The 57,671-nt window shown below is 51.5% G+C and carries 44 protein-coding genes, 1 tRNA gene and 1 pseudogene (1 of these 46 cut by a window edge); 24 read left to right on the forward strand and 22 right to left on the reverse strand.

Annotated elements, in window-relative coordinates:
- Nucleotides 1-335: the 5' end (the start) of a proline--tRNA ligase gene (proS, locus tag IE065_RS07335; protein ID WP_189513428.1), read on the reverse strand. Its footprint begins 1,180 nt before the window's first position; only the first 335 of its 1,515 coding nucleotides appear in the window; it begins with the start codon at nt 333-335; its stop codon lies off the left edge, out of view.
- Between the two features lie 791 nt (nt 336-1,126).
- Between proS and IE065_RS07340 the strand changes: the two genes are divergently transcribed.
- The 3 genes from IE065_RS07340 to IE065_RS07350 are packed head-to-tail and all read left to right on the forward strand — an operon-like array spanning nt 1,127 to nt 2,410.
- Nucleotides 1,127-1,324, forward strand: coding sequence for a hypothetical protein (locus IE065_RS07340; RefSeq protein ID WP_189513430.1), 198 nt, complete (start codon nt 1,127-1,129; stop codon nt 1,322-1,324).
- A 4-nt stretch (nt 1,325-1,328) separates the two neighbouring features.
- Complete coding sequence (locus tag IE065_RS07345) at nt 1,329-1,802, forward strand: EVE domain-containing protein (protein WP_189513432.1); 474 nt, start codon at nt 1,329-1,331, stop codon at nt 1,800-1,802.
- A complete protein-coding gene (locus IE065_RS07350) occupies nt 1,799-2,410 on the forward strand; it encodes an immunity protein Imm33 domain-containing protein (protein ID WP_189513434.1) in 612 nt (203 codons plus the stop codon). Before IE065_RS07345 ends, IE065_RS07350 begins: the two co-directional genes overlap by 4 nt.
- A gap of 214 nt (nt 2,411-2,624) precedes the next feature.
- Here IE065_RS07350 and IE065_RS07355 read toward each other — a convergent pair whose 3' ends face one another.
- The 4 genes from IE065_RS07355 to sppA all read right to left on the reverse strand — a co-directional run bounded on the left by IE065_RS07355 (nt 2,625) and on the right by sppA (nt 7,845).
- Nucleotides 2,625-4,523, reverse strand: coding sequence for a sodium:solute symporter family protein (locus tag IE065_RS07355; RefSeq protein ID WP_189513436.1), 1,899 nt, complete (start codon nt 4,521-4,523; stop codon nt 2,625-2,627).
- Complete coding sequence (locus IE065_RS07360) at nt 4,520-4,828, reverse strand: DUF4212 domain-containing protein (RefSeq protein WP_189513438.1); 309 nt, start codon at nt 4,826-4,828, stop codon at nt 4,520-4,522. Before IE065_RS07360 ends, IE065_RS07355 begins: the two co-directional genes overlap by 4 nt.
- Before the next feature lie 90 nt (nt 4,829-4,918).
- Nucleotides 4,919-5,899: a DUF4159 domain-containing protein gene (locus tag IE065_RS07365; protein ID WP_189513440.1), complete on the reverse strand. Its 981-nt coding sequence runs from the start codon at nt 5,897-5,899 to the stop codon at nt 4,919-4,921.
- Between the two features lie 116 nt (nt 5,900-6,015).
- Complete coding sequence (gene sppA / locus IE065_RS07370; RefSeq protein WP_189513442.1) at nt 6,016-7,845, reverse strand: signal peptide peptidase SppA; 1,830 nt, start codon at nt 7,843-7,845, stop codon at nt 6,016-6,018.
- Between the two features lie 118 nt (nt 7,846-7,963).
- Between sppA and IE065_RS07375 the strand changes: the two genes are divergently transcribed.
- From IE065_RS07375 to IE065_RS07390, 4 genes are all read left to right on the forward strand, one after another.
- Entirely contained in the window at nt 7,964-9,460 is a 1,497-nt protein-coding gene (locus IE065_RS07375; RefSeq protein WP_189513444.1) for a TonB-dependent receptor, read from the forward strand.
- Between the two features lie 175 nt (nt 9,461-9,635).
- Nucleotides 9,636-11,804, forward strand: a complete 2,169-nt coding sequence (locus IE065_RS07380) for a right-handed parallel beta-helix repeat-containing protein (protein WP_189513445.1) — start codon at nt 9,636-9,638, stop codon at nt 11,802-11,804.
- 151 nt (nt 11,805-11,955) lie between these two features.
- A complete protein-coding gene (gene ovoA, locus IE065_RS07385; RefSeq protein WP_189513447.1) occupies nt 11,956-14,103 on the forward strand; it encodes a 5-histidylcysteine sulfoxide synthase in 2,148 nt (715 codons plus the stop codon).
- A gap of 54 nt (nt 14,104-14,157) precedes the next feature.
- Complete coding sequence (locus IE065_RS07390; RefSeq protein ID WP_267908112.1) at nt 14,158-14,862, forward strand: heavy metal translocating P-type ATPase metal-binding domain-containing protein; 705 nt, start codon at nt 14,158-14,160, stop codon at nt 14,860-14,862.
- On the opposite strand, the gene IE065_RS07395 is transcribed toward IE065_RS07390, so the two are convergent.
- From IE065_RS07395 to IE065_RS07420, 6 genes are all read right to left on the reverse strand, one after another.
- Entirely contained in the window at nt 14,852-15,853 is a 1,002-nt protein-coding gene (locus IE065_RS07395) for a DUF4339 domain-containing protein (RefSeq protein WP_234043693.1), read from the reverse strand. The genes IE065_RS07390 and IE065_RS07395 overlap by 11 nt on opposite strands.
- Before the next feature lie 187 nt (nt 15,854-16,040).
- Nucleotides 16,041-17,570 carry a TolC family protein gene (locus IE065_RS07400; protein ID WP_189513453.1) on the reverse strand — a complete coding sequence of 510 codons (1,530 nt, stop codon included), beginning with the start codon at nt 17,568-17,570 and terminating at the stop codon, nt 16,041-16,043.
- Nucleotides 17,571-17,573: 3 nt separating this feature from the next.
- Nucleotides 17,574-20,750, reverse strand: a complete 3,177-nt coding sequence (locus IE065_RS07405) for an efflux RND transporter permease subunit (protein ID WP_189513455.1) — start codon at nt 20,748-20,750, stop codon at nt 17,574-17,576.
- An 18-nt stretch (nt 20,751-20,768) separates the two neighbouring features.
- A complete protein-coding gene (locus IE065_RS07410) occupies nt 20,769-22,172 on the reverse strand; it encodes an efflux RND transporter periplasmic adaptor subunit (protein ID WP_189513457.1) in 1,404 nt (467 codons plus the stop codon).
- A 187-nt stretch (nt 22,173-22,359) separates the two neighbouring features.
- On the reverse strand, nt 22,360-22,803 hold the full coding sequence (locus IE065_RS07415; protein WP_189513459.1) for an ExbD/TolR family protein: 444 nt from the start codon (nt 22,801-22,803) through the stop codon (nt 22,360-22,362).
- A 44-nt stretch (nt 22,804-22,847) separates the two neighbouring features.
- Entirely contained in the window at nt 22,848-23,261 is a 414-nt protein-coding gene (locus tag IE065_RS07420; protein WP_200163129.1) for an ExbD/TolR family protein, read from the reverse strand.
- A gap of 143 nt (nt 23,262-23,404) precedes the next feature.
- Here IE065_RS07420 and IE065_RS07425 point away from each other — a divergent pair, with 143 nt between their 5' ends.
- Nucleotides 23,405-24,355 (forward strand): cation diffusion facilitator family transporter, encoded by a 951-nt coding sequence (locus IE065_RS07425; protein WP_189513463.1) that lies wholly within the window; start codon nt 23,405-23,407, stop codon nt 24,353-24,355.
- A 56-nt stretch (nt 24,356-24,411) separates the two neighbouring features.
- On the opposite strand, the gene IE065_RS07430 is transcribed toward IE065_RS07425, so the two are convergent.
- Nucleotides 24,412-25,266: an alpha/beta hydrolase gene (locus IE065_RS07430; protein ID WP_189513465.1), complete on the reverse strand. Its 855-nt coding sequence runs from the start codon at nt 25,264-25,266 to the stop codon at nt 24,412-24,414.
- Nucleotides 25,267-25,334: 68 nt separating this feature from the next.
- The gene (gene rnhC / locus IE065_RS07435) at nt 25,335-26,330 is read right to left on the reverse strand and encodes a ribonuclease HIII (RefSeq protein ID WP_189513467.1); all 996 of its coding nucleotides are present in this window, start codon (nt 26,328-26,330) and stop codon (nt 25,335-25,337) included.
- Between the two features lie 140 nt (nt 26,331-26,470).
- On the opposite strand from rnhC, the gene IE065_RS07440 reads away from it, so the two are divergent.
- A complete protein-coding gene (locus IE065_RS07440; RefSeq protein ID WP_189513469.1) occupies nt 26,471-27,505 on the forward strand; it encodes an A/G-specific adenine glycosylase in 1,035 nt (344 codons plus the stop codon).
- On the opposite strand, the gene IE065_RS07445 is transcribed toward IE065_RS07440, so the two are convergent.
- Nucleotides 27,482-28,354 carry a helix-turn-helix transcriptional regulator gene (locus IE065_RS07445; protein ID WP_189513471.1) on the reverse strand — a complete coding sequence of 291 codons (873 nt, stop codon included), beginning with the start codon at nt 28,352-28,354 and terminating at the stop codon, nt 27,482-27,484. The two genes, IE065_RS07440 and IE065_RS07445, sit on opposite strands and share 24 nt — an antisense overlap.
- 73 nt (nt 28,355-28,427) lie before the next feature.
- On the opposite strand from IE065_RS07445, the gene IE065_RS07450 reads away from it, so the two are divergent.
- The 4 genes from IE065_RS07450 (at nt 28,428) to IE065_RS07465 (ending at nt 34,116) form a co-directional block, all read left to right on the forward strand.
- Nucleotides 28,428-29,246 (forward strand): phytanoyl-CoA dioxygenase family protein, encoded by an 819-nt coding sequence (locus tag IE065_RS07450; protein ID WP_189513473.1) that lies wholly within the window; start codon nt 28,428-28,430, stop codon nt 29,244-29,246.
- A gap of 242 nt (nt 29,247-29,488) precedes the next feature.
- A complete protein-coding gene (locus tag IE065_RS07455; RefSeq protein ID WP_189513475.1) occupies nt 29,489-31,465 on the forward strand; it encodes a DUF1549 domain-containing protein in 1,977 nt (658 codons plus the stop codon).
- Nucleotides 31,466-31,473: 8 nt separating this feature from the next.
- Nucleotides 31,474-32,769 (forward strand): DUF1501 domain-containing protein, encoded by a 1,296-nt coding sequence (locus IE065_RS07460; RefSeq protein ID WP_189513477.1) that lies wholly within the window; start codon nt 31,474-31,476, stop codon nt 32,767-32,769.
- Between the two features lie 3 nt (nt 32,770-32,772).
- The gene (locus IE065_RS07465) at nt 32,773-34,116 is read left to right on the forward strand and encodes a c-type cytochrome domain-containing protein (RefSeq protein WP_189513479.1); all 1,344 of its coding nucleotides are present in this window, start codon (nt 32,773-32,775) and stop codon (nt 34,114-34,116) included.
- Between the two features lie 33 nt (nt 34,117-34,149).
- Here the strand turns inward: IE065_RS07465 and IE065_RS07470 are convergent, their stop codons facing one another.
- The 3 genes from IE065_RS07470 to IE065_RS07480 form a co-directional block, all read right to left on the reverse strand.
- On the reverse strand, nt 34,150-35,382 hold the full coding sequence (locus IE065_RS07470; protein ID WP_189513481.1) for a pyrophosphate--fructose-6-phosphate 1-phosphotransferase: 1,233 nt from the start codon (nt 35,380-35,382) through the stop codon (nt 34,150-34,152).
- Between the two features lie 61 nt (nt 35,383-35,443).
- Complete coding sequence (locus IE065_RS07475; protein ID WP_189513483.1) at nt 35,444-36,292, reverse strand: carotenoid biosynthesis protein; 849 nt, start codon at nt 36,290-36,292, stop codon at nt 35,444-35,446.
- A 230-nt stretch (nt 36,293-36,522) separates the two neighbouring features.
- Nucleotides 36,523-37,194 carry a hypothetical protein gene (locus IE065_RS07480; protein ID WP_189513485.1) on the reverse strand — a complete coding sequence of 224 codons (672 nt, stop codon included), beginning with the start codon at nt 37,192-37,194 and terminating at the stop codon, nt 36,523-36,525.
- Between the two features lie 308 nt (nt 37,195-37,502).
- Between IE065_RS07480 and rph the strand changes: the two genes are divergently transcribed.
- The 5 genes from rph to IE065_RS07505 all read left to right on the forward strand — a co-directional run bounded on the left by rph (nt 37,503) and on the right by IE065_RS07505 (nt 41,457).
- On the forward strand, nt 37,503-38,234 hold the full coding sequence (rph, locus tag IE065_RS07485; RefSeq protein WP_234043686.1) for a ribonuclease PH: 732 nt from the start codon (nt 37,503-37,505) through the stop codon (nt 38,232-38,234).
- Nucleotides 38,235-38,405: 171 nt separating this feature from the next.
- A complete protein-coding gene (sucC, locus tag IE065_RS07490; RefSeq protein WP_189513487.1) occupies nt 38,406-39,596 on the forward strand; it encodes an ADP-forming succinate--CoA ligase subunit beta in 1,191 nt (396 codons plus the stop codon).
- A 33-nt stretch (nt 39,597-39,629) separates the two neighbouring features.
- Nucleotides 39,630-40,508, forward strand: a complete 879-nt coding sequence (gene sucD / locus IE065_RS07495) for a succinate--CoA ligase subunit alpha (RefSeq protein ID WP_189513489.1) — start codon at nt 39,630-39,632, stop codon at nt 40,506-40,508.
- 242 nt (nt 40,509-40,750) lie between these two features.
- A complete protein-coding gene (locus IE065_RS07500; RefSeq protein WP_189513491.1) occupies nt 40,751-40,963 on the forward strand; it encodes a ribbon-helix-helix domain-containing protein in 213 nt (70 codons plus the stop codon).
- A gap of 110 nt (nt 40,964-41,073) precedes the next feature.
- Nucleotides 41,074-41,457, forward strand: coding sequence for a hypothetical protein (locus tag IE065_RS07505; RefSeq protein ID WP_189513493.1), 384 nt, complete (start codon nt 41,074-41,076; stop codon nt 41,455-41,457).
- On the opposite strand, the gene uvrB is transcribed toward IE065_RS07505, so the two are convergent.
- Complete coding sequence (uvrB, locus tag IE065_RS07510; RefSeq protein WP_189513495.1) at nt 41,454-43,553, reverse strand: excinuclease ABC subunit UvrB; 2,100 nt, start codon at nt 43,551-43,553, stop codon at nt 41,454-41,456. The genes IE065_RS07505 and uvrB overlap by 4 nt on opposite strands.
- Before the next feature lie 162 nt (nt 43,554-43,715).
- On the opposite strand from uvrB, the gene IE065_RS07515 reads away from it, so the two are divergent.
- Entirely contained in the window at nt 43,716-44,705 is a 990-nt protein-coding gene (locus IE065_RS07515; protein WP_189513497.1) for a fatty acid desaturase family protein, read from the forward strand.
- Between the two features lie 17 nt (nt 44,706-44,722).
- Here the strand turns inward: IE065_RS07515 and IE065_RS07520 are convergent, their stop codons facing one another.
- Nucleotides 44,723-45,787, reverse strand: coding sequence for a glucokinase (locus IE065_RS07520; RefSeq protein ID WP_189513499.1), 1,065 nt, complete (start codon nt 45,785-45,787; stop codon nt 44,723-44,725).
- A gap of 105 nt (nt 45,788-45,892) precedes the next feature.
- Between IE065_RS07520 and IE065_RS07525 the strand changes: the two genes are divergently transcribed.
- From IE065_RS07525 to IE065_RS07540, 4 genes are all read left to right on the forward strand, one after another.
- On the forward strand, nt 45,893-46,564 hold the full coding sequence (locus IE065_RS07525) for a hypothetical protein (protein ID WP_189513501.1): 672 nt from the start codon (nt 45,893-45,895) through the stop codon (nt 46,562-46,564).
- A gap of 8 nt (nt 46,565-46,572) precedes the next feature.
- Complete coding sequence (locus tag IE065_RS07530; RefSeq protein ID WP_189513503.1) at nt 46,573-47,133, forward strand: SPFH domain-containing protein; 561 nt, start codon at nt 46,573-46,575, stop codon at nt 47,131-47,133.
- Nucleotides 47,134-47,187: 54 nt separating this feature from the next.
- On the forward strand, nt 47,188-49,242 hold the full coding sequence (locus IE065_RS07535; protein ID WP_189513505.1) for a flotillin family protein: 2,055 nt from the start codon (nt 47,188-47,190) through the stop codon (nt 49,240-49,242).
- Between the two features lie 80 nt (nt 49,243-49,322).
- Nucleotides 49,323-54,749, forward strand: a complete 5,427-nt coding sequence (locus IE065_RS07540) for a DNA repair ATPase (protein ID WP_189513507.1) — start codon at nt 49,323-49,325, stop codon at nt 54,747-54,749.
- A 55-nt stretch (nt 54,750-54,804) separates the two neighbouring features.
- On the opposite strand, the gene IE065_RS07545 is transcribed toward IE065_RS07540, so the two are convergent.
- On the reverse strand, nt 54,805-56,424 hold the full coding sequence (locus tag IE065_RS07545; RefSeq protein WP_189513509.1) for an ABC-F family ATP-binding cassette domain-containing protein: 1,620 nt from the start codon (nt 56,422-56,424) through the stop codon (nt 54,805-54,807).
- A 380-nt stretch (nt 56,425-56,804) separates the two neighbouring features.
- Here IE065_RS07545 and IE065_RS07550 point away from each other — a divergent pair.
- Nucleotides 56,805-56,879: transfer RNA gene (locus IE065_RS07550), tRNA-Asn, on the forward strand.
- A gap of 215 nt (nt 56,880-57,094) precedes the next feature.
- Here IE065_RS07550 and IE065_RS18355 read toward each other — a convergent pair.
- Nucleotides 57,095-57,265 (reverse strand): annotated as a pseudogene (locus IE065_RS18355) (tyrosine-type recombinase/integrase); the annotation flags it as partial.
- A gap of 24 nt (nt 57,266-57,289) precedes the next feature.
- On the reverse strand, nt 57,290-57,604 hold the full coding sequence (locus tag IE065_RS07560; RefSeq protein WP_425491889.1) for a rolling circle replication-associated protein: 315 nt from the start codon (nt 57,602-57,604) through the stop codon (nt 57,290-57,292).
- Nucleotides 57,605-57,671: the final 67 nt, after the last annotated feature.

The raw sequence follows: 57,671 nt of genomic DNA on the forward strand, positions 1-57,671 counted from the left end.
TCCGGCTTCAACCCGCCCTGCCCGTCATCGACGAGCCGCGAATGCGTGACCACGGCGCACTCCTTGGCAAAGCCTTCTACGTGCTTGGCTTCGCGCTCAAGAAAGCTCTTGGGAATGAACAACGGGAAGTACGCGTTCACGTGCCCCGTCGCCTTAAACATGTCGTCGAGTGCGCGCTGTATGTTTTCCCATAGGGTGTAGCCCCAGGGTTTAATCACCATGCAACCGCGCACGGACGAGTTCTCCGCCATGTCGGCGGCTTTGATCACTTGCTGATACCACTCAGGGTAGTCGTCGGCCCGAGTCGGAGTAATGGCTGTTTTCGCGTTGCCCATAATGAAAACGCGAGCAAATGCGAAATCTCGCAGCTTGCAATCGTCAAAAACAGGAAAATAAGAAGAACCGATTTATCTGATGTATCTCAAATCCCTGATAAACAGTGGCTGAGATGATTAATCATAAAAAACATCTTTTTACAGGAACTCTTTAAAGAGACCCGTGTCATGTTAACAAGGAAGTGTTATTATTTTGTTAGGTCCCGAGAGGGACGTTTTGGGGTAGAAACTAGCGCCGTCCTTTCCATCAGGAAAGGACGGCCATTTTTTTTCTCTCCTCAAATCATCTCGAAACACCGGTTTCACAGGGCGAACAGCCTAGTTCTCAATCCTATAGAACGTATGCCAATTATTCTGTAATTTTAATGAGGATAAAAATATCCTCAGAGATATAAGCCTAACTCTGCCGCTGGCATGATGACTGGTGGGCAGGTCAATTTCTTTGAGAATATGACATCTTCGCTTTTTGACATTTATAGTATGTTTTGGTCGAATAAATATAATGATTCTGGACATAGCAATCTAGCAGAATTCCTCGATATGCACAGACGTCACAGTAACCCATCGCTACGAGTTACTTGAGAAAATGTCGTCTCCACCATCGACAATATGCTTTAGGCATCGAGCAATCCGTTAGTAAGATATTGAATGCATTTAGATGGCCATATCCATATCGTCGGCCTCTGCGCCTACGTGAGAAAATCCCGCACCGTGCAAGCGGTCTCTCCCGTGATTGAAAATTTCCACATTCCCTCGTTGGCAAACGGCCCTGCCCTGCCTTTACTGTGGCGATGGAATTGCAATCCACTACTGGCCGAGGCTTTCAAGGCACGCTGCACGTAACGATTACGGCGGAGCAATTTCCCGCGATCACGCGGCATTGCCTGGGCGACCCCGAATTCCAGCAGCTCATTGCTGATAACCTCGAACGTGTCGTGGAAGAATACCTGAACGCGGCCGAAATCCAAGTAGCAGCCACCAAGGACTAATCTTATGCCCCGTAAATACTGGCTAATGAAAACCGAACCGGACGTATTTTCGTTCGACGACTTAAAAGACCGCCCACACCAGACGGAACCCTGGGATGGCATTCGCAACTATCAGGCGCGCAACTATATGCGCGATGAAATGAAGATCGGCGACCGCATCCTCTTCTACCATTCCCGCTGCGATCCACCCGGCATTGTTGGCGTGGCTGAGGTTGTCGGTGAAGCCGTTCCCGACCCATCAGCCTGGGACCCGAAAAGTAATTACTACGACGAAAAAGCTTCGCCCGAAAACCCGCGCTGGTGCATGGTTTCCGTGCGCTATTTTGAGACATTTCCGCGGCTGGTCAGCCTGGAAGAGCTCAAGGCCGATCCCAAGCTTTCCGAAATGCGCGTTGTTCAACGCGGTAACCGCCTCTCCATCATGCCCGTAACGAAGGAGGAGTTTGATTACGTCATTAAAATGTCCCGCAAATCGTGAACCGCCCAACCTTTCTTGCCCCAAACGCCATTGCGCCTGCTCAGGAGTTGCTCGATTCATTTCTGGATGCGCAACTGAAACAAGGCGTGCCCTTCGAACCCGGTCAATTCATCCAGTTGGCTTGGATGTGGCTTAAAGTTGGCGGCTCTCAGGAAGCACCCGTCATCATGGCTCCGATCATCGGCATTGCGCCCATGACGTTTGCCCCGGACTGCTCCGATGCACTGAACCTTATCTTCCTTCAACGATACGTCTGCGACAGCTTTCAGGCGGGTTTCCAGATCTGCGATGCCCGTCAGAGCATCATCGTGATGAAGGACATCGAGAATTGCAAAGAACTGCACATGGCACGCGCTCCCAATGAGTCACCTCACGCCTCGGGATGGTTCCTCGGGGCCGCAGACAGTGCGCTGGACGCCGAAAAACCGGACAGCTTGGAACTCAAGAGCCTGTGGGACGTTGCCTGCCTTTTCCCGCAAATCCTCGACTTCTTCCTGCTGCCGGATGGCTGGCAGGTCGTGTTTAAAGACAGACCCATCGTTTTGCACGACTACGAGCCCGCAAACGCCGTCCCTGAGTCCTATTTTGCCCGTAAGTACCTCGCCTAATCGAGAGGGGCGGCATTTGAATCCGGTCGAAATCTGTCGAAACACGGTTTTTGAAACGGCGTTATCAGATTCAAGACTGATACTTTAATGCCCGTTTTCAGCTCAGTTGAGCCTCAAAAAGAGCATTAAAGTATCAGTTTTGCCCCTTCCCCCCCCTAAAGGGTGAGTAGAAGACTGAACCAAGTTGACGCACCCTTAATGCTCGGGTGCTTCGTTAATGCTCGGGTGCTTCGTCAATATTCGTCGGCGCGAGTGAGTCCTCAGGTTCGCGGACGGAGTCAATCAGGGCTTGAATGTGCGGGCCAGGTCGCTCGCAGAAAGGTGCTAATCCGAGCGCCACCGCGAAGTTGATCAGCATCCCGATGCAGCCAATCGCCTCAGGCTTGATTCCCTTTTCGGTTAGGCCAAATAGCGTCCATTCCGGCATGCCGAAGTAGACTGTGCCAATGATGTAGAACAGCGTCACGCCTAGCCCTGAGAGCATCCCAAAGACCGCTGGAGTCGTACCCACGCGTCGATTGAAGATGCCCAGAATGATGATTGGGAAGAAGCTCGCCGCCGCCAAACCAAAGGCAAAAGCAACCACCTTGGCCACAAATCCGGGCGGATAAATCCCAAAGATACCGGCCACCACAACCGCCAATCCAATAATGCCTCGACCGATCGCTAAACGTTGTTTATCAGAGGCTTTCGGGTTCAGAATACGGTAATAAAGATCATGCGCGACCGAGGACGAAATCACGAGTAACAGACCACTAGCCGTGGACAACGCTGCCGCCAACCCCCCCGCGGCCACAAAGGCAATGATCCAGTTCGACAAGCTCGCCATCTCAGGCGTCGCCAGCACAATAATATCTTTATCCGGCCCACTCAGGCCCTTGTCGCGAAGAATAGTGCGGCCGTCCATGCCCTTAGGCGTAGCGGTGTCCTTGGTGTCGAGCCACAACTGATGCTGCTGCACAATCGAGCCGAAGTCATCCGCACTCAGGGTGCCTTGGCGGAAGATTTCATTGTCGGCGTTGTTGGAGAAATGGAGCTTACCGTCGCCCCCATCGAGCCAGAGAATGAGGCCGGTTTTCTTCCAGTTATTGAACCACTCAGGGATCTCTTCCTGGCTCGCGCCATTGAGCGTATTGATCATGTAGTAGCGCGCAAAGCCAGCCAATGCCGGGGCGGTCAGGTAGAGGCCAGAGATGAAAAGTAACGCCCAGAATGCGCTCCAACGCGCTGCCGCCGGCGACTTAACCGTGTAGAAGCGCACGATAACATGGGGGAGGCCTGCCGTGCCAGCCATCAACGCCAGAGTCACCATGAAGACGTTGAGCTTGTCCCATCCACCTTGGAAGGGCTCAGTATAGCTTGTGAAACCCAGCTCCTTGTGGATGCCATCTAGCTTATCAAGGAGCATCATGCCCGAGCCGACAATTTCCGAGCCCAAGCCAACTTGAGGGATCGCACTGCCGGTCAACTGGATCGAGATCGCAATCGATGGGACAAGAAAGGCCGTGATCAGCACCCAGAACTGCGCGACCTGTGTCCAGGTGATCCCCTTCATTCCGCCAAGGGTCGAATAGATAAAGACAATCACCATGCCGATAATCACACCGACGTTAACGTCAACTTCCAGAAAACGGCTAAAAACCACGCCCACACCGCGCATCTGTCCGGCAACATAGGTAAAGCTGACAAATAACGCGCAAACCACTGCTACCACACGAGCAGGATTGGCGAGGATGCGCTGAATCACAGTATTTTGAGCGCCTTGGGAGCGCTTCGTGCCGAAACGGTCGCCCACAAAGTCAGGCACCGTGTAATGACCGAATTTGCGCAAATACGGCGCGATGAGCAGCGCTAGTAGCACGTAGCCACCGGTCCAACCCATTAGGTATACTCCGCCCGAATAGCCCATGGTGGAGATCAGGCCTGCCATCGAGATAAACGAAGCGGCGGACATCCAGTCGGCGGCGGTCGCCATGCCGTTGGCAGCAGCGGGGACGCCCTGCCCTGCTACATAAAAACCCTTGGTGTCGGCTACGCGCGCCCACCAGGCGATCCCTAGATACAGGGTGAAACTCAGGCCGACGAAAAGATAGGTCCAGGCTAGAACACTCACGCTGACGGCCCTTCCTGGTTAAACTGTTGCATCTCGCGCTTGTGCTTGCTGTCCAGACGATTCATCAGGATGGCATAAACGAGGATCAGAACGACAAAAACCATGACCGAGCCTTGTTGCGCAAACCAGAACCCGAGGGGGTAACCCGAACCGAACAGGTGGACGTCGTGCAACTTGTCCGCAAATAGAATTCCGGCTCCAAAGCTCACCGCCGCCCAAATGGACAGCAGGCTGATCGTTATCGTTAAATTGGACCGCCAATATCGGCTAACCAATGCTTCTTTAGTAGGGGCGTCTTGAGGCACGCGCGCTGTTATCAGGTGATAGCGCGTCTAGCGCAAGCAATATTTATTAAGGCAAGGAGTGATACTTATATTTTGCAGACATTTAGAGCGTCACCGAGTAAATGCATACACGAACACATTCACACCGAGTTGGGTGTAAAAGCGGTGTGCGTAGTCACTGATCTCAGGCGTGTAGTAGTAGCGGAATACTCGCCAGTCCCCACCAGGCTCCTGCACCCAAGCGGGCATGGCCTCTTCTTGCGTGTAAATAACGTCTTGGCGACCATCCTCCCGCACAACCTCGAAACGCGTGCCAGTGTAGGCAGCTTCGGAGAGACGTTCAGAGAGCCCCTCCGCTCCCTCCCGAATACGAAAGCCGATGAACGTAGTCCATTGATCGAGTTCATTCTGACCCCATCCCATGGCAAGTATTGGCATGCACAGCACAGCGAGGCGATCATTGACCATCAAGCCCATCGCGGAATACGTCCCTTGTGGCCACTTCTCGTTGACCACGAAATCACGCACCGTCTCTGGCAACACCGCTGCATCAGGTAGGCCAGCGTGAAAGGCGCGAAAGAGTGAGTGATCACGCGGCAAAGCACGAAAGCGATCCCCAGGATACATATCCCGGAAAACAGCTTCGACCTCTGGACTCACACGCCATTCAGCAAAACTATGGCTTTGACTATAGGCTGGGTTCGACTCGCGAAGGAAGTCTGCGTTGATACCAGCATCAATGTAGAGAAAACCGCCGCGGTCGAGGAAGCCCTTCAAGTTTTTCTTCTCCGCATCAGTTAGCTCCCAATCCTTACGGTCACCAAAATTAACGTAGCAAACTGGGTGCTCCAGTAACTTTGGATCGTCAAAGCCCTCGATAAAGACGGGGTCCAGATCAATGTCGAAACTGGTCGAATCGTTGATTGTCTCAATGAGGGTCGGCAGCGCGTCTGGGTAGTTACGCTGTAGAATCGGCCCCTGCACAAGCTGGGTAACCGAGAATCCTGACAACTGTGGCACCTTCACCGTGGCAAAAAGCGGAGCGGCCAAGGAAACGACTAGAGCGAAAAATAGGGTGCGAGAAATGCGCATGAACTAAGATGAGTAAACTATAACTAGCGCGACTGAACGCGACTTTTTTTTGAAATCATGGCATTTATGACAGCACTGCCGCCCGGATGTCTCCAAACGTTTTTGCTCAGATCTGGCTACTGAATCTCAAGCGAAAACGGCAAGCGGGCATAGACATTCCGCGGGTCGTTAAACGAACGCAGCGACGCAAGATCACGCTGGAGACGACGCACGGTCGCGGAAACAAGATCGTCGCTTGGCGCTTTGACGACAGGCGCAGCCCCTGGAGCCTGCTGCATTACTTCCACAATCGATTCCGCCAACGTGCGTGGCTCGGGCATTTGGGTAACCATCCAATCATCCTGCACTCCGGCGGCTGTGACCGCGAATTTTATCGCGTCAGTGAGCCCACCGATTTGATCGACGAGACCAACCTTCAAGGCATCTGCACCGCTCCAAACACGCCCCTGAGCGATCGTTTGCACCTCCTCCAGTGGCAGGCCGCGGCCTTCTGCCACTTTGTTGATGAACTCGTCGTAGATGTGGTCAGTGAATTGCTGGATCAGTGCCATTTCACTTTCAGTTTTTGGCCGAGAAACCGTGAACAAATCGGCGTATTGGCTGGTTTTTACCCCATCAAAGGTCACACCATGCTCATTCGCCAACTCCTTTAAATTAGGCACGAGTCCGAAGACGCCAATTGAGCCGGTAATGGTCGCTGGATCGGCGAAAATCTGGTCGGAATAAACTGAGATCCAATAACCGCCGCTTGCCGCCATAGAACCCATGGAGACGACGACAGGCTTCTCCTTGCGCGCTTCGCGGACTTCACGCTGGATCAGCTCAGAAGCGACTGCGCTGCCTCCCGGGCTATTCACACGCAATACGATCGCGGCGACATCGTCATCTAAACGCAGTTGGCGAATCCAGCGTGACAGGCGATCTCCGCCGATTTGGTCTGAATACCCTTCGCCATCGACAATTTCGCCTTCGGCGTAAATAACTGCAATTTGCGGGCTAGAGGGCCAAATGGGTGCACCTTCAGCCCGAAATCCATGACGTCTTATGTAGTCGCTTAGGGCGATTTGGCGGAAGGAATTCAGCTCTTCATCAACCTCATATTTCTCTTTCAGCTCCTCGATGACTTGGTCGAAATAAGCAACCTGATCCACCAACCCGATTTCCTTCGCTTTGGCCCCGATGAAAAAGCCTTGTTCATTGCTTTGCTGAAGTAGTTCAGAACGGCTGGCACCACGAGCTGAGGCAATATCGGTGATAATCTCTTGCCAGAGGTCCTCGATGAGCGCGGTCAATTGCTCGCGATCCGCCGGGCTCATGGCGTTGCCCGTAAACATCTCCACCGCTGACTTGTATTTGCCAACTTTAGTGGCCTGAACGCCGATACCATATTTCTTAAATGCATCGCCCAAATAGATGCCCTCTGCGGCAATTCCATTAAGGCTAATCAGGCCGAAGGGGTTCATGTAAACTCGGTCGGCGATGGACATTAGGTAATAGTCCTTCATGCTGGGATCAACCATATAGGCATAAATCGGCTTACCAGATTTCTTAAATTTTTCCAGCGCCTCGCGCACCTCTGAAATCACTGCCAGCCCCGAACCATGACCCACCGGCAATAGGGTGCCGTGGATAAATATCGCGTCAATCCGATCATCATTCTCCGCCTGTTCCAGCGCATCAATCAGCTCCAGTAGGTAGTAATTGGGGATGTGGCTACCATCAATTGCTTGGTTAATGGCCTCATTGAGCGTTTCTTGCTTCGGGGCATCACTGATATTGGCCCAAAGCTCCACAACAAGCACCGTGTGATCCTCAATATCCACTGGTTGCGAAGAGCCGCCTATCATGACCATCACGAGGAAAGCCAGCCCGCCCAGTATCAGCGTTGAGACGATAATCGACTGTGCAACCAAGTTGCCGAGGACTATTTTAAAAAATTCTTTCATAATGAGTTTACTGATAAGTATGACCTCAGAATCAATTTGGCAACTCCCTTGGCTACGTTTCTGTATCGCTAAGATTACCGATTGATTGCTGGGCGCAGATCCTGCTAATGTCGGACAAATGAAGAACCCAGAGCTGCCTACTAACGAACTAACCACCAACCGCAAAGCACTGCTGGTTAATCTAGACCAGGATGTCTATGGAACCTTTGCCGAGATCGGTGCCGGGCAGGAGGTGGCCCGCCATTTCTTCAAGGTAGGTGGCGCTGCAGGTACTATTGCAAAAAGTATGTCGGCCTACGACATGAAATTTAGCGACTCGATTTACGGTAAGGCCGCGCGTTACGTTTCTCGCGAGCGCCTGGTCCAAATGCTTGATCACGAGTATGATCTACTCCTTCAGCGACTGGGCGAGACGAGAGGCAAAGAAACCACGTTTTTCGTCTATTCCAACACCGTAGCCACCGCAAGTTTCACCAATAACAAGCCGGGGCACGGCTGGATGGGTATGCGTTTCCAAATCGAGCCCGGTGGCCCGCCCCACGACATCCTCGTCCACGCCCGCATGCTTGAAAAGACCGCCCAGCTCCAACAGGAGGCCATGGGCATCTTTGGCGTCAATTTCATTTGGGCTGCGCTCGTTTACCACAACGATCTAGACCGCTTCATCCCTTCCCTGCTCGATCATCTCGAAGACGAACGCATCGAGGTTGATATGCTTGAGTTTATTGGGCCACACTTTGAGCAGATCGAAAACCGTATTGTCGGGCTCAAACTCGTAGAAAACGGCCTGACCAATGCCGTGCTTTTCAATACCGAAGGCGGCTTCATGCTACCAATGGAGGCGTTCTACAAAAAAGCTATCCTCGCTGAACGCGGCTCTTTTCGCCCCGTAACACACGTCAATGTGGACATGATTACCTGCGCTGGTTCTCAGTTTGTTCAAGAAGAAGCCGTTATGGACGAAAGCGTGATGCCACTCTTCGAAATCACAATGAAGAACCTGTTGGCCGGCGGTCACGACATTGATTACAAGGACTTCCTCGCCCGGGTTGATACCATCAATACGCTAGGCTACCCCGTGCTCGTTTCCAACTACCAAGAGTATTATCGCCTGTCAGCTTATTTCCGTCGATACACCGATCGCATGGTCGGCCTTGTGCTTGGAATCAACCACCTGCAAGCCATCTTTAACGAGGAATATTATCAACACCTTGATGGTGGCATTCTGGAGTCCTTTGGCCGCTTGTTTAAGGAAAAGGTCAAGCTTTTCGTCTACCCGATGAAGGGCACAGGCTATCACGCTTATCTGGCAGGCAGTGGCGATAAATTACGCGAAACGTCGGCAGGCTTTGAGAGTAAAATGCTTATCACTGCTGACAACCTGCGCGTCAAGAATCACCTACGCCACCTCTACGCCTACCTGCTGGAAAACCATTATCTAGTCCCCGTTCTCGGCGCGAATCCGGACATCCTCGACATTTTCTCGCGCGACATCATTCGCCAGATTCTCGATGGAGAAGACAATTGGGAAAAGGCCGTCCCCGAGCCAGTGGCCAAAAAGATTAAGGAAGACGGTCTTTGGGGAACGAAGACGATTGCTGCTCCAGCAGAATAGCCAAAAAAAATCAACGAGCGTTATCAGCGCAAACATTCGTTGAATAGGTTAACTGAAACCACCGATATTCATACGGGAAAATCAAATGCGGATATGCAATTCTCGCCTCCGCGAGATCACTGATTCTACCAACTTATAGCGATTCGCGGTTTCCTCTATCCTAACTCCGTTTTGTATGTACCAACAGGCTTCTTTCCTTCGATTACTCACTGGGTTCATTCTGCTTACAGGATGCACCGCTTCTGCCAGTAGCAACCTCATCATCAATGGAGCGATGACGGATTGGGATGCGGAGATGCCGACCGCGTGGACGAGCCAAATCACTCAGAAACTTGAAAAAGTAAAGGGCCCCACTCCAGAAAACCAAGCGCTACAGGTCGAAGTCAGCACTGCATATCCTTTGGAGCATGGGAGCATTTCTCAAGCATTCGCCATCAAGCCGCAGACTCGCTACCGTATCTCGGGGCAAATTAAGGGCACCCCTGGCATGGGCTACCTTCAGATTGCCCTCCAAAAAGACAGCGAACCGTTCTCTCGTTTGCAATCCAAACGCAACGCGGGAGACGACTGGACGCCAATCGAACTGACATTCCATACCGCAGACTGCAATAGCGCGGAGGCAATCCTGCGGTGGGAGCAAGAAACGGATTATCTCGGTAAGCGAGTTGCATTTGCCGATCTCACCGTCGAAGAGCTCGGGCCACTTGTTTATGAGGGTGAGGAAGTCGCTCCGAGAGCCGTAGCCACATTTAACTCGATCGGTCTTTATTGGAAGCCGAATGGCGGCACCGCCACGCGCAGCGTCTCCGTAAACTATCGTAAAAAAGGCACTGACACTTGGGCTGAGGCAATGCCGCTCTGGTTCGACAGCAACGAGCATCCCGAGGAGGAAGCTGAACACACAGCCGAGTACCGGGGAAGTATCGTTTATCTCGATTCCGGCACGGAGTATGAGATCAAGCTCGCTCTTGAAAATGGGCCAACGCGCGTCATTACCGCGACAACTCGATCTGACGACTTTAAGATCATTCGAAAGGTCACACTACCAACTACTTATACAAAGAAATATGAGATATTTGAAGGAGGCAGCGCCGAGGAGGGTTATGTGCTCTACGAGCCTGCCGAAGGAGCCAAAGCCGTTTGGGATGGTGGCGGTCTCATTGAGCAGAATCTGGAAATCAAGGCCTCCTATGTTATTGTTCGCGGTCTCACCCTCACCAACGCTCGAACAAACGGTATCTACCTGGATAATGTGCGCGATGTGATCATCGACAACTGCGACATTAGCGGATGGGGGGAAACTCGCGCCAATGGACAGGCTGACAACTTGAATGCGGCCATTTATTCACGTTCGCCTATGATCGAGCGGATTGTGATCCAAAATTGTGATCTTCATCACCCGAGAAGCGACAGTAACTCTTGGAATCAAGAGCGCCCTGGCACAAAGAGCAAACACCCGCAGGGGCCACAGGGCATCGTATTCTACGGAGGAAAAGGCGGACACGTGATTCGGAACAACCGCATCTACTCGGACATGGAGCACATGTTCAACGACGGTATGGGCGAGGTCCATAACTTCAGCTATAAGGGGTTTCCCGTTTGTGACAGCGACATCTACGACAACTTCATTTCCCACTGCTGGGACGACGCCCTCGAAATCGAAGGCGCAGACATGAATGTCCGGGTCTGGAACAACTACATAGACATGACCTACGGAGCCATCGGTGCCGCGGTCCCCACGCTCGGCCCCGTCTATTTCTTCCGCAATGTTTATGCCGTATCTCGCAAGCATGAAGGGACCTCGGCTAATGACTTAACGGGCCACTATCTCGTGAAAATCGGCAACGAAAACGCTCAACTGTCGAGGGGGAAGATGTACATCTTTCACAATACGTCCCTCCAGCCTGCTCCATTTGACGGCTCAAATATGCCAAGCAGTGGCGCTCAAGCAGGCATCGCCTACACCTCCCCCAAAAAGAAACAGGAGAACATCACTTCACGAAACAACATTTTCCATATGCGCCGCCCGACGAATTGGTCCATTAAGAATCCTCAGAAAACAACCAGTAACGATTTTGATTACGATTTGTATGACGGCAGAACGGCGTTCAAGGATGGCTCGGAGGCGAATGGAGTAGAAGCATCCCCACAATTCGTGTATGCGCCAGATGGACGCCTGTGGCTATCCCCTGGCACACCAGGCCATGACGCCGGTGAGCGTCTGCCAAATTTCAACGACCGCTTTGTTGGAAGTGCCCCAGATATGGGAGCGATTGAGCAAGGCAGCCCAGAGCCAAAACCAGCCACTTGGCCAAAATTCCCGGCTCCTGTTTCATCTAATTAGGGTAATGACCTTGCGGCAAGAATTAGGGAAAAATTAGAAAAAAGTGCCTCGGTGGTTGTCAGGATATTGGTTTAAGTTAGACTAATCCTTCCTAACATTTTACCTGAACAGGCCCTAATTGAATCTTAGAAACCCGCTCCCTGATACTGTCATGCCAACCGCACATGAATCATTTCTAGACGGCGTCGAAACGCCACTGACCGTTAACCTCCGTGAGGGCGATCCTAACGCCAAACGTGAAGAAATTCGGCGCTATTTCCATCAGACATTCGACATCTATGAGAAGTTGTTCGAGCCGATGAAAGGCCAAGAGGCGTTTGTCGCTCGAGCTGACCCACTGCGCCATCCGCTGATTTTTTATTACGGCCACACTGCCGTCTTTTTCGTCAACAAACTCATCTTGGGTAAATTCCTGAAAAACCGGCTGGATCCGCATCTCGAATCACTGTGCGCCATCGGGGTTGACGAAATGAGCTGGGACGACCTCAACGGCGCTCATTACCAATGGCCCGACCACAACGTAATCAAGACCTATCGTGACCGTGTTCGCAATGCAATCGACCGGTTGATTGATGAGACGCCACTCGAACTGCCCGTGCAATGGAATAGCCTCTACTGGATCATCATGATGGGCATTGAGCATGAGCGCATTCACTTAGAGACCTCGTCCGTATTGATTCGCCAGTTGCCATTGGAATTAGTCGAACCCGAACACCCCGCTTGGGCCGTTTGTGAAAATGATGCCCCCCCCCCCTCCAATGAGCTTTTAACCGTTCCCCCAGGCACCGTAGTCCAAGGCAAAAAACAACCCAGTGAATTCTATGGTTGGGACAATGAATACGGTCACTACGAAGCCGAAGTAGGCGAATTCAAGGCCGCAAAATATTTGGTAAGCAATGCCGAGTTCCGCACTTTTGTGGACGATGGAGGCTATACTAAGGAGCAATTCTGGACCGAAGAAGGTTGGAGTTGGGCACAATATGACGCCCATGGCATGCCCCGTTTCTGGCGACTGCGTAAAGATGGCTCATATGGGCTACGCACCATGCTCAAAGAAATTGACATGCCTTGGTCCTGGCCGGCAGAAGTCAATTACCTTGAGGCCAAGGCTTACTGTAATTGGCTCGGTTCCAAGACCAATAGCTCCATCCGCTTACCCAGCGAAGAAGAGTGGTATCGTTTGCTCGACTTCACGGGCGCGCCCGATGTCAATGGCTGGCAAGATGGTGCACCGGGCAATATCAATCTGGAAGTCTGCGCATCGGCGACACCTGTCAATCGATACGCATTCGGTCAGGGGTTCTACGACATTCTCGGTAATGTCTGGCAGCATACTGAGACACCCATTGCGGGCTTTTCAGGCTTTGGTGTCCACCCGCTTTACGACGATTTTTCCACGCCCACCTTCGATACCAAGCACAACTTGATTAAGGGTGGCTCTTGGATTTCCACCGGCAACGAAACTCTCCGTGACAGTCGTTACGCCTTTCGTCGTCACTTTTATCAGCATGCTGGCTTTCGCTATATCGAAAGCGAACTGGACGTTGCAATTAAGGATGATCGCTATGAGACCGACCCTTTCGTCACCTTGCATTGTGAAGCGCACTACGGCCCCGAGGCATTCGGTGTTGAAAATTACTCGGAAAAAATTGCCCAAATTTGCCTCGATCGGATGACCAAAAGTCAGCGAGGTAAAGCACTAGACATTGGCTGCAAAGTGGGCCGGACAAGCTTTGAGCTCGCAGCAGGCTTCAATCAGGTTCTCGGACTTGATCCAACTGCACGCACCATTCGCATAGGCGTTGAAATGATCGACAAGGGCTACACCCAATGGGAAGCCCCATCCGAGGGCGAGATCGTCAATTTCCGTCAGGCCTACCTAAAGGATATAGGTCTAGACCGTTCCCGCAGCAAAGTCGAATTCATGCAGGCAGACCTGTCGAACATGAAGGACCTTTACCGAGGATACGACCTAATCCTCATCAACTGCATTCTGGAGCACTCCTATCACCCGGCAAAATTCTTGGAAACGGTGCACGAACGTCTGAATGACGACGGCTTGCTCGTTATTGCGTCAACAAATGACTGGTCGACAGAGCATACGCAACGAGAAGATTGGCTAGGCGGGTTCAAGGATCGCACGGGCGAAAATCAATCGACGATTGATGGTATACAACTAGCGCTGAGTGAAAAGTTTGTTCAAGCCGAACCTGCGGTCGATATCCCGCAAATCATTCGCCACAACAGTCGCAGCTATGAACACAATCTAGTGCAGGTAAGTTTCTGGCGAAAAGCGTAACATGACTCCATAGGCAGTTTTCGTATTGCCCGCCATGTTGACGAGAACAGCATGATGGGCAACTCAGGTCAGCTCATAACTACGCAAGTCCAGTCACTCCGCCGCAGTTGCCAGCACTGCGGAACACCGTTTACGTCGCGAAACAATGACGTGGCATTTTGCTGTATGGGTTGCGAAAGCGTATATCAGCTTATTCGCGACCAAGGCTTCGACGAATATTATGCGCGTAAGTCCGGCGTCACCGATCCAATACTCGAAGCGCCTTTTACCGAGCTGAATTGGCAATGGCTACACGAGCTTGTCATTCAGGCTGAAACCATGCCGAGTGAGAACGCATCTGCGGAGTTCTCTGTTTCTGGGTTATCCTGCAACGGTTGCTCTTGGCTCGCACAGCAAGTCATTACTCGCCAATCAGGAATTCTCGACAGCAAAATACACGGTGCACCGAGCCATATAGAACTGACATGGTTGAGGGGCACTGACCTCGTAAAGTTAGCCATGGAACTTCAACGTTTTGGTTTCCTGCTCCACCCCCTCGATGCCCCCCCCCGGCCAGCACGCACACCACTGATATTCGGCGCAGTCTTTGTAGGCAGTGCCCTGCTCTTTCAATTGCCACGTTTTCTGGGCGCTACTGACGGGTTTGCTTTCGCGCGAATATTCGACCTTATGAGTACCCTACTGGGCGGACTCGCAGTATTAATGGCCAGCCACTTTATCGTCCGATGGCAAGCCTACCAACAACAGCTCAAGTCTTAAGAAAGGGATCAACGATTCGTTTCTCGTCTTCGTCCTCATGTCGTCGATAATTATGGCGCGCAATCAGGAAAGCTTCACCCGCCGCGCCAAAAAGAAAGAGTAAGTCATCTGGTTCCTCAAGGAGGTTATGATAAAAGGCAGCAACGCCCTCTAGCCAAGAATTCGGCTGTAGGACGAGTATCGCTAGTGGTTCGTTTAACTCGACTGACGTCGCAAGAATTTCGCTGAATATTGCCCCAATGGAGACACTGAAAAATGCGCACAACGCCGCTATCCCCGCAATGGTTGCGTTGCCTCGGCCTCCACAGCCAGCAGAAGCAGCTGACCCCACCAAACCACCTACAATCAAAACCCCCATCCATTCAACAGGATCCATTAAACTGAGGAATTCTCGCGGGATCAGGATGGACATACCGTCGTAGAAAAAGTCCCGCTGGGCACCAATGAGCAAATCAATGAGTCCTAAAACGAACACCCCGAAGAGTGCGGCACCGACGGAAAGAGCTGTGGCCCCAAGAAAACGCATACCTTCGGACACCGCACCAGTCATTTGCTGAACGGTGGAAAGCTCATCCGAGTTATTATCCCGCTTGGGCATCGGTGGAGCGGTTTTCTTACTTGGAGCACCAGGAATCGATGGGCGTGTTTTCGGGGTTTTACCTGTTGCCGCCTCTTCATCCACCAGTTGATGAGGGCGTTCAAATGGGGCGCGTGTGCGTGCAACTGCCGTTGCAGCCTCCTGTTTTTTCTTGGGAATCAAAAAGCGGGTAATGCCCTTTAATGGTGGCGCTTCTTCTGCTTCTGTTACGCCTACCGGAATCTCATTTTCGCTTTCAGGTACGTAAGGAGAAAGCTCGTCTATAGTCTCAAGCGGGACATAGCGTGGTAGAGCAGAATTCCAAACAAGTGTGCTTCCTTTCAGAACCCGGCGACGTAGCAATATGAGAATCTGGTCCCGAGTCACGGGGCCTATCTTATTGCGGTCAACCATGTAATACCATTTATCTGCCACCCGTAAAATACCTCATCTGCTTGAAATACCCAATCATAAGGGTTTCCCAAATTATGCCTCAATCGTAACTAATATAATTGTTAATTCTTGAGCATAATGTAGCCATCTTTCCATAGAGAGCAATATCAGGATTCAATTGTTCCTGAAAGCGAGAAACGATGAAAAATCATTGATCCCGAGACAAGCGAGGAAGATTTCCGGTCGATCGAGCCAGATCAGCAATGGATGACCCTAAGTTTGTTCGGGCAGCGATCTGGTTGCGTCGAGCGTCGTCTAAATCCTCCTGCGAGGTCAATAGATCCAGCAGATTGTTAATGCCAGATTGATAACCAATAGATATCGCCTCATAAGCTTCCTGTTGGGCGTCAAGCGCTGCAGTGGTGGAATCTACTTGTCTCAAAGCTGAACGATACGCAAAAAATGCAGTCCACACTTGCTTGAGCACTTCTAACTCGGTTTCTCGTGCATCTTGCCGTGCACGACGAGTCAGATCACGCTGCTTATCGATCTCATACCATTTATTGAAGCCTTGAAAAATATCCCACTCAAGCGTTAGAGCCGCAACGTAATCATTCATCGGTGAAGCATTGCTTCCGGTAATCTCAGCATATTGGAGCGAAACACTTGCATTGATTTCAGGCCAGAGATTGGCGCGAGCAGCATCAAGATTATATTCCTGCTCCCGCACATCAGCGTAAGAAGCCATAAGCGTAGGGCGATTTTGGAGCGCTTCGGCAACTAAACGATTCACATCAGTGTCGAGTGAATCAAAGTTAGGAAACTCCTCTAATTGCATGATTTCCAGCCCAGAGCTAACCTCAATACCAAGCGTCTTGGCTAAATCCGCGCGCGCTGCTTCAATTTTGGCTATATCGCCCTCAATCTGGGACTCCGCAGTCTTCATATTAGCCAAGGCGCGAAGCGAGTCCTGCTTGTTTCCGAGTCCTGATTCCAGCTTTTTAGATGCTGAATCGTAAGTTGCTTCAGTATTGAGCAAAAAGGCACGAGAAGCGGCTAAATTAGCTTCTGCAGACCACAATGTGTAGTAGTTGTAAAGCACGTCACGGACGACGTCTTGGTAAATCTGATTGTATGAAAAATTCGCCGAGTAAAGTGCTTCACGGGCAGCGCTTGCTTGGGCTTCGCGTTCACCAAAGTTAAAAAGTAGCCAATTCAGATCAAGCGCCGGGCCATACTGTGTATTCCAATTTGTGCCTGAGGTGCCTACATTTTTCAGTTTTTCCCGCTGCACACTGGCGCTGACGGTGACGTAGGGATAGTATTCGCTCAGGCTCTGTCCATACTCCGAGGCCCGTGAACGGGCCAGAAACCACAGGCTACGCGTTTCAGGGTTATTCGACAGCGCAATGTCCACCAAAGCGGGCAAATCCAATTTGGGCAGGCCGACTGCCGCAACCGGATTTTCGCTATAGCCACCCTTCTTGTTCTTAAAGTATGGGTCCTCGCCCGTCATGAAATTTACTGCGTCCATTCCGGGGTTATCCGTTCTTGGGGCATTTCGCTGTGCTGAGGGGGGGGGGCGCCAGAGTTCACTTGGCCGTGCGGCGACTTCCTCGTCAACATTCACGCAACCGTGGAAATAGCCGACTGAAATACTGAGCAAGCCAATAAGCCTGAGTGCGCGAAACGCGATCTGGATATTAGTTTTCTGAATGCCTGATGTTGAATTTTGCATTACCTAGGCTTTTTTCCCGCGCTCCCCTCGCGTAAAGAGCGGTATCTTGTCCATGACGTGCTTTTCAAACCACTCAAAATATAGGAACAAGGCAGGGGTAACGTAAAGCGTGATCAACTGAGAAACGATCAGCCCCCCGACAATGGCCGAGCCCAATGGCTTACGAGCGGCGGCGTCAGCGCCCCACCCGATCGCAATCGGTACGGCACCGAGTAGCGCAGCGGCAGTAGTCATGATGATCGGGCGAAAACGTTCCATACAGGCTTCGTGCACCGCATCAATCGGTGACAAGCCATCAGCCTGACGCTGGATGGTGAAGTCGATCATCATGATGCCGTTTTTCTTCACAATGCCCATAAGCATAAACATCCCAATGCCCGCGTAAAGTGACAGTTCCTGGCCAAGCAATAACAACGTCGCCAAACCACCAACCACGGCGACCGGTAGAGCGGTTAGTACGGTTACGGGATGCACCCAGCTTTCGTAAAGGATGCCGAGGATCACATACATGACGAAAATGGCCACAATTGCCATAACTGCCATACTGACAATCGTTTCCTCAAACATCAGAGCCTGCCCCTGAAAGCTCGTCATCACGTCTGGCGTGGACAGTTTCTTGACCGTTTCCTTCACGAAATTATTCGCATCACCGACAGCCGCCCCCTCTTTGATGTTATAGTAGATGGTGACTGAGCTGAAATTGTTAATATGGTTCACCGCCAGTGGCCCGACATCCTCGTGGTAGGTTGCTATGGAGGCAAAAGGCACCAGATTGTTTTGAATGTCAAAGACGTTTGAATCACTTGTGAAAAGCTCGCTTTGATTGAAAGCCGACTGAAAATACAGAGAGTCCAAGTCAGGTGCTTTGGAGCGCCATTCGGGCTGGGCTGCGACAATTACCTGATACTGTTGAAACGGTGACTTGATCAGATAAGAATAATTGAGCGAATAAGCGTCTTTGAGCACGGTCGCGAAGTTGTTCGCGGTCACCCCATAAGCACTGCCCAGAGGCCGCCAGAACTCCATTTCAATCTGCGGATTCGACAGATAAAGATCACTATGGACGGACGAGAAAAATCCGCTCTTCATCATTTCGGCGACAAGTTTTTCCGACGTTTCATAGACCTTATCAGTGTCCAAACCCGACAGGCTATAGGCATAGTTACCCAAAGTCGTCGATGTCGCACCAGTCGAAATTTCCAATGATGGATTGGGCTGAATTGCAGGTAAAATGCCCGGTATACCCGCTAAAGCTGCTCGCAATTGAGTATCGACGACATCAATAGCTGGACGCTCGCTAACATCGATCAGCGAAATAAAGGTTAGAATAAAATTACTCTGCGCAAAGCCCGAAACCCCAGACACCGTGACGAAATTATCAACGTAGGGATTTTCCTCAATAACTGCCTTAACGCGCGCTTGGTAGCGCTTCAAATCGTCTGCCGAAGCTCCAGTGTCGGCAATAAATGCCCCTTGGATGAAGCCACTATCCCCCACTGGAATGAAGGTCTTCGGGACCATGTAACCAAAGCCGACAACCCCGGCCATACAGGCAACCCATGCGAGCGCAGAAATCCACTTGTGCTTAAGGAAAAAGCGCAGGGTCGGATCGTAAAAGCCAAGACAGGCTTTCTCAAGCCGATTGGCAATCTTCTGCATGAAGGTTTCCTCACCATCATTATGAGACTTAAGCATCCGTGCGCACATCAGTGGTGTGAGCGACAGAGAAACCAGACCTGACATAACCACCGCGACGGTAATCGTAACACCGAACTCGCGGAAAATACGGCCCATAAGCCCCCCCATAAACACCAGCGGGATGAACACCGCCGCCAGTGAAAGCGTCATCGAAAGAATCGTGAAACTGATCTCCTTGGCCCCTTCCATCGTAGCCGTCAAGGGGTCCTCTCCGTAGTCCTCCATGCGGCGCACCATGTTCTCCAGGAAAACCACCGCGTCATCCACCAGGAAGCCGATGGAAAGCGTTAGCGCCATGAGGGAAAGGTTGTCTAGCGTATAGCCGCAAAGCTTCATCACCACAAAGGTGAGCAAGAGCGCCATTGGCAGGGCGACCATTGGAATAATGGTGTCACGTGCACGCCCCAAAAACAGGAAAATGGTACCACAAACGAGGACGAAGGCGATTAGCAGCGTTTCTTCCACGTCCTCCACCGAGGCGACAATCGTTTTGGAGCGATCATAAATAACGCTCATGGCGATGGACTGTGGAATCTGCGCCTGAAGTTCCGGAATCATCGCCTTAACGGCGTTGGCGATCTCCACGTCGTTCGCACCATCCGCTTTTTGCACTGCTAACACAACGCCCGCTGCATTTGGCGGGACGAGGGGCGACCAGTAATCGATATTAAAATCTTCCGCCTGAATGCCTTCCACCACATCACCCAAGTCTCTCAGATAAATCGGACGGTCGTTTTTGACGGCTACGATGATGTTGGCGTACTCCTCAGGCGTGGTCAGCTGGGCATTCGGCTGAAGTGTCATGTTGATCGTGTTGCCCTTGTATTCACCGGCACCCAATGTGTTCGTGCTGCCCTGCACAGCCTGAGTCACTTGGTCGAATGTCAGGCCACGGTTATACAATTCCTGCGGGTTAAGTTGGACTTGGACCGCACGCTTGGACCCATAAACATTGACCGCAGAAACACCGTTAATGATCTGCATACGCTGAGCGACCTGAGTAAAGGCGTAGTCGTAAATGTCGCCCTCCGTCATCGTGGTGGACACCAAACCGAGATAAATAACGGGCTGCGCGTTCGGATTCGTCTTGGTGTAGCTTGGTGGGCTGGGCAAGTCCGTTGGCAAATCACCTTGGGCACGAGTAATGGCGGACTGCACATCCGTCGCCGCCGCATCGATACTTTTACTTAAATCAAATTGCAGGACGATATTGCTGTTACCCTGCGTATTATTGGACGTGATCAGCTCAATCCCCTGAATCTGCAAAAACTGCTGCTCCAGCGGTGAGGCCACGTTGGCGGCCATGATCTGAGGGCTCGCACCCGGATAACTCGCTGTCACCTGAATGACTGGATAGTCAACATTGGGCAAGTCGCTAACCGGCAAAGTTAAATAGGACCAGACGCCAAACGCTGCGACCGATAAGGCCAGCAGCAACGTCATCACTGGACGTTTTATAAAAGGATCGGAAATGGAAGACATAGCGCGCCGCGGTCCCGGTTATTTGCTCTCTTCGGCCGGTTTGCCGTCGGAACCCTTTGCGTCAGCACTCTTTGGCGGAGTTCCCGTCACACTGCCTGTTTCCAGATTCAGTAAAAACTCAGTCTCTTGCTCGCTCAGCACGCCATGGGACTGCAGCTTCTTCAAAAGCTGGGGCGGCAGACGCCGACTGTCTTGGATTTTCTTAATCTCCGCGGGCGTGGCCTTCTTGTATTTCTGAAGCATCTTCACCACAGGATCAATCATTTGAGGCGGAAGCTTAACGTCAGCCGGATTCCCGTCGGTCACGATTATTTCTGATTTATCACGGAGAAAATCAAGGCCTTCGCCAACCAGTTTATCACCAGGTTTGACCCCACTTTCAATGACGATCGTGCCGTCTTCCTGTAATTGCCCAACTGTCACGCTCTTCTGGGTAACCGTGCTCGTTGCCTCATCGATAACGAAAACAAAACGCCCATTTTGGCCGATGCCTACGCTGCTTGAAGACACGACCATTGCGTCCTTGATCGTTTTGAGATAAACGCGAACTGCTAGCGGCTGATTCGGCCAAAAGAAGCCGTCATCGTTCTTAAAAGTAGCACGTAAGTTAACCGTGCCGGTTTCTGTGTCCACCGCATTACCAAGAATGGTTAATTCACCCTCGCGGTGCTGCGATGCGTCCGAGAGTGAACTGGCGCGAATGGTCAGCTTGCCTCCTGCTTTGTTGAAATAACTGCGAATGTCGTCGAATCGAGATTCCGGCGAAATAAAGTCCACGTAAATGGGGTCCATCCGTAGAACGGTTGCGAGGGTCTCACCTTCGAGTGCACTAACGACATTACCAACGTTCACCAGATAAATACTCGCCATCCCATCAATCGGCGATCGGATCTCAGTGTAGTCGAGATTGACCTTTGCTGCGAGCAAATCGCCTTCAGCCTTGCGTAAGGCACCGCGATCAGACTCCACCGTCGCCTCCAGCGCTTGAAAGTCTTGTTCAGAAATCAGTTTTTGCGGAACCAGCGGACGATTTCGCTCCAGCGCGAGTTCATCAATGGCCAACTGGGCACGGGCCTGTTCGACCGAGCCCTCTGCCTCCTCAATCGCTGCGATATAAGGCGGCTGGAAAATCCTATACAGCAGATCGCCTTTCTTCACCATGGAACCCTGTGTAAAAGTCACCTCGGTGATCTGGCCATCGACTTGGCTAACGATGTTTACCGACTCATAGGCTGTTGCTCTGCCCAGAGTGTCGCTATACAAGTAAACATCGGCCGTCTTGACCTCGTTAACCGTAACGGTGCGCGGCGGTGGTCCCTTTGGCTGAATTGGCTCGGGGCCACAACCAACCAGGAACGCGAATGCTGCCGTGGCGCATATGCCCACCGGCAACTGTAATCCATTCCTCCATAATTTACTCATGCGCAGTCGTTTCCTAGTAGTTTCGCGTAGTATCGCCGGACTTTTCATTCTGTCAACTGGTCAATTAAACGAACGTTCGAAAACTTGGGGCCGATGGAAAACAAAAAAATTCCGACATTAGCGGCCTTAATCAACTGCTATCATTACACTGGCGAACGATATTGCTGATTTACATTGAAAACATGGCCTAAAAATCGTCGCCCAGAGAGAAATTGACGCCCTTAATTCCAGCATAGGAAACGGCGTCCATGACCTTGACAATAGTCTGATGGTTCACTCCATCTGCTGGGGCAATGGTCACCAACGCATCGACCTGGTTGGCGTCGCTGGCTTGTTTGAACCGCGAAAGCATCGCAGAAAGTTCTATCAAGCGTGGTGCGTCAGGAGTGTCGTAAGCGTATTCGTTGACGACTACCTGGCCTTCGTCGTTTATTTCAATGATCTGCTCGTCGGGCATTTCTACGGGCTCAGTCTGCTCTACCACTCCAGGCAGCTGGAATGAAATATCCGCCTCCTGCTTCTGCAAAGTCGCCGCCACCATGAAATAGATCAGCAACAGGAAAACGCAGTCAATCATCGGCGCGATAGGAATCGTTACCTTTGCATCGGTCTTCTTTTTAAGCTGAACCATTGTCGGAATTTACACGGCGTTAATGATTAACTTTATCGGCAAGCTTACTGCTGATGGGTTGCATAAATGACCTCGTAAGCGCCAGCATCAGCGCAGACACGGAGTACAGCCTTGATGTCCTTATAGGATGTTTCTTGATCGGCTCGGACAGTGACCCGTAAGCGTGGATTCTGTTCCAGAGAGGACTGAAGCTCGGCCTTGATCTCTGCTGCCGAAACGGAGCGTTCGCCCAAAAAGGCCTGGCCGTCAGCATCCACGGTGACCACTCCGCGATCAGACAGGTCTTCAGCCACCTCGCTTTCGAGAGATTCGGGGAGCGTAACCTCCTTGGATTTGTCTGCCTGAGCCAACGTGCTCACACACATAAAGAAAACGAGCAGCAGGAACACCATATCAATCATAGGTGCCATCTGGAAATCTTCTTCGGGCCGTTCGACGCGATGCAGCTTTATCGCCATTGCAGCCCATGGCATCATTACCCGCGTCAAGGTCAAGCCCTACAGCAAAACAGCGTGCTAAAACGTTACACGCGCGATACAATGTAAGATCAGTCATTTTCTTCTTCGCAATTTACAAGTAAGACGGCAGACTCCCGCGCCATATGGCTCATTCGCACCACGACCATGCCGGACATTCTCACGAAGGACATTCGCACTCAGCTAAAGGCATTCCCAAGCAACGTCTCTTGCAGGCGCTGGGCATCAGCCTGATCATAACCGTGGCGCAAATTATTGGCGGTGTCATTTCGGGCAGTCTTGCTCTGATGTCCGACGCCCTCCATACCGCGACAGACGCAGTCGCGCTGCTCGCAAGTTTTATTGCCGTCAAGCTGGGGGAACGCCCCGGCTCGGAAAAACACACTTTTGGCCTCAAGCGCGCGGAAATCGTTGCCGCTGCTATGAATGCCGGGGTGCTGATCGGCATCAGTCTATGGCTACTCTACGAAGCCACGCTGCGCTTCATTCACCCGGATTCAGTAAAGGCTGGCTGGATGATCGGTGTTGCGGCTATTGGCCTCACCGCCAATGTCATCAATGCGCTGCTCTTGCAAAAAGGAGCCAAGGACAACATCAATATGCGCTCGGCCTACCTCCACGTGCTGAGTGATGCAGTGGTAAGCGTTGGCGTCATCCTCGGAGGGATCGCGATTATGTATCTAGGCAAAGGCTTTACCTGGATTGATCCGATGCTCACCGTCCTAATCTCTCTCTGGTTAATCAAGGAGAGTTGGTCAATTGTCGAGGAATCCATCCGCATCATCATGATGGGTACGCCGCCGGGTATTGAGGTAAAGGAAGTCGCTGCCGCCCTGACCGAGCTAAAAGCCGTGCGCGGCGTCCATCACCTCCACATCTGGTCCTTGAACGACCAGACCATCCACTTCGAAGCTCATATTGATATCGATGACCGCTTGGTCAGTGAATGCAGTTGCGTGGCGGATGAAATCGAGGACCTCTTGCACGATAAATACGAGATTACTCACGTCACCCTACAATTTGAAAGTGGGCGCTGCGAAGATGAGGCGTTGATCCGCTCCCACGACACGCTCTGAGGCAGTTTCGCTTCCGTGGTTCTTACGCAACCAAGACAGCAGGCCAAGGATGACCATCAACCAGCTTTAACTGGCTCGCCAAGCTGCTCACGCAAGAAAGTGAGCACAAGCGGACGCAAGTCCATATGCTCAGGCTGAAGGTGGAAAGTGTGAGGTGCGCCGCCGATTTCAAAATACCAATAGCGCAGTCCCTTTTCAGCCAACAACGCGGCCAGTTCACGGGAGTATTCGACCCCAACAATTTTATCCGCCGAACCGTGTGCAATGAAGATGGGTGGAAAATTTTCGTTGATGTAAGTGGCTGGCGAAGCAGCGATCTGGTTCGCCTCGGTTTCTTCCGGCGTTTCACCTCCAAATGGCGATATTTTTCGATCACGAATCACATGTGGTCCGTAAAAATTCAAGATGCAGCTCACAGCATTAGACTGGTCTAGATAGAGCCCGCCCTTATTCATCTCATCAACCTGAGTCGTTGCGCCAAGCATCATTGCCAGATGACCACCAGCGGAGCCACCCATTGTAGCAATGCGGTCCGGGTCGATGTTAAACCGCACCGCCTCTTTGCGCATAAAACGCAGCGCGGACTTACAATCATACAAATTTTGCGGCCAAGCGGCGACCTCCGAAGTGATCTCGTTGGTGTTTGGGTCGCGAATGACTTCGTTGAGCTTATAATTGATCGAAAAAACCGCGAAACCTTGGGCGGCTAATACATAGCCGATATTGCGCTCACGCTCCATTGCCTTGTCGAGAATGCGCCAACCCCCACCATGAATGAGCAGCACGGCGGGCGCTGGGCCGAGGAAATTTTTCGGCGGTAGATAGGCGTCCAGCTTTTCCGTGCGCTCGGCACCCAGATAGTCAATGTCCGACTCCAAGCGGACGGTTTCATCAAATAAGACAGCGGGCATGATCCAAAATTATAATAGAGGTGGAGGCGAAATCGACGGGATGAAAAAAGTCAGTCCGGCAGCTCAACTTATTTTTTCCACGCCTTCTTCTCGGGAACTGGTAGGCCCCGGGCTTCAAACGCGGTACGGAAGTGCAGTTTAGCAAATTCGCCAAGACGATCATCACCGAACTTTTTGACCAATTCCTTGGCTTGGGATTTCACGGTCGCGCTCGCACCCTTGGCGAGCGGAATACCCGCTATCTTGGAAAGATCAGCCATGCGGCGCACGAATTCCGCTCGGGCACAGATGGAAGCAGCGGCCACAACGGGGTCAGACTCCGCCTTGGTGCGCATTTGGAGGTCAAAGTCAGTCGCGGCAAAGCTGTCCTTGGTCAAGGCACACTGCACGAGTGGCTGCTTGCTAAATTGGTCGAGGAGTCCCCAAGAGACCTTTTTTTCGGCAAGAGCGCTTTCCAAGCATTTGGCGTGTTGCCAGGCAAGAAGACGGTTCAGATTGCTCCCAAACTTGCCGTATAGCTCGTTGTATTTAGGCATCTTTAGAGCCATGCGCTTCACGACGACGCCCTTGGTCTCCACGATGATTTTGTCGAGCTTGAGGATGGCCCGGTCACTGGTGATGCGCTTGGAGTCCATGATTCCAGCCTCACGCCATTCGGTGACCATATCGCCCGTCGCAACAACACAGCACGAGACGAGCGGCCCGAACAGATCGCCCTTGCCAGACTCGTCAAGCCCGGCGTGGTCGGTAAACCATTCCGGGTTGTTCACTTCGTCATAGCCAAGCTCAGGCGTCATGGTGATCTCTGCTTCGAGCACGAATGTCACCCAGTCTTCGGTCTTCTTACCTTGGACGACGAGCTTGCCGCTCTTGTAGCCGACGAGGTTGATCTTGTCCCCCTTGTAGCCGAAGTGCGCGTAGTCGACCTCGTAGTATTCCCACAGGCGCTTCTCGCACCATTCCTTGACCATCACCATCTGCTCGTCAGTGAGCTTGATCGTGTAGAGTGTTGTCTTCTTGGGTCCTTCTTCTTCAAGAACTGGCTGCTTCTTGCGCTTGGGCATGGATCGAAGGAAAAAGGAAAAAGATTAAAGGTTAAAGGAGAAACGTACGAGCAAAGTTTAATCAGATTTGACGGAATTGCGCGTAAAAGAAACAAATAAAGCTTTCCGTCCTTCCCTGTCTTCCTGTTTAAAGTCTCCCTATGGATCCCTCCCCCCTACCTAACCAAGCACCCGCTTTCACCAAAGCGTTGCTGGCCTGGTATCAGGAAAACTACCGCCCCCTGCCCTGGCGTGAAACGCCCTCACTGTATTCCACGGTGGTTTCAGAGTTCATGTGTCAGCAAACGCAGATCGCCACGGTCCTGCCCTATTTCGATCGGTGGATGAAGATCCTGCCTAGCTTCGAAATGCTGACCATTGCCTCCGAATCACTCGTGATCAAACTCTGGGAAGGCCTCGGCTATTACTCCCGCGCACGCAATTTGCAAAAGCTGGCCCACCAATGGATGGCCGCTGAGCCCAAGCCGGAAACCGCCGCCGACTGGTTGGCCTACCCCGGAGTTGGCCCCTACACCGCCGCCGCCATTGCCAGCATCACCTATGAGGAGCACGCTGCGGTAGTTGATGGAAATGTCGTCCGTATTCTGGCTCGGCTAACCAACGATCAGCGCGAGTTCTCGGACAACGGAAAGGCCGTTAAAGCCTTCACCACGCTAGCTGGCCTGCTGATTACTCACGCCGAGCGTCCGGGTGACCACAATCAGGCCATGATGGAGCTAGGTGCCACAATCTGCTCCAAGGCCAACCCGCAGTGCCTAATCTGCCCAGTAAAAGACTTTTGCGAAGGCCAACGCGTCGGCAACCCCGCCCAACTGCCCCGCCTAGCGAAGCGTCAGATCATCCAGAAACGCATTGATCGGGTTTTCCTTATCCACGGTGGCCGCCTGCTCATCCACCGAATTCCGACCACCGCCAAACGCCTCGCCGGTCTGTGCGAACTCCCGCCAGGAGACTTACTTGAGGTCAGCTTCCCCGCTGAGCTCATCCTGACCCGCCGTCGCGGCATCGCTAACGAACGTATTGAAGAACGCTTCTTGCGCATCGATTGGAACAGCAAACTCCACTCGCTGATCACCAAGGATGAGACCCTTTTCTGGCAGCCCCTCAATCAGTTAAATGACATTACCCTCACTGGCCCCCATCGTAAATGGCTAGCCGAGCTGATGGCCCTCTAAGCCCGATGTGCGCGGCGGACTCTGCACCTGGACCACCCGGCGACGATATTTAAGCGGCGTCTGCCCAGTTGCGGCCTTAAAGGTTTCGTGGAAATAGCTGGTGCTCTCGAAGCCGCATTCCAGCGCAATATCCAACACACTGCGCTGGGTCGTCTCCAACCAGCGACGAGCCAAATTAATGCGCTGCTCCATAACCCACTGTGATGGCGTCATCCCGATATGGAGTTTAAAAGACCGGCTCACATGCTCAGGAGAGCGACCACACAATGAGACGAGACGTGCGACACCGCCTTGCAAATTTACCGGTTCCAATGCGCGGTTCAGTCCGCGCTCCAACCACTCTGGTAATGCCGCGTGAGTTACCACCCCAAGGACCGGTCGGAGCAATCTGGCTAACGCCAACAGAAAGTAATCGGCATCCAGCACCGCCTTCGGACCAACGATCAAGTCCTCCGACAAAAGGTTGAATTCACGAATCTGCTTTTCCGTCAACATCACTGGGCGTATTCTTTGCCCAAGCTCCCAGTTATTCTGCAAAGTAGAGCTTTGCGGCAATGCCCGCTGCACAACCGATGCTTCGATGGCGATGTTCGTAAAAGTAATCGGATCGCTTGCACTTCCCCAAAAGCCATGGACGTCTTTGGGATGAACGAAATGCAATTCTCCACGGTTCAACATCTGCTCGCTCTCCGCCGTCACCTGCCTTCCTCGTCCGCCTTGGACCAGAAAGCACTCGTAGAAATCGTGCGTATGCAACTCAGCCGGAGCCGCAGCCGTTAATTTCACCTCGGCCAAATGCAGGTATTCGCCGCCTGGGCAAAGCTCCCGCCATTTCATCTCAGGAATCATAAAATCAAATATAAGCGCTTTTTCGTCAATAAAGCGAACGTAATATCAATTGAAAGCATTTATAATAGCGTCCATGAATACGACATCTCCCCCCCGCCTTTCCGCCGAAGAAGTGTCTCAATATAAAGCTGAAGGCTTTGTATTGCCTCACGGAAAAATCTTCAGCGACGAGAAATTCGCCGCCCTCGTTGAACACTTCAACAGCAAGCTGGCCAAGTTATCGAAAGACGAGCGGCCTGAAGCGATGGACACTCCACATTTCGAAGACGCCAAGTTGAATGAATGGGCGCTTGCCCCAGAAGTCGTGAACCTCGTCGAGCCACTACTAGGGCCGGACATTCTTCTGTTTTCCACTCACTTCATCTGCAAACCGCAGGGTGATGGCCGCCGCGTGCCTTGGCATGAAGACAGCGCCTATTGGCGAAAGATGATGAGCCCCATGGAAGTCGCCACGGTCTGGCTCGCGCTGGACCCTTCAACGCGAGCCAATGGCTGCATGTACGTGATCCCAAAATCGCACAACACAGGCAAAAAGGGCTTCTCAGACTACGAGGGCGTTGACGAGAATGTCAGCGTTTTTAGCACCGAGATCATCCCCTCTCAGCGTAAGGACGAGCTCGCCGTGCCATGTGAGTTGCAGCCTAATCATTGCTCTCTCCACGATGCGCGGACTCAACACGGCAGCCCGCCTAATACCTCAAACCAACGTCGTTGTGGCTGGACGATCCGCTTCATCCCAGCCCATGTCCAACTCCACCCAGATTTCTTAGACATACATTTGCTCTATCAGGCAAGGGGCCAAAATCTCCTCAATCAGAACCTCGCCGACCCAACCGTCTCCTACCCGCAAATCATGGAAAACCGCCGCGCTAGTAAGTTCAGCGTGCATTAGTCAGTAAGTGGTTCCAGACATCTCCTGCACAAAAACTTTAGGGCCTGCGTATTACATACTTTAGGCCCTAAATTTTTCATTGCAGGTCATCGTGGAAATTAGTAATAAAGCTACGGAATCATTTCCCCGCGCTCACTGTATAATCTCACCCCTGCGATATGCCCCACATCGACAATACGCTTAGATCAATAATCAAACGACCGATTAATTGTTTAGTTCTGTTTGTTACCTGTTGCTTAAACGTGAGCGTCTGGGCGGAAAAACCAGCTGAAAGCGTACGGATTGACGCTATCTTAGAAGCGCATTGGAAGGAAAAAGGCGTGCAGGGTGAGGCCATCGTCGATGATCAGATTTTCCTGCGCCGGACTTACCTGACTGTCGCCGGGAGGATTCCATCTTATGAAGAAGCTCAGACTTGGCTGGCCAGTCAGGACGTCGACAAACGAAATAAACTAATTGAACAATTAATTGAATCCGAAGGCTTTGTTAACCAACAGTTTAATCTCTGGGCTGATGCATTACGCATTCGCACAACCGGGCGAGACGGCGATGTAAGTGGCGGCAAATACTTCGTTCCTTGGCTAAAGAATCAGCTACGTGCCAACACCCCCTATAATGTTTGGGTCCGCGAAATTCTGGCCGCTGAAGGTGCCCCTTGGGACAACCCTGCGAGCTCCTATTACCTCCGTGACGTTGGCATGCCATTGGACAACATGGCGATTACCATGCAGGTCTTCCTCGGCACACAAATGCAATGCGCACAGTGCCATGACCACCCAACTGATGTCTGGACGAGGCGTGATTTTTACGAAATGGCCGCCTTCCGATACGCAGTCAATACACGTCGAAATTACGGCCAGATGGAGCCCTTGCAACCACTACTCAAGGAGCTGCAGGAGCGAAAGCTCGATGGACTTTCCGACAAAGAAAAAAAGAAGATGAACGCAGATAAGCTGCTCAACCCAGCAGGGCGCGACCTTTTCCGAAGCATGCGCTGGCAGACCACCCGCAATGACCGCAAGCTCAAGTTTCCCGACGACTATCAGTACGAGGACGTTCCGGCCAAAAGCGTCGTGGACCCACACACAATTTTTGGCGAATCACCCGATGTAAAGAAGCTCAAGGCAGATGATCGTGCGGAATTTTATGCAAATTGGATCACCTCGACCGAAAATCCACGCTTTACCGTAGTTATTGCCAACCGAGTCTGGAAATCTGTCATGGGACGCGGCGCACTGGAACCCATTGATGACATCCGTGGCGACTCGCAATCCGAAGTCCCCGGTCTCTCTGAAGAGCTGACCGCGATCATGCATCAGGTCAATTATGACCTTAAAGCCTATTACCGCATTTTGCTGGAGACCGATTACTTTCAACGCAGCGCTGTAGTCTTTGATTCAGAAAATCCTGATAGTTATCACTTTACAGGTCCGACGCTCCGACGCTTGAGCGCAGAACAGCTCTGGGATTCTTATGTCGTGCTCCTCAAACCCGACATTGATAATCGCCCAGAAAATTATCAGGACCCGCTCCCCCCCCCCCCCGGCCCCGTCCAACTGCTCAGCACATTCACACCGGAACAGATGGCTGACTATCTAGACAGCGCCGAAAAAGCCTGGAAAGAACGGCAGGACGCAAGGACCGCTTTTTACCGTGTTCGCTCAGATCCCGAAAAGGCCGACACTGAGGAATATAAAGAGCTTAAGCAAACTCATCAGGCTGCTGAAAAGAAGTGGCGCTCCTACTCCAATGTCAGCGATGCCATGATGATGATGGGGGAGGCAGAGGAACAAGACGCCACTGAGGATCAGAAAAAGAAAGGCAAAAAGCCCCAATGGTGGGAGCGTAATTTAGCCCGGGCCGCTGATCTGAATTCGCCGGAAAATGTCGATCATTGGTTACGTGTTTTTGGCCAATCTGACCGCGACATAGTCGACAATGCTGACGAAACATCTACTGTCAATCAGGCACTGCTGCTGCTCAATTCCGGGGAGACCAATAGCATACTCACGGAAAAATCCGACCCGGTCAAACGGGCAAAAGAAGCCAAGGACCCAATAAAAGCCTTGGAGGCGCTGACGATTGGCTTCCTCACGCGACAGCCCAGTGAACAGGAGAAAGCCTACTTGCTCGCACAATGGGAAACGAATCCGAAACTCGCCCGGGAACGTATGGCGTGGGCCATGGTCAACACACAAGAATTTCTCTTTCTACAATAGCCCCCCCCATGGACGAAGACCTGAACAAACTTGACGATCTTTCCCGGCGAAAATTCCTCCACTACACCGCGCGTACGCTGCTTGGCGTGGGGCTTGCGTCAATGTCCAGTAGCCCACTTTGGGCTAATGCCACAGCAGCACGCCTCTCGCGCCCCCTTGCCCGCAACGTGATTTACATTTACCTCGCGGGGGGCATGAGCCACCTCGACACATTCGATCCCAAGCCCAACACGAAGGCAGAATATGGTCCGGTTGGAGTCATCCCGACCAACATTGATGGCATTCAGGTCAGCGAGTGGCTTCCTGGGTTAGCCAAGCGAATGAATCACCTTGCGCTAATTCGCTCGATGACTTCCACCCAAGGTGCCCATGAATCCGGCACGTATTTCATGCGGACCAGCTATGCACCGCGCGGCACTATCCAGCACCCGGGCTTAGGGGCTTGGCTCATGAGCATGTCGGGCAAGACCAACACGACCCTGCCCGGCAACGTACGCATCGGCGGCAGTGGGCAAACGCCAGGCCGGGAAGGTTTTTTGGAAAAGCGCTATGCTCCGCTCTTTATTGGTAATCCCGACAAGGGCCTGCGCCATGTCAAACTGCACAAGAACGTCGACGAAACCGAACTACAGGAGCGCCTTGCCTTGGCCCAAATGATGGACATGGGCTTCCACCAAAAATATTCCAGCAAGGAAGTCGCATCTTACGGAGACATTTACGAAGAAGCCATTAAGCTGATGACCAGCGAGGACCTTGACGCATTTAATCTGAGAAAAGAGCCCGACCACGTGCGCGAGCGCTACGGCAACTCCAGTTTCGGAAAAGGCTGTTTACTCGCCCGTCGCCTCGTGGAAAACGGCGTGCGCTACGTCGAGGTCAACAAGGGCGGTTGGGACACTCATAACGACAACCACAAGCAAGTCGAAATCCTCTCTTACGAAATTGATCAAGTGCTCTCCGCATTGATTGACGACCTGTATTGGCGCGGATTACTCGACGAAACGCTGATTGTTGTCGCCACTGAATTTGGCCGTAGCCCAAGCATCAACCGTAATCAAGGGCGCGACCACCATCCACGCGCCTTTAGCTGTATGCTAGCCGGAGGCGGTATTAACGGCGGGCAAGTCTTTGGTGCCACCGACGAGCACGGCGGTGAAGTGGCCGAAAAGGCCGTCACGATTCCTGATTTCAACGCCACCATCGCCTACTCCCTCGGCCTGCCAACGGATCAGCCGGTGATGACGCCTAGCGGGCGCCCCATGACGGTTGCTGACAAGGGCGAACCACTCCGCATGTTGTTTTAACAGATGATCGACTGGCATTCCCTCGGGGCGCTGCACCTCGTTCTGTTGCATGTGCCCATTGGCCTCTTCGTTGGCGTGTTGGCGCTGGAGCTCGCTTTGTCGCGTGAGAAGCATCAGGAGGCGCATGACGATGCCATCGGCATACTACTACCGCTTTGTCTGCTGACCTCGATTCTAACTGTGCGCTTCGGCTATGCCCTTGGAGAAACCGACTACGATTGGGACGCCATTGCCGATCATCGAAATGCAGGATACGTTTTTCTCGGCGCGCTGACGCTTGCCTTGTTTTCATTCTGGTGGTCACGTTGGCGGCCAAATATGTGGAGCGGTGGCGTCTACGCCATCAGCCTCGTGGCCTCACTGATTGCATTGATCCTCACTGGGCATTTTGGCGGTGTCATTACCCATGGTGAAGACGCGCTAACCGATGCCTTGCCTGAGTTCATGAAAACCAAGCCCAGCGCAACAACGGGGGGGGGCGATACGCCAGATGGCGTTGTTTCCGGGAGTGAGCCAGCCAATCCCTACATGGACGAAGCTTACGCCATTTTGGAGAAGTCATGCATCGAGTGCCACGGCCTCGATAAGCGTAAAGGCGGCTACCGGCTCGATGTCCCACGACTCGCGCGAGTAGGCGGAGAAAGCAACAAGCCAGGCATCGTCTCGGGCGAGCCCGATGCCAGTGAGCTCATCCATCGCATCATGCTTCCACGCGATGCCGAGGGCGCAATGCCCCCCAACAAGAAACCCGCCCTGCCCTCAGAACAAATCGATATGCTCCGTCTTTGGATCGAGACTGGCGCACCATTTCCTGGGGAGGAAAACAAAGCAGAAGCCAAGCTAGACCCCGAGATCGTGAAACAACTAGAAGCCTTGCGCGAACTTGGTTGGGCTACAGATTTCACGCCTTGGAGCAGTAGCAAAGTCCTTGTTAATCTCAGCCAAGCAGAGCTGCCAGACTGGAAACTTTGCCACGCCAAGCTGTTGCCGCTCTCGTCTAAATTGGTTTGGCTCAACGCTGCCAATCAGGTGTGGCCACCTGAGTTTTACACCGATTTAAAGGACTTCCCGCAGCTTCAGCGGTTACACCTTGAACATAGTAACGTGACAGATGCAGACCTTGTTCAGCTGGCATCGTTCAAGCAGTTAAATTACCTGAATCTCGCCTCGACCAAAGTGACACTAAGCGGACTGAAGACAGCATTAACACTGCCAGCACTCACTGAGCTTTTTATCCACAACCTAGACCTCAAGCCCAAGGACTTGAAACAGATTCGCGTCGAGCACCCCAACGTGGCGATTATCGGCCAGTCCACTCAAGAAGTGAACAAGCCTAAGGAAAAATAAACGCCAACGCTGGAGGGCCAAACAAAGTCAGGATTAGTGACCGGCTTCGAGCTTCTTACCCTTGGGCTGGCCAATGGCCGCGAGGAGTTCCTCGAACCAAGGTTGGTCAATGTCGAATGACTTGCCGCCCTTAATACGCTCAAATTCGATTGCTCGTAAAACACCTCGCTGGTCTTCATCGTGGCCGATGACGCCGCTTTCGCCCTCATGAGCGCATTGCACAGCAAGGTCGGTGCAGCTCTTGATCAAGCGCAGATCGTCGATGTTCGAGGGGGCAGCGCGTGAGAAATAACCGCTCTTCTGCACCATGTTTTTCTCGGCGTCGAGTGCCTCAGCGAATTTACTGCCAAAATATTTGCCTGGGTTTACCGCATCGAGCTTTACGTGACCAAAGGCGTCGCGAGGCACTTCTTCGCCACGAGCTTCCATCTGCTTGACGATCGACTCCAAGCCAGCGCCTTCACTGACAAAGATGTTCACACAGTCAACTTCGTCCATGATAGCTTTGAGGCGAACAGCTTCGGCCTCCAAGTCAATTTCCATCTCTGGAATGTAGATCGCGTGCACGTCGAGGCGTTTTTCGGTCAGGCCGAGACCTGGTGCAAATTCGCGGTCGCCGAGGATTTTTTCCCGATAATAACGCGCCGTGGCGGCGGTCAGCCAACCGCAACTGCGGCCCATGACTTCATGAACGATCAGCATACGTGGGTTGGCGCTGTGCTCGCCCACGATATTGCGGAAATATTTGGCACCCTCCTCGGCGGCGGTCCAGGCACCCAACGTCTGCACGATCGGGAACACGTCGTTGTCGATCGTCTTGGGCAGGCCGATCACTTGCAGCTCATAGTCGTTTTCGTGAAGGAATTTCGCCAAATCGGCGGCGGCGGTGTTGGTATCATCACCACCAATCGTGTGCAGAACTTCCACGCCGTCCTTAACGAGTTGATCAGCGGCTACCTTTTGAGGATTTTCGCCTTCTTTCACTAGGCCACGCTTCACGCAATCCTTAACGTTGGTCAGCTTCACGCGGCTGTTACCAATGGGGCTACCGCCGTGACGATGCAAGATGTGCGCCTGAGCGCGCATCTCTGGCGTGACCACAATGCTTTCGCCAAGAAGGAGGCCCTTATAGCCGCCGACGTAGCAGATGATCTCCGTATCCGGCGCGATCTCGCTATAACGCTCGATCAAGCCGCCGATAGCGGACGATAAGCAGGGAGCCAAGCCCCCTGCAGTTAGGATTCCAACTTTTTTAGGTGCTGCCATGGCCCAAATACTCAATCACCCCCGCCGAAAGTTGAAAGGAAAAAAACAACGCCCAAGTTGGTTAACGAACACGCCGAGGACGAAAGCCACTACGGTAGCGGCCCTCGTGCTTGAGCATAAAGACATCACGCCGCGGCCAAGCATAGCGAAAGATCACCAGAGCGAACATCAAGCTAAGAAACGCAGTCCAGGCACTTGCCAACCAAAGACCATGCACCAAGCCTGCAACGAGGAAGCTGGCCAAAACACTCAGCAAAGCTGCCAAAGGTAAAAACATGGCACCAGGTGACAGGTAACCTTCGGTTAAAAATCGCCCCAGATAATGTTGAACTGGCCAAATAATCAAAAATGCGGTCACGAACCAACCGAGGAAATTCTGTAGCGGCACATCGTAGTAGTAGTCACCATTACCACCCCACCAGATCCAGTATCCACGTACAATCGTGGCCACAGGCTCAAGCGCTAAATCAATGGCAGTCGCCATAAATGCAACTGAAAATGCGACGAAACCGGAGCTAAGCATACGCTCGCGAGACAGAACGGAAAAAAACAACAGCAATGGATAAAGCACCACCCACCAAGCCAGCGGAATTGCCCATGGCAAAACGCCTCCAATTGTTGGGCCGAACAGACCAGTGTAAGAATAATGACCAAAAGGATAGGTCGTCATCGCACCCAGCATTTCCACCACACCTGATAGAATAGCAATCCACAGAAAAATCGCGCCAGCCGCCCCCCAGCCGATCCTTCGCACTGCGTCCATGAAAATGACTGCCGCAGCCAACAACATGAACAGCAAATCCTCCCAGTGGCCAACTGGCGACTCATACGGAATCGCTACTACGACTAGTCCCACGAGGAACCAGACCGCGTACCAGACCAGTATGATATGAAATAGGCGGCGAAACATTGCCCGAAATCTGCACAGTAAACCTACCCGCCGCAAGCTCACTTAAAGCGCAATTTTCCATTCCTCGACCCTTTTTCATGGCTCGCAAGCCAAAGGGTATGAATGAACAGCAGCACAGAGCAGATATTGCCATGCAATCATGGCCAAGTATAGCTTAGGAGCAAGACAACAAAGCATGTCCGCCACGGCTATTTTGAGCAGACATCCAGAAAGAAGGCAGCAGCCTTTTATCAGGCGCTGATGGCGTCGAGCAGGTCTTCGCTATCGTACGAATGTAATTCAGTGGCGTGAGCGGCCCCAGTCATGTGTAGCATGAGCTTGATTGAGTTAACAACATCCTGCCCAGTAAAGCGTTGCATCCCCATGGTCTTGGTTACCTTGTGAGCAATCGTGTAGGGCTTGGCCCAGTGCCGCAGCCAGTATTCCTCAAGATAATGGGCTGAAATCTTCCCGCGCCCGATCATTTCTGGAGACATATCCTCGATTAAGTTACCATCCAGATCGATTGCATCAAAGGGAATCCCATGATCCGGTAGATCATGGGTAATCGCGCGACGAATGAGATAATAGTGCGTGAATTGATTGCCCGAAAGGTCGAGACGGAAACGCTTGGCGCGGCGCACGACATAATGAATTTCAGGAGGAAGGCTGGTGAGTTGTAGGTTAGAAAGATCAACCAAGAAGTTCGTGTAGCGTGTGCCATCTGTAATGACCTCCTGCAAACGATATTTTGCAACGAGGTAGTCTCGCTGCCGTTCCTTGTCCCAAGAGGTGAATGCGTCAATTTCTAGTAAGTGGCACTCTGCCGAGGGCGTCTTCAGAATTTCGAGGATCAGTGATTTAGGTGCTTGAGCGAGATAGAGTAGTTCGTCAACGGATAGGTAGTGTCGTTTATGTTTCATAGCGTAATAATCAGTATAATGGATGTTAATTGTACGGGCGACTTTCAATTGCTGCAATGTAAACACCTTATCAGACTATCGCAAAAACACGAAGATTTAAGGCGCTGAAGAAATCGTAAAAATTTTGCCGTTAGACGAACATTTCTCCCTAATAAAAGCCTTAGCCACTGGCAGAATTAAGGTTCTAATGAATCCCGTTTTAGCCTGCTCAAAAGCAAGGCCTTTAGCCCTTGTCCAAGGGCGCAAAGAATCAGCCAATCGCTTACTTTAACCTTTAACATTCGAGTTTTAAAGACTTACCTCCTTCCATGTCTGAAAATATCCGCCTAGACGGTCGCACTTGTGATCAACTTCGTACCATAACATTTGAACCCGGTATCGCTCCGAATGCCACTGGGTCTGTACTCGTCAGTTTTGGCAATACCCGTGTCATTTGCGGCGCGACGATTGAGAAGCGCGTCCCCGGCTGGATGAATGCGCAAGGTGTTGAAGGCGGCTGGATTACTGCAGAGTATTCAATGCTACCATATTCCACACACGACCGTAAGCAGCGCGACAGTTCAAAAGGGCGCGTTGATGGCCGTACCGTTGAAATCCAACGCCTCATTGGTCGTTCCATGCGTGCAGCTCTTGATCTCAAGAAGATGCCCGGCATGACACTCTGGATCGATTGCGACGTCCTTCAAGCGGATGGCGGCACGCGCACGGCTTCGATAACCGGTGCCTCTGTCGCCGCTAAAATTGCCATCAATCGCCTCCTAGCCGATGGTGTACTCAAGCAAAATCCAATGGAAAAGTCTGTCGCCGCCGTCAGCGTCGGAGTGTGGCAAGGGCTGGAAGTGCTCGATTTGCCTTATGTAGAAGACCGTGACGCCGACGTTGATTTCAATGTGGTTATGACTAGCGAGGGCGAATTCGTTGAAGTACAAGGCACCGGCGAAGAAGCCACCTTTACCCACGCACAACTCGACCGTCTGCTGGCTCTAGCCAAAAAAGGTATTGGCGAAATTAGCACATTACAGTTGGCAGCATTAAGTTAGTCGCCCATTCCGTCCATTAAATGAATGGAAATCCATTTAATGATACATTGAAAGAAATTAAGTTTAGGAACATCTCCCAAACGGCCAAAATACCGCGTAAACCGAGCAAATTAACGTTGCAAAACGAAAGTTGAACCAGACACTTTGCCGTCCAGCCCTCCTCCTGCACCCATGAATATTCACGAATACCAAGCGAAGGAATTGTTTTCCAAATATGGCATTGCCGTCCCTGCCGGCAAAGCTGCTCAAAGCGCAGACGATTTTGAATCGGCTCTTAATTCTATCAACGGCGACGTCGTTGTGGTAAAATCACAAATCCACGCAGGTGGACGCGGGAAAGGGACTTTTACCAGCGGCTTCAAAGGCGGCGTGAAGGTGCTGCCTAGAACAGAAGCGATTGAAGTTGCGGGCAAAATGCTGGGCAACACACTCGTCACCCATCAAACCGGCCCTGAAGGCCGTGAAGTCAAGACGGTCTATTTCACAGAAGCCAGCGACATTCAGAAGGAATATTATCTGGCGATTCTTCTCGATCGCGCAAGTAGCAGACCCGTTATCATCGCCTCGACTGAAGGCGGCGTAGACATCGAAACCGTCGCCGAAGAGAGTCCCGAGAAGATCATCCGCGTGATCATCGACCCAGCGACCGGCATCATGCCTTTCCATAAACGCCTAATTGCATTTGGCCTTGGCTTTTCCGACAAAAACCAGCTCAAGCAGTTGGATAAGCTCCTGAGCGGACTTTATAAGATGTTCTGGGAAACCGACGCATCGATGGTGGAAATTAACCCACTGATCACCACTCCCGCGGGAGACATTTTGGCCCTCGACGCCAAAGTCAATTTTGACAGCAATGCCCTCTTCCGGCACCCGGAAATCGTCGCCCTACGCGATCTTGGCGAAGAAGACCCCAAGGAAGTCAAGGCGTCCGACACCGGTCTCAGCTACATTGCGCTGGATGGCAACATCGCTTGCTTGGTCAATGGCGCTGGCCTCGCCATGGCGACGATGGACATTATTAAGCACTTCGGTGGCAATCCCGCAAACTTCCTTGATGTAGGCGGCGGCGCTAACGCCGATCAGGTCACCGAAGCCTTTAAGATCATCTTGAGTGACCCGAATGTAAAGGGCATCTTGGTCAACATTTTTGGCGGCATCATGAGCTGTAAGACGATTGCTGACGGCATTATTGAAGCAGCCAAGAACGTTGAAATTAACGTCCCGTTGGTCGTTCGCCTAGAAGGAAACTCCGTCGCAGAAGGCAAACAAGCGCTATCCGATAGCGGCCTAGCGCTGACACCAGCAGATTCCCTCTCGGACGCCGCCCAAAAAATTGTCAAGCTGGTTGCCGAGGCCAACTAAATTTATTTCCCAGAAACCCTTAGCATTACGATCATGAGCGTCCTCGTTGGCAAAAACACCCGCGTAGTCGGGCAAGGCATTACCGGCAAAGCCGGAACCAAACACGCCCTTAATAACATCGCCTACGGCACCAATTACGTCGCCGCAGTCACTCCTGGTAAAGGTGGACAACGATGGGAAGACAAACTACCTGTTTTCAATTCTGTCCATGACGCTGTCGCCAAAGAAGGAGCCAACACGTCTGTCATTTTCGTCCCCCCCCCCTTTGCAGCAGATTCCATCTTGGAGGCCATTGACGCTGGCATCGAACTAATCATCTGCATTACCGAAGGCATCCCCGTACGGGATATGACCGCGGTTAAAGATGCACTGATCAAGTCAGGCGGTAAAACACGGCTAATTGGCCCTAATTGCCCAGGCATTATGACCCCTGGCGAATGCAATATTGGCATCATGCCCGGTTACATCGCACAACCAGGTAAAGTCGGTGTCGTTAGCCGTTCTGGCACGTTAACTTACGAAGCGGTCTATCAACTGACTCAGCGGGGGCACGGTCAAAGCACTTGCATCGGTATTGGTGGTGATCCAATCAATGGCACCAGTCACCTGGATGCCGTCAAGCTCTTCAACGAAGACCCAGCAACTGAGGCCATCATTCTTATTGGTGAAATCGGCGGAAGCGCAGAAGAGGAAGCAGCAGCCTACATCAAAGAATTCGTCAAGAAGCCCGTCGCTGCCTTCATTGCGGGCACGACCGCTCCTCCAGGACGTCGCATGGGCCATGCTGGTGCCATCGTATCAGGATCCAGTGGAAGTGCGGAAACTAAGATTGCTGCGCTCAAAGACGCAGGTATTGCCGTAGCTCCAACACCCTCAGAAATCGGCGAAACTTTGCTTTCCATCTACGGTTAGCAAAAGCCTTCATCGTTCCCCTAAGTTGCCAAATAAAACGATCTGGCATGCTTTCTTGCATTTTTTTCTTAACTAATGCTAAAGCATGGAGCAGCAATTCCGTTTATATTATATCATTCAATAACGAGGAGCACAGAGGCAATTACGATTAAGCAATAGATGAAAAAATATCCTGCTTAATGTGTTGCAAATTTGTGACCCAATCCTTACCGATAAGAGATTCTTGATAAGCAACTTAGATTATGGCTAAAAAACAAACCCATGGGCGCGCGCCCGGAAAAACACAAATATCTATCAGCCTGCCTCAGGACCTGGTAGAAAAAATTGACCGTCTTGCGGCCACGGAAAACCGCAATAGGTCTAACTTCATCGCCACGCACCTTGAGTCGTTGGCGGGGGATGTTGAAGCGTCGGAACCTCCCAAGCGTTTCAAGAAAAAAGCTTCTAAAGCTTAATGTTCTGTCGGCGGAAGTCGACTGAATTGCCCCAATAATAAATCTCGTCACTTCGGTGGCGAGATTTTGTATTTCTTGCTAATTAGGCTGTTAAGCATCTCAATAGCTGAGTGAATATCTATGCCCACTGGTTGCCTTCAAATGCTTATTACGTATTTCACCTACTGGCTTGGCTCGGCGCAGTGATTGCGCTTCAGTGGCTTGGTTTTCCACGGTTACTTTGGCAGAATCGACACGCGATTTTTTACCCAGCCATACTATTGGGTAGCTACTTAGCCCTGACAGATATTGTAGCGGTGCACTTCGAAGTCTGGCATTTTGATGAAAAACTCATTCTCGCTGGAGCCGTTAGCTCACCCTTTCTTCAATTCTTCCTCAAACCGTTCGGTGTGCCCATCGAAGAGTGGCTTTTTTTCTACTTAACTGCCCTACTCGTTGCACAGAGCTTCATCCTTTTTTTGCCAGCCTCGCTTCGGCATGCCAAAAGGGATTAACGTCCCCAGCGCATATTTTTCCCCTTCTTTGCGCGCTTACGGCGTCGAGTGGGACCAGATTCGTCGTAGTCGCTTGTCGCCGCACCGCTCTTTAAAGCCTCAATTTGGTCACGCAACACTGCCGCACGTTCAAATTCCAGATTGTTTGCAGCCTCTAACATATCTGCCTCAAGCTCCGCCAAAACTGCAGCTACATCTTGATCACCACCTGCGGCTTTAAAATCAACTGGGTTTTCTGCAGCTTCCTGTCGATGTAAGCTCGCTTGCACGGCGCGACGGACGCTACGAGGAGTAATCCCGTGCTCCTTGTTGTAAGCAATCTGCTTAGCTCGGCGATCTTCAGTAATCGCAATTGTGCGGCGAAGTGAATCAGTAAGCTTATCCGCGTAAAGAATCACTCGTCCCTTCTCATGACGTGCCGCGCGACCTGCTGTTTGAATTAGACTTGTTTCGCTGCGCAAAAAACCTTCCTTGTCGGCGTCAAGGATCGCGACTAATGCAACTTCCGGCAAATCCAGCCCTTCACGTAGTAAATTCACCCCGACAAGCACATCGAATTCACCGCGGCGCAGATTACGCAGAATTTCCACCCGCTCAATGGCGTCGATATCGCTATGTAGATATTCTACTCGAATATCAGCCTCCCGCAAATAGCTAGTTAGGTCCTCACTCATGCGCTTGGTCAAGGTCGTCACGAGCACACGCTCCTGCGCATCAACCGCAGTCCTTACTTCGCCAATCAAATCCTCGACTTGGCCAGTCGTAGAGCGCATCTCCATCACTGGATCCAGCAGACCAGTCGGACGTACCACCTGATGCGCAATCACACTGGATTTCTCGAACTCCAACTTCGCGGGCGTCGCCGATACAAAGACACATTGCCCAGTAACATCCCAGAATTCATCAGGCTTGAGCGGTCGATTATCTAAAGCCGAAGGAAGTCTAAAACCAAAGTCCACTAATCGCTCCTTACGTGAACGGTCGCCAAAATACATGGCACCAATCTGCGGTACCGTGGCGTGGCTCTCGTCAATGATCAACAGCATATCTTTCGGAAAAAAGTCGATCAGGCACCATGGACGCTCCCCTTCCTTACGAGCAGACAAATGCCGTGAATAATTCTCGATTCCGTTGCAAAAACCCATCTCTTGCAGTAACTCCAGATCATAGTCTGTACGCATCTTTATCCGCTGTGCTTCTATCAAGCGACGGTCCTGCTCAAACTTTGCTACCTGTTGGTTAGCCTCATCGCGAATTGCCTCAACCGCAGTTTCCAGCTTGCGACGGGGAGTAATGTACTGATTGGCCGGGTAGAGCTGAAAATGGTTCAGATGTTCGCCCGTAGCCCCCGTTAAAGGATCTAGACCAGTGATCGCTTCAATTTCGTCCCCCCAGAACTCAATGCGAATGGCGCTTTCCATATAGGCAGGAAAGACGTCCACGACCTCACCTCGAACACGGAACTTACCACGCGTCAATGCAATGTCATTCCGTTCATATAGGTTCTCAACAAGTCGCTCAAGCAGGCGGTCTCGTCCAAATTCCTCCCCAACCCGTAGCGGAATCATCATTTCGCGGAAATCCTCCGGCGACCCCAATCCATAGATACAACTGACACTTGCCACAACCAGCACATCACGACGGCTGATTAGTGAGCTTGTCGCCGAGATTCTCAGACGTTCAATTTCGTCGTTGATGCTCGAATCTTTCTCGATGTAGGTATCGGTCTGCGGCACATAGGCCTCAGGTTGATAGTAATCGTAGTAGCTGACGAAGTACTCAACCGCGTTATTCGGGAAGAAACTCTTAAATTCAGAATATAACTGTGCCGCCAGGGTTTTATTATGCGAAATGACCAAAGTCGGCCGCTGTAGTTCTTGGACAATATTGGCCATCGTGAAGGTCTTTCCCGATCCCGTCACCCCCATCAATGTCTGAAATCGATTACCAGCCCTCAGTGAACGAGCCAGTAATTTAATGGCGTCAGGCTGGTCACCTTGAGGGTCATATTCGGACTGCAACTGGAAATCCACGATCCATGAACCATAGGGCGGGATGAGAGAAAAGCAACTACTGCTCAAATTTGCGCTAATCATTTTCCGCAATTAGCCGTAACTTAAATTTGCATAGTGCAGAAAATACCGCGTAGATGAAGTTTGCTAATTGGCGTTACCCCTAATTTCTCGGGCTTCATCTAATTCAGCAGTAATGTGCATTGCAGATTATCCCGTGCACAAAAAAAACAACTTTCAATTTATATGGTAAACGGAAAAGCCCTTATTTTGGCGACGAAACAATACGCTCACGACTATTCAACCGCCAGTTGGTGGGCGATCTTCTCCACACTAATCTTGCTCGCCGCCGCCATGGCAGGTGCTGCCTTAAGCACACATTGGATATTCCAACTTGGTTGCTCTGTTATGATGAGCCTGCTTCTCGTCCGATTTTTCGTCATCTACCATGACCATCAGCACCACGCAATTTTACCGCACAGCAAGTTTCTTAAGGTTGCAATGCGCGTCTGGGGCATGATCGCCCTGACACCCAACGGTATTTGGACGCATTCACATAACCACCATCACAACCACAATTCCAAATTGAAGGTGCCGCCATTTGGTTCGTTTCCAGTCATGACTGCTGAACGTTACCTACAAGCAACTAGGCAAGAGCGCTTCTTTTATGAGATTAACCGCCACCCCATCACGATTCTGTGCGGTTATTTCACAGCATTCGTATTTGGCATGTGTATTGCGCCTTTTTTTGAAAAACATCGTAAACATCAGGACTGCCTAGCTGCTTTGCTCGTTCACGCGGCGATTTATACCGTTCTCGGACTTATATTCGGTCTTCAAGCGATGTTCTTCGCCTGGTTCCTTCCACAATTCTTCGCAGGCGCTCTGGGAGCCTACCTCTTCTATGCACAGCACAATTTCCCCACAGTAACCTATCTTGACCGAGACGGCTGGACCTATGAAGGTGCCGCCCTGCAATCCTCCAGCTACTGTAAGATGGGGCCATTGATGAACTATTTCACTGCGAATATCGGCTACCACCATATCCACCACCTTAATAGCAAAATCCCATTCTACCGCCTACCTGAGGTGTATCGGAGCATGCCCGAGTTACAGACGCCCAAAACAACTTCACTGAAGTTTAAAGACATTTCTAGTTGTCTGAGCCTTCACGTGTGGGACCCCGCTCAACAGCGCATGATTTCTCGACGAGAAATGTATGCCTTAGCGGCATAACCACAAGCGAGATAGACTCAATCCAGCAGTACAGCGGCGTTAGCCGCTCCATAAAGCGAAATGCTGTACTCACGGATAATGTAGACCGGAAATTTCTTCAGAATTTCTTGGATATTCGGGCGAAAGTTCTGCTCGAAGTAATACATGAACTGCTTGCCATCCGCAAAGAACGAGTCGTTTTTCTCTACAATCCCCCCCGCTAGGTAAATGCCATTGGAGGGCAAAAGCACGGTAGCGAAATCCGCCGTAATCCGTCCATAGACTTTAATAAACATTCTCAACACGTCACGGCAAACGGGGTTATTGTCCGCGTGTGCCCCGATCATGGCGGGCTTGTCTGAGTCTGGTGCCGCATCAATGTCCTTTAAAATACCCGTCAAAGTGACCTTTCGCACATCTCGGTAAAAATTAAAGATATTCGCCAACCCTCGTCCGGACACCAAAAGCTCGATTTCCGAGGCAAAGTTGGTGTTTCGCGTCACATAATGCTTCAATTCGCTCGTTTCCGCGTCAAAATTTGCGAAACTCGCGTGTCCACCCTCCGATGGATAGGCGACCATTTTACCGCCATGGTTAATGACAAAGCCTACTCCCAGACCAGTGCCAGCTCCGATAATCAGTGATACGTCGCCAGACGGTTTCGACAGACTGCCGTCCGAATGAGGCAATTGAGTAATTTTCGATGGATCGTTGACGTCTAGCAGTGGCACACCATAGCTAATGGCCAGAAAATCATTGATAACGATCGTCGGAATCCCAATGGCTGCCGCAATTTCTTTGCCATCAATGTTCCAAGATAGATTGGACAGCTTACAGTAATTGTTCTCCACCGGCCCTGCCCCGCTAATGCAGCAACGCTCAATCTTGATGCCATCCAGCCGTTTACCCGCCTCAGCGAGAGTTTGCCTAATCGGCTCAATGAGTCCCTTGATCTCAGGACTGGGGAACACGCATTCAATTAGAAGCGTAAAATGACCGTCATTTTCTCCCACCAACGCCAAGTTGCTGTTAGTGCCGCCAATATCGCCTGCCAGCAGGAAGCGGGTGAAAGTCGTTTCAGTGGAATGCCAGGTCGTGCGCATGTTCGGTGATTACAAACAAGTGTGTTTAATATAATAGTAACGGAGTATTAACGTCGACTATACTGGACAAAACCAAGATTAAACGACAAAAGCAAACCAATCTCCATGGAACAACTACAGCAGATTTACACCGAGGCACTCCGCTGGTATAATTTGCCCTTTACTGCACTATTAGCCCTCGTACTCTTGTATTGGGTATTCAGCATAATTGCTGGCCTGTTCGGTGCCGTAATCGATTTCGACATGGATGCTGATTTAGATACCGATGTGGACACGGAAGGTGGCACGGTCCTCGGCAAATTCTCTCGAGTCCTGAGTGATGGCGAGGCACCTTTCACCGTGGCACTTTCATTCTTCGCTTTTTTAATGTGGGGAATGATGATGACGCTGAACCATTTTTTTAACCCAGCTAGCGTATGGGCAATTGGCATGGCTATCATGGCTGCCTCGCTCGCAGTCGCGCTTTTTATCACGCGAGCTATCATGCGTTTTCTGTCACGATTAATCCGAAAAATTTTCGGTATCACACCTCAAAATGAAAGCTTCATAGACGCAATTGGGGTAGTAATCACCAGTGAAGTCACTGAGACCTTCGGCCAAATCGAAGTTTATCATGACGGTGTCCCCTGCCGCTTTAGCGTAGATCTGTTCCCCGGTTCCGAGCCTCTTATTAAGGGTGATTATGCCAAAATCGTACGCAAAGGCCGTAAAGGAAAGACCTATTTGGTTGTAAAAACAGTTGAAGAGCCATCTTTGCCCAAAGGAAATTCAAAGTGACTGCTTTCGTGTCCATAGCGATCGCTTTGCTCATCGGAGGCTTGCTGCTTGCATGCGTGCGAACCCCTGCCCCAGGCCAAGCCTTAGTGCGCACTGGCTTGGGCAGCACCCGCGCTACCACTGGCTCTGTGCTCGTTTTACCAGGAGTCCATCAATCTGAGAGTTTGGATCTCACCCTCACCCGAATTCCTCTGTCATTTCGTGGGCCGAATAATCCACTCATCTCCGCTGACCAACAATTATTCGATCTCGAAATCAGCTTATTTTTCCGAGTGTCAGCCGAAGAGTCCGCAATTCTCCAAGCAATTAACCATTTCAGCGCGCAAACGCTTAATGATGAGCCCGCCCTAGTCGCTGCAATCAGCGATGACGTCGCTCAATCGATTCGCACCATTGCGGGCAATTGCTCATGGTCACAAATCCAATCTCAACCCGATGATTTCAAATCCAGTCTCAGTGAACGATTAACCATACTTACTCCTGGACTGGCCGTGGATAGCATTGCCCTCGATCACATCGATAAATTCCCGCCAGACATCAGCTCACGTCAGAGCACCCGCTTGCTCTAAAATAGATTTAAAACTAAACATTAAAACAAGCCATAACTAACAACCAACACTGTCATGTTCATTCCAGTCTATAAAAACACCCCTCAAGGTCGCGCCATGGTTCGCACGGGCATGGGAGGCATCAAAGTCTCCTTCTCCGGGATCCTTTATTTCACCGTTCTCCACCGCCTTGAGGTCATGGACATCTCGATCAAACGCGTCCGCGTTGATCGCCGTGGCAAGGAAGGCCTTATTTGCCGAGATAACATTCGGGCCGATATCACCGTCGACTTCTTTGTCCGGATCAATGACACGATCGAAGACGTTCGCCAAGTCGCCACCACGATTGGTTGCGAACGCGCCAGCGACCTCGATAAGATTCGTGAACTCTTTGACGCCAAGTTCTCCGAAGCGCTCAAGACTGTCGGCAAGCAGTTCGACTTTGAAGAGCTCTACATCGAGCGCGAAAAATTCCGCGATGAAATAAAGAAGGTCATCGGTGTAGATCTCAATGGTTACGTGCTCGATGACGCCGCCATCGATTATCTCGAGCAAACGGCGCTAACCGAGCTCAACCCAGATAACATTCTCGACGCTGAAGGTATCAAGAAGATCACCGATCGCACCTCCCGCGAAAAGATCCTCGCCAATCAAATCGACCAAGATCGTATCAAAACGATCACCAAACAGAACGTCGAGGCCCGTGAGGCCGTCCTGGAACTGGAAAAACAACTCGCCGAAGCCGAGCAAAAGCAGAAGCGCGAAGTTGCCGTCATCACCTCTCGCGAAGAAGCAGAAGCGGCCCGCGTCCATGAGGAACAGCGTCTGCGCGCCGAAACGGCCCGTATTGCAACCGAGGAAGAACTAGCTATAGCCGAGGAGAATAAGCTCCGCCAAATCATCGTGGCGGAAAAATCTAAACAACGCACGGAAGCCATTGAAACCGAGCGTGTAGAGCGTGATCGTCAATTGGAAGTCGTTGAGCGCGATAAGGTTACTTCCCTCGCCGACATCGAAAAAGACAAGGCCATTGAAAAAGAAAAACGCGAAATACAAGAAGTCATCAAAGAGCGCGTGATGGTCGAAAAAACCGTCGTTGTAGAGCAGGAAAAAATCAAAGATACTGAGGCCTTTGCGGGTGCCGATCGTGCGAAAAAAGTCGCAATTACCCAAGCAGAACAACGCGCCGAAGAGCAACTCGTCGAAAAGGTTAAAACTGCCCAAGCCAGCAAGGAAGCCGAACAACTCAAGGCAGATGAACTGTATTACCATGAAGTTCGTAAGGCAGAATCCTCCAAGAAATCCATTGAGCTGAAGGCCGAGGAAACCGTAATTTCTGCCGAAGCGCATGAAACTGCAGCCGGTCGCGAAGCTGCAGCCAAAAAGACCCTCGCCGAGGGTGTTACCGCTGAATCTGCCGCAGAAGGTCTTGGCCATGCGAAAGTCTTGGAAGCGAAAGCAAGCGCGTTTCAAAAACAAGGCGAAGCCGAGGCCTCCGTTGCCGAACTTAAATTTCTGGCTGAAGCCAAGGGCATCAGCGAGAAGGGTGCAGCCAACGCTAGTGCCGATGAAAAGAAGTTCTTGGCCGAAGCCGAAGGTATCCACAAGAAGGCCGATGCTATGAAAGTCTTCAACGAAGCCGGAAAAGAACACGAAGAATTCAAGCTACGTCTGCAAAAAGACAAAGAAATCGAACTCGCAGAAATCGCCATCAACGAGAAGATCGCCGAGTATCAGGCACACGTCCTCGGCGAAGCACTCAAGAACACCAAGGTCGACATCGTCGGTGGCAGCACAGACTTCTATGACCGTGTCGTAGGTGCCGTTACTCGCGGTAAATCCATCGATCGCTTGATCGATAACTCCCATGCCCTGACCGACGTCAAGGACACCTTTTTCAATGGTGACCCTGAATACTTCAAGACCAAGCTGAAGGCATGGACCGAGCAGTTCAACATATCGACAGAAGACATCAAAAATCTCTCTGTCGCTGCCCTTCTCTCCCGCATTGCTGATAAGGCCGATGGCAACGATAAGAAGGAAGCCAACGACCTGCTGTCACTCGCTGAAAAATACGGTATTAGCAGTAAGAAGGCTGGCGAATTCTTCGACACGCTGATCAGAAACTGATCACTAGAATCTAGCAGGCCTTAGTCGCTTAAAGATACAGCGACTAGGGGCTATGGATAAAGACTAGGAACATCATAGCTATGGCTGATACAGCAACCGACACCCCCGCACCTGCCTCGGCACCCAAGCTCGAAGGTGGTGCCTATGAGGTCATCAGACAGCGTCTGGACACCCAGTCCGCCGAGCTACTCAAGCGGCTACAGACTCTCAACATCAATCGGCAATCCGTTTTCGGCGCGATCGAAAACAAGCTCATCGCCACTGACCGCATAACCACCGAGCATAACTGTACGCCTCGGGATATGGTTTCGCTGCCGGGTGGTCGTTTCTTGTTCGGTTACAACGTCAAACTCGGCCTAAAATCGCAGATGCAGATCGGCGACGTCTTTGCGGCTTATCGCTTAGATGGCGAGGATCAAAGCTTCCACACAGAAGCTCTCGATATAATTAGCAATCAGGAGTTCCAAGAGGACTTCGCCTACCTTTATAAGTATTACAAGGCAACGAGCTTCGTGAAATTCCTCCTACGTGGTCACGAGTTCTACATGGCGTTTCGCATCAGCGATGACATTCGAGACATCAAGGTATTCAAGTGGCTCATCACTGATGACGGGCTAAACTATCTGGGGAATCGCTTCGACCCAGAATACACCTTCCCTCCGCAACATTCGTTTACCTGGACACGCGCCCATCGTGAAATGCAGCGCAGCGGTCAGCATCCGCACATCTCCATCGAAGATAAGCTCTTTGTAGAAACAGTCGGCGGCGACCTCACGATCAAAATTGAAGACAACACCACCTCTGGCGAAGGAATTTATTCCGAGCCCGTTGATCACGTTGATCAAACACTGGATGATGCTGATATTTTCTATGCCGTTGTCGGAGAACTAATACTGTTACGAATCCTTCCCTATCAGGAAAAAAAGACGCGCTATTTCATCTACAACAGCAAGGTGAAAGAGGTACGCCGCAGTGATGCAATTGGCTCAAGTTGTGTCGCTCTCCCCGAAGAACAAGGCGTGATCTTCGCGAACGGCTATTACTTGCATAGTGGTGAGTGTAAACTGTTCGACAGCTCACACAGTAACATGTGGTTCGAGCGACTCGTGAAATCGCCCAATGGCGAGGACTTCCTGTTTTCTTTCTACGAACGGGTAACGGGCGAATACGTGCTGATGAGCTACAATCTCATCCAGCAAACTGTCGGCACGCCAATCATCTGCCACGGCTTCACGATTTTTGACAACGGCGAGATGGTTTACTTCCGCGGTGGTGACGAGGCGCAGAAACACCACTCACTGCAAATCTGGCAGACACCTTTCACCAACGATGACCTCCCCCCCACCGGCAAGGCAGATAGCTACCTGTTTAAAGTCGGTAACAAGGAAGTCGTCCGCAGTATGAGCGAATGCTATGAGGTTTACAATCTCCTACAAAAGGACGAAAGCTACACTGGACTCTATGTTGACCTTGTAAAGCTTAGCAGCGACATCCTCGATACGTATTTCTGGCTCAACAGCGATGAGGCCGCGAATATCAAGGAAACGCTATATACAATCAATCGCACCGCACAAAGCGCGATCGATGAGTTCGATAAGGTCCAGCGCATCCGTAAATCCACCAACGAGCAAACTGAAGCCGTTCAGGTGCGCGTGCGCAAAGTCACCACCGAAGTCAGTAGCACAAAGCCGGACGATATCATTGGCTTCGTCCGTAGTTTGGCAGACTTGCGCACATTGCGCGGTGAGATAATCGGCCTGCGTGACCTGCGCTACGCTAACATTCCTCTCAGCGAGGAGCTGGAGAACAAAGTCCGAGCCCTCTCGGATCAGGTCGCACAGCAGGCAGTAGAATTCCTCCTGCTCGATGAAGCGCTCGACCCGTATCGGAATGCTGTTGAAGAGCAAGCTACTGCGATCGAGCAAATTGAAAAGGTCACTCAGGCCAATGAAATCAGCGAAAAGCTTGACGCAGCTGGTGCTGAGTTAGAGCTGCTCATTGAAATTGTTGGTAACCTCAAGATTGAAGATGCAACGCAAACCACGCGCATCATCGACTCGATTTCCAACATTTACTCCCGCCTGAACCAGGTCCGTAACGATTTAAAGGCGCGGCGCAAAGAGCTCATGCTGGTCGAAGGTGCCGCTCAGTTCAATGCCCAGCTCAAGCTACTCAACCAAGCGGTTGCTAATTATCTGGACCTCTGCGAAACGCCTAAGCAGTGCGATGATTACCTGACCAAGCTCATGGTACAGCTCGAGGAACTTGAAGGCCGCTATGCAGACTTCGACGAATATCTCGACCAGCTGACGACAAAGCGTGACGAACTCTATAATGCTTTTGAAACAAAGAAAATGTCGCTTCAGGAGTCGCGTAACCGACAGACGACTCGTCTGCTCACCAGCGCAAAGCGTATCCTGACTGGCATTGAAAATCGTGCTAAGGGCCTCAAGGAAATCACAGACATCAACGGCTATTTCGCAAGCGACCTCATGGTCGAAAAAGTCCGCGACATCGCTGATGAACTGGGAAAAATCGGCGAAAACCTCAAGGGCGACGACATCCTTGGCCAGCTCAAAACCGTTCAAAGTGATGCCATTCGACAACTCAAAGATAAGCAAGAACTCTTTGTCGACGGCGAGGACATTATCCGCTTTGGCCAGCACAGTTTCAGTGTTAATACGCAAGAGCTAGCGCTGACCACCGTCCAGCGAGAAGGCGGTATTTACTTCCACCTCTCAGGCACACAGTTTTTCGATCCGATTAAAGATGAGGTGCTGCTCGACACACGATCCGTGTGGGAAATGGAGGCCATCAGTGAAAGTCGTGTGGTCTACAGAGGTGAATATCTAGCCTATCAATTACTCAGGCATTTCGACGCCAAAAATAAGGCGGAAAATTCCGATCTCAACATTTCATCAAGTGACTACCAAGCGTTGGATGACAAAGCACGGCTAGAGTTTGTCCAACGTTTCATGGCCCCTCGCTATCAGGAGGGCTACATGAAGGGGGTGCATGACGAGGACGCGTTTCGCATACTCGACGCCCTACTGGCCATCCACAGCACTGTCGGCCTTCTGCGTTACTCACCTGATGCCCGCGCCTGTGGCCTCGTATACTGGCAGCACTTTATCGGCCGCACTCCCGATAACGATTTACTATCGGCTAAGGTCGACGCTTTTGGCGAAATGCTTCGCCTCTTTCCCCAGCACCGCACTCAACAGGGTTATGTCAACGAATTGCACAAGCGCATCACTACATTTTGCGAAGACTCAGGTCTTTGTGACGCGAAACTGGCTGAAGATGCCGCCGAGTATCTCTTTCATGAGTTAATCGACGCCGAGTCCTTTACCGTTTCACTTGAGGCCGCCTCATTGGCGGAAAGCTTCCACCACGAACTCGTATCCAAACGCTTCACCGACAAGCTTGAAAAGGCACGCGCCGCCATGCGCGGTAATGCCCCGGGTGAATTCCAAGTCCTCCGAGACTGGATACGCGGCTACGCATTGGCGCAGAACATGCCCGAGAATCAATTTGAGTATCTCGACGAAGCTGCCGCGCACCTACTACGTGGTCCAATTGAAAAGCGCCACGTTGTTGATGTCCCGATCGAAACAGAGATCACTGGCCTACGTGGAGATCACGACGTCGTCCAAGGCAAGGTCATCTACCTACATTACAATAAGTTCCTCGCCAAGATGCGGGAGCATGAGCGCGAAGTCGTACCGCTCTACCGCCGTTTCCAAGAGCGTAAGGCCGAGCTCGTCGATGTCATGCGCGAAGACTTACGCCTTAACGAGCTTAAGCCTCGAGTGATGAGCGCCTTTGTCCGCAACCAACTTCTGGACAAAGTATATCTGCCGATGATCGGCGACAATCTTGCCAAACAAATCGGCACGGCAGGTGGCGACGCCCGTACCGACCGCATGGGCATGCTACTGCTCATCTCCCCCCCCGGCTACGGCAAGACCACGCTCATGGAGTATATCGCAAACCGGTTGGGCATTACTTTCGTCAAGGTCAACGGACCTGCGATCGGACATCACGTCACCAGTCTCGACCCCGAAGATGCGCCCAACAAGGCTGCGGCGGAGGAAGTCGAAAAACTCAATCTCGCCTTCGAAATGGGCGACAACGTGATGATTTATCTGGATGACATTCAGCACTGTAATCCAGAGCTGCTGCAAAAGTTCATTTCTCTTTGCGATGCCCAGCGTAAAATCGAAGGCGTTTACAAAGGCAAAGCGCGGACTTACGATTTAAAGGGCCGTAAAGTGGCTGTCGTTATGGCGGGCAATCCGTACACCGAAACGGGTGGCAAATTTCAGATCCCGGACATGCTCGCCAACCGCGCCGACACCTACAACCTCGGCGACATCATTGGCGGGCATCATACCGCTTTTGAAGATAGCTATCTGGAGAATTCGCTGACCTCTAACACCGCGCTTCGTCCGTTATCCAATCGAAGCCGTACTGACGTCTATGCAGTCATTAAAATTGCGAAGACGGGCATTCGAGAAGGCGTCGAATTTGAGGGTAGCTATTCGGGCGAAGAAGTCGAAGAAATGGTAGGCGTCATGAAAAAGATGATGCGCGTCCGCGACACAATTCTCCGGGTCAATCTGGCTTATATTAAGAGCGCAGCGCAAGCTGACGATTTCCGCACAGAACCTCCGTTCAAGCTCCAAGGCTCTTACCGTAACATGAACCGAATTGCGGAAAAGCTACTGCCAATAATGAGCGACAGCGAAGTCGAATCGCTGATCGATGACCACTACGAAAATGAAGCCCAAACCCTCACCCAGGGTGCTGAAGCGAATTTGCTCAAGTTCCGTCAACTTGAGGGCAAAATCACTCCCCCCGAACTCGAACGCTGGGAGGAGATTAAAAAACGCTTTACGAAGAACAAGATACTTGGTGGTGCAAACAGCGACCCAGTCAACAAAGTCGTCAGCCAGTTGGCAGACAACAACACGGCACTCAGCGAAGGTTTATCTGCACTGGGCGAGCGCCTCGCAGCAATGCGTCAGCCCGTTACCTTCGACGGAAGCACCTTGGATAAGATTCGTGCCCTATTCCCGAACCCTCCAGAACCCAAGCCGCTTCAACTCGACGAATCAACTTTAGCCAAACTCAGTGAACTCTTGCCCAAACGCTCGGAACAGCCACCTACCCTAGCCTTGTCTGACGAGGCAGCCACACTGCTCAACAAACTCGTCAACAGTCTCGAAAAATCCGCTAAACCCAAATCAACACCAAAACCGCAAGCTGACTCGGCGACTATCTATGCAGAAGCCATCGAAAAGTTGGGAGAGAAATTGGCAGCCCGCCCCAGCGTTGTCCTACCAAAGCTTTCATTAGACGAAAGAACGGATAGCACCCTTGATCAAATCCTTGAGGCCTTCCATGTGCTCTTCCGCCACACCGGTATCGAACCGCAGGCCCAACGAGATACTCCGCCGAAAAAAACGCGCCCGAAGAAACCTCTGGCCGATGATTCGCTTTGAAGCCAGGTAGATATATCAACTAGCCACCCTCATTGGAGCAAGAGGCCACTTATAGCTACGCGCCTGCGGCTTCCTCCTCAATACGGGCGATGTATTCGCTAACATTACAAGTCAGCAAACGGCTACCGCTAGGGCTGATTTCTAACACTTTGTTGACCACCGGATCGAGGAAATCTCGGTCGTGACTAACGATGAGCATGGTGCCACTAAAAAGGGTGATTGCTTCCTGCAGCACTTCTTTACTGCGAAGGTCCAAGTGATTCGTCGGTTCGTCGAGAATAATGCAGTTAGCTGGCCGCATTAGCATCTTCGCCAGAGCAACGCGATTACGCTCTCCCCCTGAAAGCACACTGATGGACTTCTGCTGCGCCTGGCCACTAAAGAGTAGTGCGCCGAGAGCAGCACGAGGGTTCGCATTGGGGTTTCCATCCACAGCGCTTTCAGCCTCCTCTTGGACGGTGTTATTTGGATTCAATTCTTCGGCTTGCTGCTGGGCGAAATATCCGATGACAGTATTTACACCTTTGTCGATTTCGCCGGAATCAACTGGCTCAACTCCCGCGAGAATACGAGCCAACGTGGATTTACCCGCGCCGTTGACACCAACCACTGCGATGCGGTCACCACGATCAATCCGGAGACTCAAGCCCTTGAAAACCTGAATATCCCCATAGGATTTATAAATGTCCTTAATTTCCACCACCTTCTGGCTTGCTGGCGGTGGCTCGGGGAAACGGAAATAAATTTTCCGCTCCTCACGATCCACTTCGACACGCTCGATCTTATCAAGTTGCTTAATACGGCTCTGCACCATGCTCGCCTTCTTCTGATTCGCACGGAAGCGGTTGATGAATTCCTTCTGGCGTGCAATATCCTTAGACTGATTGTCGGCCTTTTTGCGCTGCGTAGCCAATCGCGCGGCGCTCTCCTTTAAGTAAAAGCTGTAGTTGCCGGAATAGGTGTTAAGGTTACCAAATTTAAGCTCATAGGTCGCATTGGTCACGGCATTCAGAAATGCCTTATCGTGGGAGATAACCATGAGCGACCCGTGATAGCCTTGCAGATACTTCTCTAGCCAGTTCTGAGAAATAATGTCCAAGTGATTCGTCGGCTCGTCCAAAAGCAAGAGTGAAGGCTTTTTCAAAAGGAGTTTAGCCAAGGCAATGCGCATTTGCCAACCGCCGGAAAATTCCTCGGTCTGACGGCCCATATCACTCATTGAGAAGCCAAGACCTTGTAGAATACGCTCGATCTGAGACTTTATTTTTGCCGGTTCAGCATCTTCCAGTTGTTGCTCCCACTCACCAATCGTGTCAATAAGCTCATAGTACGCTGGGTCATCAGTATCCAGCTCGTACATTTGTTCGGAGGCGGCATCGATTTTTTCCTGTAGCTGTAGTATGTCCGCAAAGGCGGTTTCCACCTCTTCAAACAAAGTTTTGCCACGTGCTTCAATGCCATCCTGGGGCAGATAGCCCAGCGTCACGTATGAATGCTTCTCAATAGCCCCGCTGTCATACTCTGCCAAGCCAAGGAGCACCTTAATTAAGGTAGATTTACCTGAACCATTCACCCCAATTAACGCGATACGATCGCGTGGGCCGATGGTGGCATTAATTTCGCTGAAAATAGCTTTTTCGCCATAGGCGAGGCTGAGGTCGTTGATAACTATCATGATGCTTCCTATGAATACGGAGCAAGTAGATTGCCATTCAGTGTGAATCTGGCCAGTACAGAATTTAGTCTAGATACGGTAATTTAAAAAAGCTTAGTCTTTAATCTCACAGTTCAAGCCCCCCCCTCGATCTGGAAAGCAATTTGAGCATGCCGTTTGCCTTACTACGTAATTACCCCTATGACCGTCCCAGCACGAACCCGCCGTTATTCAGTTTTTTGAAGCGATTTGACGTGTCTCAAAAACTTAAAGGAATGCCGTAACACGCCTTATTTACGATGCATAATTGAAATTGGCCCATCTACTGCAATTTAGGCAGAAAAAAATCAAAACTTTCCCTTGCCAAGCGAAAAGTCAGCGGCATACTCCACCAACTTTGATGCCCGGTAGCTCAGCGGTAGAGCAGGTGGCTGTTAACCACTTTGTCGCTGGTTCGATCCCAGCCCGGGCAGCCATTTTGGACCATGTGTCCAAGTGTGCCAGATAGCGCCTGAGCAAGCCTATCTATCTTGTTTTCAAGAGCTTGGAGTTTCGAAATCTCGTCCTTGCTTGTGCCAGACTGTGACTGCTCAGGACCCGTAAAGACAGGCTCGGGAGTGCATACGGGAGTGCAATTTTTCTGAGCAAATAGTTTGGTTACGTTGGCTCCCTCAGAAAGTTTGGCCACGTTCATATAATGCTTTGATGTAGTCGAAGCGTTTGAGTGCCGCAGAATTGATTGAATGAATGGCAATTCCATTCCTTTCGTGGCAAGCCAATGGCCGAACGTGCGCCGGAGCGCATGAAAGTCCAAGTCGCCGAATTCATTACTGTATTGTAAGCCTGCCCGCTCGAGGTCCGCTTTTAGAACCTGGTAGGGTGAACCCTAAGACGCGCTGGCTAGGTTCTTCGATACATACTTGAACAGGTATTCAAACTGCTTTTGCTTGATGCCCGCGACATGGACCCGACCCAGCCCCCACCAGATTGTAAACATCTCTAGGAAGTCAGGCGGGATCTTCTTGCGGTAATCGATGATCAAATGCCAATGCGGATATCCGTCTTCATGAAACTCCAGCTTCCACGCCCAGGCGAACGGCCCGATTGCTTTCCTCACACGCGCTAAGAAACGTCGCATCCGCTTCCTGCCCTTCTCAAAGGCCACCTTCTCCGAAACGAAGCCGTGCCCGTCCGTGGTCAGCGTGAGAAACTTGCATCGCTTAAGGACCGGAAGGCCCTGCGCTCGATCTCACGCCGTTTCAAATAGA

Origin of the sequence: Cerasicoccus arenae, from assembly GCF_014651635.1 — a bacterium.
GTDB lineage: Bacteria > Verrucomicrobiota > Verrucomicrobiia > Opitutales > Cerasicoccaceae > Cerasicoccus > Cerasicoccus arenae.

What these genes read in the sequence shown, in the direction of transcription:
- IE065_RS07340 (WP_189513430.1), top strand. Translation starts at nt 1,127, where the DNA reads ATGGAATTGCAATCCACTACTGGCCGAGGCTTTCAAGGCACGCTGCAC.
- IE065_RS07345 (WP_189513432.1), top strand. Translation starts at nt 1,329, where the DNA reads ATGCCCCGTAAATACTGGCTAATGAAAACCGAACCGGACGTATTTTCG.
- IE065_RS07365 (WP_189513440.1), bottom strand. Translation starts at nt 5,899, where the DNA reads ATGCGCATTTCTCGCACCCTATTTTTCGCTCTAGTCGTTTCCTTGGCC.
- sppA (WP_189513442.1), bottom strand. Translation starts at nt 7,845, where the DNA reads ATGAAAGAATTTTTTAAAATAGTCCTCGGCAACTTGGTTGCACAGTCG.
- IE065_RS07375 (WP_189513444.1), top strand. Translation starts at nt 7,964, where the DNA reads ATGAAGAACCCAGAGCTGCCTACTAACGAACTAACCACCAACCGCAAA.
- IE065_RS07380 (WP_189513445.1), top strand. Translation starts at nt 9,636, where the DNA reads ATGTACCAACAGGCTTCTTTCCTTCGATTACTCACTGGGTTCATTCTG.
- ovoA (WP_189513447.1), top strand. Translation starts at nt 11,956, where the DNA reads ATGCCAACCGCACATGAATCATTTCTAGACGGCGTCGAAACGCCACTG.
- IE065_RS07390 (WP_267908112.1), top strand. Translation starts at nt 14,158, where the DNA reads ATGGGCAACTCAGGTCAGCTCATAACTACGCAAGTCCAGTCACTCCGC.
- IE065_RS07395 (WP_234043693.1), bottom strand. Translation starts at nt 15,853, where the DNA reads ATGGTTGACCGCAATAAGATAGGCCCCGTGACTCGGGACCAGATTCTC.
- IE065_RS07400 (WP_189513453.1), bottom strand. Translation starts at nt 17,570, where the DNA reads ATGCAAAATTCAACATCAGGCATTCAGAAAACTAATATCCAGATCGCG.
- IE065_RS07405 (WP_189513455.1), bottom strand. Translation starts at nt 20,750, where the DNA reads ATGTCTTCCATTTCCGATCCTTTTATAAAACGTCCAGTGATGACGTTG.
- IE065_RS07410 (WP_189513457.1), bottom strand. Translation starts at nt 22,172, where the DNA reads ATGAGTAAATTATGGAGGAATGGATTACAGTTGCCGGTGGGCATATGC.
- IE065_RS07415 (WP_189513459.1), bottom strand. Translation starts at nt 22,803, where the DNA reads ATGGTTCAGCTTAAAAAGAAGACCGATGCAAAGGTAACGATTCCTATC.
- IE065_RS07420 (WP_200163129.1), bottom strand. Translation starts at nt 23,261, where the DNA reads ATGGCGATAAAGCTGCATCGCGTCGAACGGCCCGAAGAAGATTTCCAG.
- IE065_RS07425 (WP_189513463.1), top strand. Translation starts at nt 23,405, where the DNA reads ATGGCTCATTCGCACCACGACCATGCCGGACATTCTCACGAAGGACAT.
- IE065_RS07430 (WP_189513465.1), bottom strand. Translation starts at nt 25,266, where the DNA reads ATGCCCGCTGTCTTATTTGATGAAACCGTCCGCTTGGAGTCGGACATT.
- rnhC (WP_189513467.1), bottom strand. Translation starts at nt 26,330, where the DNA reads ATGCCCAAGCGCAAGAAGCAGCCAGTTCTTGAAGAAGAAGGACCCAAG.
- IE065_RS07440 (WP_189513469.1), top strand. Translation starts at nt 26,471, where the DNA reads ATGGATCCCTCCCCCCTACCTAACCAAGCACCCGCTTTCACCAAAGCG.
- IE065_RS07445 (WP_189513471.1), bottom strand. Translation starts at nt 28,354, where the DNA reads ATGATTCCTGAGATGAAATGGCGGGAGCTTTGCCCAGGCGGCGAATAC.
- IE065_RS07450 (WP_189513473.1), top strand. Translation starts at nt 28,428, where the DNA reads ATGAATACGACATCTCCCCCCCGCCTTTCCGCCGAAGAAGTGTCTCAA.
- IE065_RS07460 (WP_189513477.1), top strand. Translation starts at nt 31,474, where the DNA reads ATGGACGAAGACCTGAACAAACTTGACGATCTTTCCCGGCGAAAATTC.
- IE065_RS07465 (WP_189513479.1), top strand. Translation starts at nt 32,773, where the DNA reads ATGATCGACTGGCATTCCCTCGGGGCGCTGCACCTCGTTCTGTTGCAT.
- IE065_RS07470 (WP_189513481.1), bottom strand. Translation starts at nt 35,382, where the DNA reads ATGGCAGCACCTAAAAAAGTTGGAATCCTAACTGCAGGGGGCTTGGCT.
- IE065_RS07475 (WP_189513483.1), bottom strand. Translation starts at nt 36,292, where the DNA reads ATGTTTCGCCGCCTATTTCATATCATACTGGTCTGGTACGCGGTCTGG.
- IE065_RS07480 (WP_189513485.1), bottom strand. Translation starts at nt 37,194, where the DNA reads ATGAAACATAAACGACACTACCTATCCGTTGACGAACTACTCTATCTC.
- rph (WP_234043686.1), top strand. Translation starts at nt 37,503, where the DNA reads ATGTCTGAAAATATCCGCCTAGACGGTCGCACTTGTGATCAACTTCGT.
- sucC (WP_189513487.1), top strand. Translation starts at nt 38,406, where the DNA reads ATGAATATTCACGAATACCAAGCGAAGGAATTGTTTTCCAAATATGGC.
- sucD (WP_189513489.1), top strand. Translation starts at nt 39,630, where the DNA reads ATGAGCGTCCTCGTTGGCAAAAACACCCGCGTAGTCGGGCAAGGCATT.
- IE065_RS07500 (WP_189513491.1), top strand. Translation starts at nt 40,751, where the DNA reads ATGGCTAAAAAACAAACCCATGGGCGCGCGCCCGGAAAAACACAAATA.
- uvrB (WP_189513495.1), bottom strand. Translation starts at nt 43,553, where the DNA reads ATGATTAGCGCAAATTTGAGCAGTAGTTGCTTTTCTCTCATCCCGCCC.
- IE065_RS07515 (WP_189513497.1), top strand. Translation starts at nt 43,716, where the DNA reads ATGGTAAACGGAAAAGCCCTTATTTTGGCGACGAAACAATACGCTCAC.
- IE065_RS07520 (WP_189513499.1), bottom strand. Translation starts at nt 45,787, where the DNA reads ATGCGCACGACCTGGCATTCCACTGAAACGACTTTCACCCGCTTCCTG.
- IE065_RS07525 (WP_189513501.1), top strand. Translation starts at nt 45,893, where the DNA reads ATGGAACAACTACAGCAGATTTACACCGAGGCACTCCGCTGGTATAAT.
- IE065_RS07535 (WP_189513505.1), top strand. Translation starts at nt 47,188, where the DNA reads ATGTTCATTCCAGTCTATAAAAACACCCCTCAAGGTCGCGCCATGGTT.
- IE065_RS07540 (WP_189513507.1), top strand. Translation starts at nt 49,323, where the DNA reads ATGGCTGATACAGCAACCGACACCCCCGCACCTGCCTCGGCACCCAAG.
- IE065_RS07545 (WP_189513509.1), bottom strand. Translation starts at nt 56,424, where the DNA reads ATGATAGTTATCAACGACCTCAGCCTCGCCTATGGCGAAAAAGCTATT.